A 52958-nucleotide genomic window follows, 5' to 3' on the forward strand; every position below is an offset into this window, starting at 1 on the left:
CTTATAGTCCAAGTATGAGTCATTCAGTAGCTTTGGGTGATAGACATAGTTTTGCAGATATAGGGGAAACCATATTGCAAAACTTTGGATTGAAACAATGGGGGATTGGGACTTCATTTTTAGATTCTCTGAAGGGATAGATCTAGATTTTATATTTATGTAGAGTTGAATAGCTTTACATTATTGATTTTATAAATAATTACATATGCGAAATACCGCAGTATATATTTACTTTAATTGAGTTAAATACATACTGCGGTATTTTTTATAGAGAAGAATTTTAGTGAAAAACAGGAAATTCTTACTTATATGTGGAAATATATAAGTATAAGAGAATACACCCATGATCGTAAGTACGAGAGGAGGAATCATTATGAGAGAACAAGTACAAGGTAGTGTATGGGACAAAGTATTCAAGATTTCAGAACGGGGCTCATCCGTATCGAGAGAGTTATTTGCGGGGGCCACTACATTTCTTTGCGTTTCTTATGTATTAGCTGTAAATCCTGCTATTCTTGGCGCTGCCGGTATGGATGTAGGCGCCGTATTCACGGCAACGGCTGTTAGTGCTATTATTATGACATTATTGCTAGCTTTATATAGCAATATGCCATTCGCCGGCTTATCTGGTATGGGTATCAATGCATTTTTTGCTTACACTATTGTGGTCCAAATGGGACATAGCTTTGCCTTTGCGTTAACGGCTCAATTAATCGCAGGTTTAGCATTTTTACTAATCGCAGTTACACCGTTAAAAGAATATCTGTTTAATGCCATACCGCATACGATTAAATTGGCTGTAACAGCGGGCATCGGCTTGTTTATCGCTCTCATTGGTCTTAGTAGTGCAGGACTTATCGTCAGCAATCCTGCTACTATTGTGAGCATTGGGGACTTACAGGCGCCATCTAGCTTGATATCCATTTTGGGAATCATATTAATCGCCGTTTTTACGGGGCGCAATGTAAAAGGCGGAATATTTTTAGCCGTTATCATTGCTGCGGTTGTTGGGTTCTTCTGTGGGATTACAAAGTTGCCGTCGACGATATTTTCTATGCCACCATCGTTGGCACCGATTTGGTTTCATTATGATATGAGCGAACTTTTATCTGTAGATATGGTATTTGTGGCCTTTACGTTCTTGTTCGTTAATTTATTTAATGTAGTTGGCGTATTGATTGGTCTTACGAATCAAGCTGAGGTGCCTCAAGATAAACAGTTGGGTGTACAAAGCTCTTGTATGAAAGTATCTGCATTAGGCACTATCATTGGTAGTGCACTAGGTACATCTCCTCACATTGTAGCTGTTGAATCGGCAGCGGGTATCGCAGAGGGCGGCCGTACAGGCTTGACCGCTTTAACCATTGCAGGACTCTTTATAGCATCCTTATTTTTAGCGCCGTTACTCATGGTTATTCCTGTAGCGGCTACTGCTCCGGTACTTATCGTAGTAGGTCTATTTATGATGGCCTCTGTTAAAGATATAAACTTCGGTGATATTTCTGAAGGATTACCAGCATTCTTAACTATAATTATGATGCCTTTTGCTTATTCCATAGGTGTAGGTATTGAATGGGGTCTCATCAGTTATGTATTAATTAAGGTTCTGACTGGGAAATATCGAGATGTTTCTGGTGTCATGTATTTCTTGGCGCTCATTTTCATTTTGAAAGAAATCTTTATGTAAGGAGGATCCTTATATGATACAATTTAATGCAAAAATTTCTCGACAGGCACAGGGGCTGGACAAGGCTTCTGTCGTATTGAAGGGGGCATCTGTTTTAAATGTATTCATCGATGAATGGGTGAAAGCAGATATTGCCGTTCATAATGATACGATTATAGGTGTTGGTACTTATAGTGGTGAAACAGAATATGATTATAGCGGTAAATATATAGTACCTGGCTTTATCGACAGTCATCTACATTTAGAGTCTACATTAGTAAATCCTAAGGAATTAGTCTTTGAAGCATCTCAAGTAGGGACTTTAGGCTTTATAGTAGATCCTCATGAAGCAGGCAATGTTGCAGGTATTGCAGGTGTTGAGTACATGATCAATGAAACTGCATCGGCTCAAGGTGATGTATATGTTATGGCTCCATCCTGTGTGCCCGCTGTACCAGGTGAAGATAATGGCGCTATTTTAGATGGCGATATGTTACATAAGCTACAAGCTAATCCACGTATTTTAGGATTAGGTGAAGTCATGGACTGTTATAGTGTTATCAATAGTGATCCTTACATGATGAAAAAGTTAGATTATTTTAAAGATACAATTATGGATGGACATATTATTGGACTTTCACCAGAGCAAGTAGCAAGTTATCGTTTGGCAGGAATTACTACAAATCATGAATGTATTTCCTACGAAGAAGCAAAAGAGCAAGTTAAAAATGGGATCTATGTATGGATTCGTGAGGGCAGTGCGGCTCATAATCTAGACTCCATTGTGAAAGGGCTTGTAGAAGAGCAAGGGAATACGGAACGTTATGGTTTCTGTACAGATGATAAACATATTGAGGATATTCGTTCAGAAGGCCATATCAGCTATAATATTCGTCGTTCGATTGAGCTGGGACTGACACCAATCCAGGCTTATAAAATGGCCTCCACTCATCCTGCATCATGTTACGGTTTAAAACATTTAGGCGCTATTGCGCCCGGCTATAGTGCTAATCTTGTAATCCTTAATGATGAACAACGTGTAGATATTCACGAGGTGTTTTATAAAGGAAAACCGATTGAACGCGTTCTTGTAAGAGAAGAGAAGATTGTACCAGTTGAATTACTGCATACGATTAATATAGGTACTTTCACAAAGGAAAAATTAGACATTTTTGTTGAAGGTCCGCAAGCGATTATTAATATCGTGCCTGGACAAATCGTTACACAAAAAACGGTTGAGAAGGTTCCTGTTGAAAATGGATTGTTTAAACCAAATGCTGAGTACAATAAAATAACTTGTATCGAGCGGTATAAAGCATCTGGTAGAAATGGTGTCGGTATTTTGAAAGGCTTCAATTTAAAAAATGGTGCTATTGCGTCATCCTTTGCACATGATTCACATAACCTGATTGTTGTTGGCGACAACGATGCAGATATGATGGTTGCTATTGAGCGTATTCGCGAAATTGGCGGCGGATATGTCATTGCTAGTGAAGGCAAAGTAGTAGAAGAACTAGCTCTTGAAGTAATGGGCTTAATCACAAATCGACCTCACGAAGAAGTAGATGCAAAAGTGGCTAAGATGAAAGATATTGCTTACGGTATGGGCGTGCCGAAAGGCCTAGATCCTTTTATTAATTTGAGTTTCCTTGCATTAACTGTAATTCCAGAAATTAGAATCACTACTACAGGTGTGATGGAGTTCTAGTGTTAAGTTTAATGAAAAGCTAATATAAAAAGGGGCTGTAACAGAATGTGGTTTTACCACATTCTAGTTGCAGTCCCTTTTGCTTTTATCCTTGAAACAGGATGAGTTTATTTAATTATAGCAAGCCTTGATTTTCCATCATATCTTTAATATCAAGTATGGTAGATTTACATACTACATCATAATCTAATGAACCAAGGAAGTCTGCAAATTTAGTGTCATCTTCATTTTTACAGTTTCCATATGGAATTTTACCAAATTTTTGATATGGCTCTAGAATGCGATTTCGTTTGTATTTCCACATATTATAATAAGGACCTTTGAATTTAGTCATAAAACCATTGCTATCGACTAATACAAAGCCTTCAGATTCATGGAATGAATTTAGCTCCTCATTTATGATGGCTTGAAGCTCATCCATGGTAGAAACTTGTTGAACTGTTTTAACAATGGAAATCAAGTCAGTGTCATATTTTTGTAGGATTGTATAAAGTTCAGATAATTTTTCTCTAGAGAATGGGACATCTATATGTTTACCATTTACGTCTAGAGTATTTTGAATCATATCGAGCACATAGAGATGATCTTGGTCGTATTTAATGATATGAGTATCCTCTTGGCTGATGACTTCAAATATCATAGAGCAGCTATTACGTGCTAATAAATCTTTGATTTCTGCTTGTAAGCCTTCCGGTAATCTATGGAATAGGTTTTTAAATAAATCCACATGTATACCCTCTGTTGTAGATTTAGAGGCAAATACTAATTCTTCGTTGATAACGCCAAGAATGGTAAGGTAACCATTTTCTTTAGTTCTAATTTCAACTGGGAAGGAGAGAGTATTAGCTAGATTATCTAACTCTGTTTCTGGGCGCTCACCAAGATTAAAGAATTTATTATAACTACGTAATTTCACATCTCCTGTAATTCGATCCACAAATAATCCACGAGCTTGTACTGTACTTTCATTCCATAATCGTTTATGAAATACACGAGAGGTAAAGTTCAAGGAATATAGGTTAGGGAAACACTGTTTTACTTTTACTAATTTTGAATTGCCAATAATATTAATATCTTCATTTTGTGTGAAAATGACGTGTTGTGTCATATTTTGGAATTCATGGCGCATATAATCTTTATCATATACATCGTTTTTAATTCCATTTTTTGTGAAAGTATTAGCTGTAATATCAATGTATTTTAGTTCTCCACCAAACTCAACTTCTCCTTCCAAACAGAAGGAGTACTTTCCATCTGGAACGCCACGATGACCGTGAATTTGAATGAAGTCCTGACACATGTTTTGTTCGTAATTAGTATCATAGATATTAGCGATATTTGTTTCGTAAGCGCCAAACCCATTAATAAAGGTTGAGGTAGCTATGAAGGTCATATTCGGCACATAGGAGATACCACCATGGGAAACTAAATATTTTTTGCCATGAAAGCTAAAAGGATAACATTGACGAAGTGATTTATAAAAAAGTCGCAGTTCTCGTTGGAGTGATTCCACTTCTTTTTTCGTCATATCCTTTATGATCGGTGCTACCACATCTTTCATAAAGCGTTTGGAACGATCTAAACTTGTATTAAATGCAAAGTTTGCAATGTGTCGCTCGTGATTGCCTTCTAACATAATTGTATTAGGTAATGTGCTGAGATGCATCATTTCATACATCATTTCTTTGTTTTCAATACCGCGTTCTAAATAGTCACCGCAGAAGATGTATAATGTCTTTTCATCCCATGGTGTAATAGCTTGTTGTAATGCGGTGTAGCAACCGTGAATATCACCGATAACACGCACTCGATCATATCTATTTGTTAGATTAACCGTGAAGTAATTGTTGATTTCATCAATGGAGTTAATTTTTTTACAAAACTTTGGTAATGTACTTGTTTTAATCATTTTGTACATACGATGAATGACTTGCTCTGGCACGCGTTTGTAATCGGCGCGAGCCGCATTACGGGCCAAGCAATCCTCCAAGGATGTATCTGGTTCATAGTAATATACAGTATATTTATATTTATTAAGCAATTCTTTGTAAGCATTAACAGCTTTAGATGTAGTGTGGGTAGCATCTAAGACGACAAAGTCGCCATTGCTCATTCGTTTTTCTAAACAATCTAGTAGGAGCTTCCATGCTGGACCATTATCCTCTTGTGAAATATACCAGCCGTTCTCACTAAGGGAAGGGCTACGTAAAAGCATACGGAAATGATCGGCTTCAAGGGTGTAAGCCTCAAGATTGTTATCACGAATCCACTGAGACTTACCACTAGCAGGAGCACCACGCATTAATAATAGTGTTCTCATAGTAATAGTCCTCTAATCTGCCTATAGGGCGTAAAATAATATAACTGTATAACAAACGAAAAATTATTCTATAATTAAATATGAAAAGGGCATAAAAAAACAGTCTCAACGGATCCCCGAGAGACTGTCTTGCTTGCTTTTAAAATTATAAAGCGTTTACTTTAGCTGCAAGGTTAGATTTTTTGCGAGCTGCAGTGTTTTTATGAAGTACACCTTTGGAGGCTGCTTTATCAATTACGCTAGTAGCATGAACAAGTGCTTGTTTTGCTTCTTCTACTGCGCCTGCTTGAACAGCTTCAACGGTTTTACGAGCTGCTGTACGAATTTGAGATTTTACAGCGGCGTTTTTCGCACGACGTTCAGCATCCGTTTTTACGCTTCTAATACTGGATTTAATGTTTGGCAATTGAGTCACCTCCTTAAAAATCGTTTCTTATACCTGAATGATTATATCATACCAAATATTGATACGCAAGGACTTTTCAGCTCAATATTTTCCTTAATGACATGATTTGTAAAACAGTTTCTACTGTTTATTAATGAAAGCATATATGTGATTTTTAAAATCAAATTACTTACTCATTTTATAGTGTAACAATATATTAATTTTAATTTATGAAAGTTAAAAGGATCCTTATGTTATAATGAAGAATAGAATTAAGTGAGGTGTATTATGAAAAAATTAATGATTATAGATGGCAGCAGTTTGTTATTCCGCGCATTTTTTGCATTACCACCGTTGAAATCCGCTTTGGGAACACCAACGAATGCAGTATATGGCTTCTTAACAATGCTCATTAAATTGTATGAAGAAATTAATCCTGACTATATTGCCGTAGCTTTTGATAAAGGTCGTCAAACATTCCGTACTGAAATGTATAGTGAATATAAAGGAAATCGTCCAGATGCACCTGAGGATTTGCGTCCACAATTTAGTTTAATTCAAGATGTATTAAAAGCATTGGGCATTTGTGTCATCGAAGAAGAAGGTTTTGAAGGGGATGATATCCTTGGATCCTTGAGTAAAAAGTTTGGAGCCCCTGAAATGGCTGTCCAAATTATTACAGGTGACCGCGATAATTTACAGCTTGTAACAGAACATAGCCATGTGTTCTTAACTAAAAAAGGTATTTCTGACATGTTAGAAGTTACTCTAGATAATATGGAGGAGCTTTATGGTTATGGTCCTGATAAGGTTATCGAAATGAAGGCGCTTATGGGTGACTCTTCCGATAATATTCCAGGTGTACCAGGCGTAGGTGAGAAAACAGCGCTTAAATTAATTACCGAATATGGCAATCTTGAATCTGTATACGAACATATTGAAGATATTTCTGGTAAGAAATTAAAAGAGCGCCTCGTAGAGAATAAAGAGTTAGCCTTCTTATCTCGTGAATTGGCAACAATAAAAACAGATATGGAGTTATCTTATAAAGTGGAAGATTTTGTACAAAACTTCCATACCTCTGAAGTACAGCCTTTATTTGAAACTTTAGGCTTTACAAAATTAACACCTCGCATTGTTCAAGTAATGGGGGGCGAGGAAGCAGCTTTTGGAGATCCAGGCTCTTTATTTGCACCGCAAGAGGAGATTTCTTTAGATGATTTAGCGGATGCTAAAGAATTAACAGCCGACTTCTATAAAGATAAGACGGTAGCAGTACATGTTATATTAGATGGAAAAACACCATTTAGAACGGTAACGAATACGTATCTATCTAATGGTGATACTATTGTAAAAACAGACGATAGTAAAGCTGTTTTAGCTGTATTACAAGGTGCTAAAGTCATTGTTACAACTCAAACTAAGGAGATTATCGAAGCCTTTGGTGCAGATGTGCCAGCTGAGATTTCTTTATTTAATGCTGATAAAACTGTTCGTGTTCACGATATGTCGCTCATTGCGTATTTATTAGATCCTACGCGTACTAATTATGGATATCTATATCTAACTGAGCGTTTCTCTGTACCTAGCATTGCTAGCGGTAGTGTAGACGTAGAATGCGTGTCCATGGTGAAAGCCTTACTTGCCATGAACGAAGCAGCTTGTGAATCTGCATATCGTGAAGAGTTATGGTCTTTATATGAAACGATTGAGTTGCCTTTGATTCATACTTTAGTAGTGATGGAGAAGAATGGTATCTATATCGATACAGAGAAGTTGGCGGAAACAACGGCTCGCTTTAAAGAGGAACTAGCTCAAGTACAAGATGAGATTTATGAACTAGCTGGAGAAACTTTCAATATCAATTCACCTAAACAATTGGGTGTAATCTTGTTTGAAAAGATGAACTTGCCAATCATCAAGAAAACCAAAACTGGTTATTCTACAGATGCAGAAGTACTGGATATGCTTCGTCACGAAAGTCCGATTGTTGAAAAAATCTTGGCATACCGTTCTGTTGCTAAATTAGTATCTACCTATTGCGAAGGTTTGGCAGTTCTCATCAATGATAAAACTCGTCGTATTCATACGACTTTCAATCAAATGGTTACGGCTACAGGTCGACTTAGCTCATCTGATCCGAACTTGCAAAATATTCCTGTTCGTACCGAAAAAGGCCGTGAAATTCGTGCCTTATTTTATCCGGGTGCTGGATATGATACATTGGTGAGTGCTGATTATTCCCAAATTGAGTTGCGCATTTTAGCTCACTTATCTGGCGATGAAGCATTGATTAAAGCCTTTGTAGAAGGTAAGGATATTCATCGCTTTACAGCGGCAGAGGTACTTGGTAAAGCTCAAGATGATGTAACTAGTGAAGAACGTTCCCATGCGAAGGCTATTAACTTCGGTATTATTTACGGTATTTCTGACTTTGGGTTATCTCGTGACCTTGGTATTACACGTGGTGAAGCTAAAAACTATATTGATCTTTACTTTAGCCGTTATCCTAAGGTTAAAGAATATATGGATCGAATGGTTCAAGAGGCTCATGAAACAGGGAAGGTTCGCACTATGTTTGGTCGTCAACGCGAGTTACCTGATATTAATAGTCGTAACTTTAACCGTCGTTCCTTTGCTGAACGAACCGCAATGAATACGCCAATTCAAGGTACTGCTGCAGATATTATTAAGTTAGCCATGAACCAAGTGGAGCAAAAATTAGAAGAACAAAACTTTAAGTCTCGACTTTTATTACAAGTACATGACGAACTAGTACTTGAAGTGGTTAACTCTGAATTAGAAGCTATAGAAGAATTATTACGCAGTACAATGCAATCTGTTGTAGAGCTACAAGTACCTCTTATTGTAGACGTACATCATGCAGAAAACTGGGCATTAGTAAAGTAATATATATTTATAATAAATAGAAGGTATATATGTTTAAAATTGGCTTAACTGGTGGCATTGCATCTGGCAAAAGTACAGTTCTTACATATTTTAAGGATAAAGGTATACCGTATATCGATGCTGATATTGTGGCTCGTGAAGTTGTAGAGCCTGGTACAAAAGGGCTAGAAGCAATTGTGGCTATTTTTGGAACCGATGTATTGCACGATGATGGGACATTAAACCGAGAAGCATTAGGGGCTATTATATTTCATAATGAAAAAAAACGCCAACAATTGAATGGTTGTTTAAAAGAGCATATTCAAAATCGAATTATGGAGCTCACAGCTCATTATGAGGCACTACATACACCAGTTTTACTATATGATATTCCCTTACTCATCGAAGGAGAATGGTATACCATAATGGACGAGGTGTGGCTTGTATATGTGAATGAGTCGACTCAAATTGAGCGCTTAATGAACCGCAATGGATTTACCAAAGAGGATGCATTGGCTCGTATTAAGAGTCAAATGCGTCTTGATGACAAACGTCCTTATGCAGATGTAATCATTGATAATAATGGTACACCTTTGGATTTAAAGGAACAATTAGATACCATCTGGAATGAGCGTATCGAATCAGCTCTATAAGAAAATCGATAATTGCCATTTTATGTGTCAAATTTAGTATATAAATAATAGTAATAAATGGTATAATAAGCCCATAAAACTTAGCATAATATTAGTTTAGCATTTGTTATATGTTAGATTTTGATGACTATTTTTAGTTTATTTATATGTAGAAAGGGGGATATATGAAACGTGCAACGGCAACGGCACTATCCTGTGTCGTACTTGGGTGGTTTTATTTTACACATCTAGATGATCCTTTGGCGCGTCAAATCGCGTATCCCTTTAACTATAAAGAGGAAGTTATAGCTGCAGCTGAGAAAGAACAGGTGCCGCCATCTTTGGTGGCTAGTGTTATCTTAGCTGAAAGCAAGTATAAAAACACAGCGGAGTCTGAAACCGGTGCGCTTGGATTGATGCAACTCATGCCAGATACAGCGCGTTGGGTGGCACAACAAGTAGGACATGGCAACTATACAGATCGTCAACTAAAAGAGCCTACTATAAATATTGAGCTAGGTACTTGGTATTTAGGTCATTTGCTGAAGGAGTTTAATGGGGATCAGGTGCTAGCACTAGCTGCCTACAATGCTGGTCGTGGTCATGTGGAATCGTGGATTCACGAAAATAATTGGAATGGAATGGTTGATACGATTCCATTTCCTGAGACTCGTAGCTATGTAAAAGCAGTCTTACAGTATCAAGAAAGATATGAGGCATTATATGGAAACGATAATTGAAGCTTGTAAAGCCTTAGACTATTCTTGGTTGCCTCAATCTATTGAAGGCTTCACATTAGTGACATCTACTGAAAGTGACTATACAACGTTATCTAATCGTATTAGTGCTGGTGAAGACGTTTTAAAGGTACCTATTTTCCACTATCAAAACGAATTGGGGTGGCGTTGGTCTGCCTTATATGATAAAGAGGTAGAGGACTATACAGTACATATAGAAATGCCACTATTTTCCTTTGTGGACATTTCTTTTGTGCGAGCCGATTTAGAGTCTTTTTGGACAGGGCTACAAGAACGATGTGTAAAAGGGTTAACCAATATGTTAATAGAACCTTCTAATAACTTTACCTTTACTTATCGTCGCCGAGGGATTCTTGAATGGGACTTCTCACAAGTTATGCCTGAAGAGTTAGAAGGCTTTGTACGTGATATTGATCCAGCTCATGCGATTCGCATGATTAATGGTTCTTTTATCATCGGCGAATACCGCAAGATGGATGAGTGTACAGGCTTACTATTGTATTATAATGAATTGCGTGATGAATACTTTGCGGAACTTCGTTATAAAAGCTATCCAGAAATTGACCATCATTTAGATGCAAAACATCTAGATGATTTAGCAGTGCTATTGCGTGAGCATTTAGGTGCTATTCTAAAAGGCTTGAATGACCGCGTTGATTAAAGTTTGGATAGATTTAACTATGCTATTTTTTGTCATTTTTTGTTTTTATAGAATGACTTATGTGGGATTGGTTTCTTTAATGCCCATTAGAAAGCGTAGAATTTGTATATACACAGTAAATGTGATATACTATATATGACTTTTATATAAATCTTTTAAAAGAGTGGGCTTATGTCCACTCTTTCATTTATGATTAGCTCAATTTTAGAGTATTTTAGAATCAAGAGATATATACAAGATGTAGTAAGTAAGGAGGCGATGGCTATGAAAAGAGAAGCAGTGGAGGAGTTTGTATCCTCTGTAGTTGAAGGTATTATAGCCGGCACCGATATGGAACTCGTCGACGTAGACTATGTGCGTGAACGCGATTGGTATTTACGTGTCTACCTCGATAAACCAGGTGGTGTAGATTTGGATGACTGTCAGTTGGTGAGCGAAAAATTAAGTGCTGTCCTCGACGAAAAGGATCCAATTACGGAAAACTATTTATTGGAGGTATCTTCTCCCGGTCTTGATCGAGTTCTTAAAAAAGATAAGGACTTAGTTCGCTATAATGGCCGTGACGTAGATATTCAGCTGTTTAAGGCTATTAATGGCAGTAAACAATTTACTGGTGCATTACAAGGTTTTACAGACTCAACTATCGACTTTATTATCAATGGTGAAAGCATGACATTTGAACGTTCTACCATTGCACAAATTCGATTACATCTTGATTTTTAATATATGGAGGCATACGAGTGAGTCAAGAATTAATTCAAGCGGTAATGGTGCTTACAAAGCAAAAAGGTTTTGCTCCTGAGGTTATTTTTGAATCCTTAGAGGCTGCATTGTTGCAAGCATATCGTAAAGAACCAACATCTAACCCAGATGCGTACGTTGTGATTGACCGCGAAACAGGCGTTTATAAAGTAATGGCTAAAAAACAAGTTGTGGAAACTGTTGAATTACCTGAAACAGAAATCAGCTTGTTAGACGCTCGCAAAAAAGATAAACGTTTTGAGATTGGTGATGTAGTAGAAGTAGATGTAACTCCTGCCAACTTTGGCCGTAGTGCTGCCCATACTGCTAAACAAATGCTCATTCAACGTTTAAAAGAGGCTGAGCGCAGTGTAGTATACGAAGAGTATTACAGCCGTGAAGGCGACATCATCACTGGCGTTATTACTCGCGTTGAAGGTAAAAATGTATTTATCAATCTTGGTAAAACGGAAGCGATTTTGCCTCCAACTGAGCAAATTGTTACAGAAACATACCGTGAAGGAGATCGTATTAAATGCTATATCGTAGAGGTTAAGAAAACTACGAAAGGCCCTCAAATTATGATTTCTCGTACACATCCAGGTTTATTGAAACGTCTATTTGAGCTAGAGGTTCCAGAAATCTTTGAAGGCGTAGTAGAGCTTAAGTCTGTAGCTCGTGAGCCGGGGATGCGTTCTAAAATCGCTGTATATAGTCGTGATGAAAATATTGATCCTGTAGGTGCTTGCGTAGGTCCTAAAGGACAACGTGTACAACATATTGTTGATGAATTACACGATGAAAAAATAGATATTGTTAAATGGGATGAAGATCCAGCAATTTATATTGCTAACTCCCTGAGTCCTGCGAAGGTTGTATCTGTAGACGTAAGCGAAGAAGAAAAAGCTTCTTATGTAGTAGTGCCTGATTACCAATTATCTTTAGCTATTGGTAAAGCTGGTCAAAACGCTCGTTTGGCGGCTAAGTTGACTAACTGGAAAATCGATATTAAAAGTGAAACTCAAGCTGCTGAAGAGCCTTTCACAGGTTTCGGCAATGCTGAGGATGGTGAATAGTCATGAAACCAAAATCCCAACCTATGCGTACTTGCGTAGGATGTGGTGAACCTAAGGCAAAACGAGAATTGATTCGCTTAGCCTTGAGTCCAGACGGCAATATCACTATTGATCGCAGCGGTAAAGCACCAGGACGTGGAGCTTATTTATGTGAGTCCATGTCATGTTTTGAGCAGGCCTATAAGGCAAAACGATTAGAACGGTCCTTAAAGCATAGCGTATCTAAAGAGATATATGAAGCGTTACAACGTGATTTACAAGAGAATGAGTAATCACTGATATACATGAATGAAGATAAAATTTTAAATCTCTTAGGCTTAGCGCAACGAGCAGGAAAAGTTATTTCTGGTGATTTTATCGTAGAAAAAGCTATAAAGAGAAAGGAACCGAAATTGGTACTTCTCGCTGGTGACTGTGCAGCCAATAATGAAAAGAAATATACTCAATTAGCAGAAACCCATCACATTCCACTTCACAGTATTGCCGATAAAGAGGCTTTAGGAACGGCCATTGGTAAGGAAGTTAGGGTAGTAGTCGCCGTACTAGATGATGGATTTGCAAAGGCATTACTTAAAGAGATTGATCGATAATAAGGGGGTATGTAGATGTCCAAAAAGCGCGTTCATGAAATCGCCAAAGAGTTCGGCGTAGAAAGTAAGCAGGTCATTTCTATCTTGCAACAACATAATATTAATGTTACTAAAGCAGTTAATTCTGTAGATGATTCAGGTTATGAAATTGTAAAAAAACAATTAGGTAAAAAATCTGAAGCTCCTAAAGTAGCACAAAAAACAGAAAAAAAGGTAGAATCGAAATCTGCTCCAACTGCAGCTCATAAACAAGAAGCTGCATCACATAAACAACAGCATTCAAATCGTTCTAACGAACAGAAAAAAGATAAACACAAACAAGCTAGTCAAAAACAAGACGATCAATCTAAACAAAAGGACCATAAAAAAGGCAATGTCCGTCATGTACAAATCTCTGAGCCTACACGCAAATCCGATGGTAAGCAACATGGTGGAGACCGTGCTAATAATCGCCCTAATAATACCCGCAATAATGATAACCGTAATAACGGTCGTTCTAATGATGTGCGTAACAATGACAATCGAAACAACGATAATCGTAATAGCGATAACCGCAATAACGATAACCGCAATTCTAATAATGATCGCCGTAACAAGAAAAATAAAAAAGGTGGTAATAACCGCCCCCAATCCTTGTTATCTACATCTATGCAAAAAAAGAAAAATCGCGTAAAACATCGTAACGAGCAGTACCTACAACAAAAAGCAGAAGCTGAACGTAAAGCTGAAGCAGCAATTGCTACAGAAATTGAATTGAGCGGGCCTCTAACTGTTAAAGACTTAGCTGAAAAAATGGGTCGCGAAGTATCTGAAATCATCAAAAAATTGATGCTTTTAGGTGTTATGGCCAGCATTAATCAAGAGGTTGATGTAGATACAGCTACTATCGTGGCTGAAGAGTTTGGTGTAACTGTAACTGAAGTAGAACCTGAAGAAGACCCTACAGATGTTATTGAAATTGAAGATGCACCAGAAACATTAAAACCACGACCTCCTGTAGTAACTATCATGGGTCACGTTGACCATGGTAAAACATCCTTGTTGGACGTAATTCGTCAAACTAATGTAACAGCTGGCGAAGCTGGTGGTATCACTCAACATATTGGTGCGTACCAAGTTCGCTACAAGGATAATAAAATCACATTCCTTGATACACCAGGTCATGAAGCATTTACTGCTATGCGTCTACGCGGTGCGAAATCCACGGATATTGCAGTTCTTGTAGTCGCTGCCGACGACGGTGTAATGCCGCAGACTATCGAGGCTATTAATCATGCGAAGTCCGCAGATGTACCTATTATTGTAGCCATCAACAAAATGGATAAACCAGGTGCTAACCCAGACCATGTTAAACAACAATTGTCTGAACATGGCCTTTTACCAGAAGAATGGGGTGGCGATGTAATCATGGTTCCAGTATCTGCTAAACAAAAACAAGGTATTGATGACTTACTTGAAAATATCTTGCTCGTAGCAGAAGTTATGGAATTGAAAGCGAACCCTAACCGTAAGGCATATGGCGTAGTTATCGAGGCTCAACTTGATAAAGGTCGTGGTGCCGTATGTACTGTCTTGGTACAGAAAGGTTCTCTTCGTGTAGGTGATACAGTACTTGCGGGTACTGCATACGGTAAAGTACGTGCTATGACAAATGAACGCGGTGAAAAAGTAAAAGTTGCTCGTCCGTCTATGCCGGTAGAAATTTTGGGCTTCTCCGAAGTTCCACAAGCTGGTGAAATTATAAATGGTATGGATGATAACGAAGCACGTGCAATTGCTGAAAAACGTATTGCTAAACAACGGGTTCAAGAATTACAAGCCACACATAAAGTCACATTAGATGATATTTTTAATCAAATTCAACAAGGCGAGTTGAAGGATCTTAATATCATTATCAAAGCCGATGTTCAAGGTTCTGTAGAAGCATTGCGTCAATCTTTAGAAGGCATTAAAAACTCTGAGGTACGTATTGTTATCGTTCATGCTGCAGTAGGTGCTATTAATGAATCGGATATCATGTTGGCATCTGCATCTAATGCGATTGTAATGGGCTTTAATGTACGCCCTGATGCTAATGTTCGACGTGCAGCAGAACAAGAAAAGGTTGATTTGCGTACATATCGTGTAATTTATGATGCTATCAATGATGTTGAATCTGCTATGCGCGGTATGTTGGCACCTCAATTTAAAGAGGTTGTGGTAGGTCGTGCAGAAGTGCGTCAAGTTATTTCTACCCCAAAGGCTATTGTAGCTGGCTCTTATGTAACGGAAGGTCGTATTACTAACGACTCTGAAGTTCGTTTAATTCGTGACGGCATCGTTGTATTTGAAGGTAAGGTTGATTCTTTACGTCGATTTAAAGATGAAGTTAAGGAAGTTAAAACATCCTTTGAATGTGGTATCTCCTTAGAAGGATATCGCGACATCAAGGAAGGCGACGTTATTGAAGCATACTTGATGGAAGAAATTGCACCTCAATTATAGGAGGCTTATATGAGTGATGTTCGTGTCAGAAAATTACAAGAATTTATCAAGCAAGAGGTAAGTCAAATGTTGATGCGTGGATTGAAAGATCCTCGCATCGGTTTTACCACAATTACTGATGTTCATGTAACAGGTGATTTGCGTGAAGCTACGATTTATGTTTCCTTGTTTGGTTCCGATAAGGAAAAACAAGATACCCTTATCGCATTAAAGCATGCGGCTGGACATATTCGTACCGAGCTTGGAAAGGTACTTAAATTGCGACATATTCCTTCCATCACATTTGATAAGGATACGTCCTTGGACTATAGCATGCATATTGAATCCCTTTTGAACGAAATTAAAAAGGACGAAGAAATAAATTAAAACAAAGGATACAGAACATGAGTAAGATTACTATTAATCAATTACATATGGCTCTGTGTGAAGCTAATTCTATTATGCTAACCGTCCATGTTAGACCTGATGGCGATGCTATCGGATCCATGGTAGCCTTTTACGAAGCCCTTGTGGGGCAAGGTAAAACTGTATATATGGTAGTAGATGATGTAGTTCCTGAGAAGTACTCATTCTTACGGCATACGGACCACATCCATAATGTCGCCTATTTTGAAACTAATCCAGTTGATATTGATATGCTAATGGTTTTGGATGCTAGCACGTATGAGCGAATTGGCAAAGTAGGTGCACTTTGGAGTGCACCTATTTTTAATATAGATCACCATATTTCTAATACAGAATTTGCTGATCATCTATATTTAAAGCCTGATTTTGCTGCTACTGGTGAAATTGTTACCGACTTATGTACAAAATGGAATTGGCCTATCACTGAGTCTATGGGTACCGCATTATATATGGCGATAGCTACGGACTGCGGTTTCTTTAAGTTTAGTAATACTACGGCGAATACCCTTGAGATGGCTGCTAAATGTGTAGCTGCAGGGGCTAGACCAAATGTTATTTCTGAAACGATTGAAGCCGTATCTGCCAGTCGCTTAGAGTTAACAAAACAAGTTATGCAAACTATCGAGTTTCATAAGAATAATACAGTTGCTACTATCGAGCTAAATCGTGAGGCCATGAATATTCTTGGCGATGATACAGATGGTTTTGTAGACATTATTAGAAATGTTGATACTGTAGATGTGGCAATTTTATTAAAAGTAGAAGCTGATAATAGAACACGTATAAGTTTACGTTCTAAAGGTATTGATGTGAACGCTGTAGCAAGCCATTTTGGTGGAGGTGGTCATATTCGTGCTGCTGGGTGTACTATTAATTTGCCGTTACAAGAAGCAAAACAGGCTCTCATTGAGGTGATTAAGTAATGGATGGGGTTTTACCTTTTTTAAAACCACCTGGTATTACGAGTCATGACGCCGTTGCTATTTGTCGTCGTATTTTAAAAGAAAAGCGCATTGGACATAGTGGTACATTAGATCCTATGGCTTATGGTGTGTTACCTGTATTTCTTGGAAAGGCAACACGCCTTATAGAATACACGGAGGGTTTTGATAAAACCTATGTAGCTGAATGTAAATTTGGAACTTTTACAGATACTGAAGATAGTTCTGGACAAACTGTATTGCCAGATAATGATATGGTATTGCGTGATGGTGTTGTATTGAATCAAGTTATTCAATCTACAGAAATCTCAGCAACTATGGTTAAACCAACCTTTGAAGAACTGGTTAGTATCTTGAAAAAATTTGCAGGTATTCAGGACCAAAGACCGTCTAAGTATTCAGCTATTAAAGTAAATGGCATTCGAGCTTATGAATATGCTCGTAAAGGTATTCCTGTAGAACTGCCATTACGTCAAATTCATATTAAAAATATTGAGCTCATTGCTTATGGATTTCCTTTTTTTACGATTCGCGTGACTTGCTCAGGCGGGACTTATATTCGCTCATTATTACGCGATATTTGTATTGCTTTAGGTATACCTGGCACGATGACTTCTTTGGCACGTACTCAAGTAGGACCTTTTGAGATCAGTTCTGCTAAGATAGCTGAAGAATTAATGTTACATGGTGAAAGCCTTTTATTACCAACGGATACGGCGGTTTCTCATCTTTCAAAAGTGACTGTAAATAGTGTACAATTAAGGATGATGGTGCAAGGGAAGGAATTACCTATTGAAAGGGAATTTTCTTTTACCGAACCAGATAATTTTTATAGAGCCTATGGACCGAATGGTTTTATTGGTATTATGAAACGAACAAACCACACATTAAAAGTGGAAAAAAATATTTTTATTGAAGGATAAGTATGAAGCAAATACATTCGTTTGATGAACTACGTCAAATCAAAGATACAAAAGTATATGCCCTTGGTACCTTTGATGGCATTCATCGAGGTCATCAACGAGTTATACGTAAGACTGTTGAAGAGGCTACATCAGTCAATGGCGTAAGTATCATCATCACCTTCGAGCATCATCCGTTGACTATATTACATCCAGATAGGGTGCCTAAACGGGTGATTCAAGAAGAGATTATGGATACTGTGTTAGAAGAACTCAACGTAGACTATATTTTGCGATTGCCTATGACTGAAGCACTACTTAACATGAGTGCAGATGAATTTTTACATGATCTTTGCACTGATATGAATGTGGAAGCCATTGTAATTGGTGAAAACTTTACTTTTGGTGCAAAAGGTCTAGGTAATCCAGAATATATGAAACAGGTGGTAGCAAATAAGAATATACGAGTTCTTGTGCAGCCCTTATTACCATGTGATGGTCTTAGTACGCCTATTTCTAGTACAGAAATAAGAAAGGCTATTCATGATGGACGTTTAGAAGATGCTAATCATTGGTTAGGTAGACCATTCCAATTTAAAGGCACTGTGATTAAAGGCGATCAACGAGGACGCACATTAGGATTCCCTACATTAAATCTTTTACTTCCTAATGAAATGGCTACACCTCCAGATGGAGTCTATGCTAATCGCGTGTGTATTGATGGTATTTGGTATGATGGGGTAGGTAATATTGGAGATAATCCAACCTTTAAAAATCAGTATCATAGATGTGAAGTGCACGTTTTTAACTTTGACCAGGACATATATGGAAAAGAAGTAATTGTACAATTTATTTCTTATATTAGAGGGGAAGTTAAATTTAATAACTTACAAGATCTTATCGATCAGATGAAGATAGATGAAGAACAGGCGCTAGCTATTTTAGCTAATGCATAAAAGGGGGTTCTCATGGATATTAAAGAAGCTCGAAAACAAATAGATAGTATTGACTCTGTATTAGTTACGGAGTTTGAAAAACGACTCACATTAATTAAAGAAATTGGTAAATATAAGGATGAACATCATTTGCCGCTTATTGATGAAGAACGGGATGATAGCATCGTTACTTTACATACTCAAAATTGTAAAGATCAAGTTTTAGCACCTTATGTTGAAAATTATATAAAAACTGTCGTTTCTATGAGTAATGAATTCTTGAAAGAACACATGCATAAGCATATTTTCCTTATTGGTATGCCTGGCGCAGGTAAGACTACTGTTGGTAAAGTTCTAGCTAAAGAGTTGGGGCGAGATTTTTTTGACTTAGACCAAACGATTCAAGACAAAGTAGGTAAATCCGTTCAAAATATCTATATTTACGATGGTAAAGATGCTTTCAGTGAATATGAATATAGTACAATCAAAGAATTAATTCATAATAAACCATCTGTCATTGCTACAGGTGGCGGTACTGTTACCTATGATAAAACTGTTAAATTGATGAGAAATAATGGTCTTGTTGTATTCGTAAACCGCGATGTAAATCATATTTTAGATGATTTGGATCTTGAGATTCGTCCGCTTGTAAAAGAAAGTATTGAATATATTTTTAATGTATATGAAGAACGATACCCTCTATACGAAGCAGTGGCACATATCAAAATTGGTAACGAAGGCAGCATTACCGATGCGGTGCAAGAAATTATTGAAGCCTTGCCTAATACGGAGAAATAATGGACGCCATACGAGGATTTGTATACCGAACTATATATGAGAATACACAACGTACATATTGCGTGTTTATCCTGAAAGATTATAATGAGGAATACATTACTTGTACTGGCAAATTTGAGTCTCCTAAAGAAGGGGAGGACATTGAAGTACGGGGCCGCTATGTAGAACATGAAAAGTACGGTCGCCAATTTGATGCGAGCAGTGTCGAAAAGTTAAAACCTGATAATATGGGTGCTGCCAAGAACTATTTGTTAAATTTAGGCATAAAAGGTTTTGGTGAAAAATCCGTAGAGAAGGTACTAGAGTATTTTGGGATTCGTATTTTAGAAATTTTACGGGAAGAACGTCCAGAAGAGATTAAAGATGTTCCAGGTCTTCGAAAGAGTGTTAAGGATGAATTATTTAATACCTTACTTGGTGAAGGTATTTTATCCGATTTAAATCATTTTTTTGAAAGTCATCACATTTCATCGAAATGGAGTCGTATTGTATATACCTATTATGGTGTGCAGTCAGTTGCAGTTATAGAGGATAATCCTTATATCTTGTTACGTGTAGCTCCAGATATGCTCTTTGGTACGGCCGATACTTTGGCCGAACATTTAGGCATCACTGGCAGTGATACACGCCGTTTAGAGGCTGGTTTAGAATGGATTTTACGCAGTTTAGATAATCAAGGTCATACATGCTTACCCGTAGATCAACTTATCGGTCGCTTAGATGAGCTATTACAAACTGATGTAGATGATATTGCTAATTTTATTGAAAGCCTTCTAGAACAAGGTGCACTGTATAGTACGTATTATGAAGATATCTTATATATCTACCCTCCAGAGATGTATGTTTCTGAAGTGGAAGGAGTTCAATACACACGAGAGCTTTTATTACAAGCAGATCCAATATCATTAGATATTCCTAGTTTTATTGAAAAGTTTGAACGAGACAACTACATTACCTTTGGTGATGCTCAAAAAGAAGCTATACAGCTCTCATTTTTTGAAAAGTTTTCTCTTATAACGGGTGGTCCTGGTACAGGTAAAACAACTATTATTAAGGCGCTAGTAAAAGGTTTTCAACTTGGTGGACTGGGGCGTATTATACTTTGTGCTCCTACGGGACGTGCTGCAAAACGTTTGACCGAGGCTACTGAGTTTGAAGCTACTACAATTCATCGTCTATTGGTACCTGTTCAAGGTAGTGACTCCTATGACTTTACAAAGAATGAAGATGATCCACTTGATATAGATGTCATTATCATCGATGAAGCATCTATGCTTAATGTGCATCTATTCTATTCTTTAATGGCGGCCATTCCTAAGGAAGCTCATGTCATTATTGTGGGTGACGTAGATCAATTACCACCTATAGGTGCTGGATTTGTATTAAAAGATTTATTAGATAGTGATTGTGTGCCCTATACACGACTTAACCAGATTTATCGTCAAAGCTCTGGCAATACTATCGTTGAAAGTGCTTATGCAATTAACCGTGGTGAAATGCCTAACCTAGAAGGTGTGAGCGAAGAGTTTTCTTTTATTCCTGTTAAATCTTATGACATGATGATGAAAGCCATCATTGATGTATATAAACGTGAACAAGAAACTTTAGAGGATGAATTAGATATTCAAATTATTTCTCCTATGCGCCGTGGTGAAGCAGGTAGTACATTGATATCACAATATGTACAACAAGCCGTAAACCCTCCAGATAGCTACAAGGGAGAAACTCGTGTCAATGGCATTACTTATCGCGTTGGGGACAAGGTTATTCAAATTCTCAATGATTATGAGTTAGAAGTTTTTAATGGTGAAATTGGTGTTATTTACGCTATTACACGGACTGATATTTATATCCGATTTATTCATAAAGAGGTTCGCCTACCAATCGATGAAGCTCATATGATTATGCCTGCTTATGCTATAACGGTCCATAAGAGCCAAGGTAGCGAATATGGCGTAGTTATTATTCCATTTGTTCCACGCTATGGTGGTATGTTACAACGTAATTTGTTGTATACTGCTGTTACGCGGGCAAAACGTAAAGTAATTATTGTCGGTACTACGAGCGCAGTTGAACGTGCTGTGCGCACTGTTAATGCCGATGAGAGATATACATTGTTTAAAGAACGACTACAAGGGAGATGTGATTCGTAATGAGTCTTTGGGATTTCCTATTTCCACCGGTATGTCCTCACTGTGGTACACCCGTAGCAAAACAGGGGGATTGGTGTAAAGCTTGTTTTACCGATCTATTACATATTCGCCATGTACCACATAAATTTTTACACTATGTAGATGATGTATGTGTACTGGCCGAATATCGTGGTGGTCTAAAGTCTATGATTTACGATGTAAAATTTAATGAGAAAAAGGAGCAGTCCAAAGGGGCCGCTCCTTTTTTAGTATCGTACAACTTTTACATGAAATATAATAAGCCTAACATTGAAAATAGTATTTGTAAAATAATGTATGATTATATTGTTCCCGTACCTTCTAGCAAAAAGAAAAAAGCTAAGAGGGGATATAATCAAGTAGATTTATTTTTTCTTGAATGGGCTCATTCTCTATGGGAAATAAATAGAAAAAACTTTAAATGGTTAGATTGTATATACAAGTTTGATACTTCTCGAGATATGTGGAGATTAACAAATAAAGAAAGACATCAAAATATTGATGATGCCTTTGTTATATGTGCTGATTACAAGGATATTGATTTGACAAATAAGAATATTTTAATCGTAGATGATATATATACTACAGGTGCTACAATTGAAGCCGTAGCAAAAGTCTTACAAAAGCATAACGCTTTACGCGTTGATGCCCTTACGCTAGCTAGTGGTAGTTTCTAATCTTTACTATTAAATGTAGGAATATAATATTTGATTTTATAGTAGCATTATAAAATGTATTCATATCAAATTATGGCGATAATGTTTCTAGAAGAAATAGTTAACTTAGTATATAAAAAAGCGTTCACCTGAGGGTGAACGCTTAATTAACATATTAGCCAAGTACATCAATAAATGCTTTAACAACATCTGGATCAAAGAGAGAACCGGACGCACTAAAAAGTTCTTCTTTTGCTTTAGCTTTTGTTTTAGCCCAAAATTCAGTAGAAGGATTAACTGTTGTATCATAGTAATCTGCTACAGCAATGATTCGAGCTCCCAATGGAATATTAGCACCACGTAGATGTTTAGGATAACCGGAGCCATCCCATTTTTCATGATGGTAACGAATATAAGGTAAAATTTGTTGGCAGCAAGGATAGTTTTCAATCATATTGGCTCCACTTGCAGCATGTTGTTTATACTTAGACATTTCTTGCTTATTAAGATATGGAGATTTCTGGATTAATGCATTAGGTACCATTAATAGACCTACGTCATGAAGTAGAGCTGCGTGACGAATCTGTTCGATTTCATTTAATGGTAAACCCATTTTAGCTGCGATGCTAACAGCATAGTTTGAAACCTGAATAGAATGTGTATAAAGATGATAGCTTTTCATTTGTATCATCTGCAAAAGTTGTGCGCTTATGGCTTCTAAACTATCTTTCTCCAGTTCATACAAACCTGATGGTTGCATCAATGATAACATAAACATAATAAACCCCTCTAACTAACAAATAGAACATATGGTACAACCCCTCGTACTTATGTTCATATCGTACAACTTTAGGCCGTTCTAATTTAACAGTATACAAATTATACACCATAAATAATTTTTTGTGTATGATACGTATGTTCTTACATATATGTTGTATTCATATTTGGCATACAAAAAATAATTGACATTTTAAGAACCCACTAGATATGGTACTTAAAAAAAGTGATTTTAGAAATATTAAAATAATATGAAGAATATTTTAGGTTTACTATTCCAATTTTCTATACATCAAAATTAAGGGTTGCAAAATTTATTCTCATTGGTCTAAGAATTTTTCGATCTTATGTTTGGTAAATATTTTTTAGAGATACTTAACTACATACATTAATTTTAATAGTATCATAGTAAAACTAGACATGAATTCTGTTATTCTTTATAATACGTCTATACGGGTCTGTGGTTGAAAGTCGAGGCCAGTCGCAGGCAAAACGATCCACATAAGCAGCCCAAAGGGTTGTGAGCATGGTGCGGCTTAGGTGTAAGTCCTGCCGGTATAACCGAGAGAGGTAGTAGTGGGGAGTCTCAGACTTATGAGCGAACCCTCCAGCAGGCGAGTGTGGGGGCAAAGACCAGGTCAGCCGTATAAGGGCACATGAGGATTTTCTCATGTGCTTTTTCTTTTTATACATTTGTATATTATAAAATCTATAAAAAACCACTAATCATGGGAAATTTTTTATACATAGGAGTAATATTTATGCATGCTATGTATAAAATTAAAATATGAATACAGGGATTTTGCGATAATATTGAAATTTATATACAAAATTATTGACATAATTATACTAAGTCTATATACTATTATAAAGTAGTAGTAAGTTAGAATAATGAGGTTGATAATATGTTAAATAGCAAATTAAAAAAATTAATTGTTGGCGGTTGTATGTTAGTGATGGCGGCTTCTTTAGTTGGTGGTTGTGGTTCCTCTAATCAACCTACATCTAATAAACTTGTCGTTGGTACTAATGCTACATTTGTTCCATTTGAGTTTAAAGATGAAAAATCTCAAGATTATACAGGTTTTGATATTGAATTGATTCGTGCGATCGGTAAACGTATTAATAAAGATGTAGAGCTAAAAAATGTAGCTTTTGATGCTTTGATTCCAGCTTTGAATACACATGATATTGATGTTGCTGCATCTGGTATGACCATTACAAAAGCGAGAAGTGAAAAAGTATTATTTTCTTCTCCTTATTATGAAAATGCTTTAGCAGTAGTATATAGAGATGGAACGGCTGTGAACTCTCTTGATGATTTAAAAGGTAAAAAAATTGCAGCCCAATTAGGTACTACTGGTGCAGATTTAGCTCATAAAATTGAAGGTACTACTGTAAAAGAATTTGACCATAGCAATGAAGCTTTGTTAGAATTACAGAATGGTGGTGTTGATGCAACTGTAATCGATTTACCTGTAGCTCAATATTACAGTACTAAGCATCCTGACCAACATATTAAATTTATGGCATATCCAAATACTAAAGAATATTTGGGCTTAGCAATTAATAAAGAAAATAAAGAATTGCAAGAACAAATTAATAAGGCAATTGCTGATATGAAGGCAGATGGTGAATTTAATACATTATATAAAAAATGGTTTAATGTAGATGCACCTACTGATATGCCAGTGGTTTTAGAATTTAAATAATAGGAGAGATCATGAGTTTTAATTGGGGGTTAATTGCGGATAACTTACCGCTTTTACTACAAGGTGCTCTAGTGACTGTAGAAATTACAGCCATGTCTGTGGGTTGTGGCTTTTTTATCGGTCTTTTAGTATCTTTAGCAAATTTATCTAAATTTAAATTAGTTAGATTGCTTGCGAAATGTTATGTAGATATCATTCGTGGTACACCACTACTGGTACAAATTTTCCTAATCTATTTTGCCTTACCTATAATTACAGGTCAACGGATTGATCCATATATTGCGGCTGTTACCGCGTGTAGTATTAACTCTGGTGCTTATGTATCTGAAATTTTCCGTGCTGGTATTCAATCTATTGATAAAGGTCAAATGGAGGCTGGTCGTTCTCTTGGGTTAACTTGGGGACAAACTATGCGTTACATCATTATGCCTCAAGCTTTTAAAGCAATTATTCCTCCGTTAGGGAATGAATTTATTGCCATGCTGAAAGATTCCTCTTTAGTTTCTGTTATCGGCTTCGAGGAGTTGACACGTCGTGGTCAATTAATCATTGCTAAAACCTATGCATCCTTTGAAATCTGGGGTACGGTTGCTGTGATTTACCTTATTATGACAGTGACTATCTCACAATTAGTTGGATATCTTGAAAGGAAATATAGCATTAAATGATTAAATTAGAAAATGTACATAAATCTTTTGGTAAAAATGAAGTACTAAAAGGTATTAATTTACATATTGAACAAGGTCAAGTTGTTGTAATCATCGGTCCTTCTGGTTCTGGTAAAAGTACGGTACTGCGCACTATGAACTACTTAGAAGAACCTACATCTGGTAAGGTTATCGTAGATGGTATGGATCTTTCTGATAAGAAAAAGTTAAATGACGTTCGTGCTGAAGTAGGAATGGTATTCCAAAATTTTAATTTGTTCCCACATATGACGGTTATGGAAAATCTTACCTTAGCACAAACTAAGGTTCGTAAAACATCTATGGAAGAGGCTAAGAAGATAGGTCAAGCTTTACTTGATCGAGTAGGTTTGGCGGATAAAGCCAATGCATATCCTGATTCTTTGTCAGGTGGTCAAAAACAGCGTGTTGCTATTGCTCGTGCTTTAGCTATGAGACCTAAAGTAATGCTTTTTGATGAACCTACTTCAGCTCTTGATCCTGAAATGGTTAGCGAAGTACTAGATGTAATGAAGTCTTTAGCTGAGGAAGGTATGACGATGGTCATCGTTACCCATGAAATGGGCTTTGCGAAAAAGGTAGCGGATAGAGTTTTATTTGTTGATGGTGGCTTGATTTTAGAAGATGATACACCTGAACGAGTATTCGATGCTCCTACAAATGAAAGAACAAAATCATTTTTAGACAAAATTTTAATAGATTAATTAATGATATTATAGGAAGCAAATTCTAGAATTAGAAATTGCTTCCTGTTTTTTTACATTAAATTTAACCTATTTATTTATATAAATTTTTATTATATATGTATAGCTTAATATCTATTAATATATTTGATAACCTTTAGGCTGTATTTATTAATTATAAAGAGCTTGTATAAAGATTTAAAGTGTAGATTAATCTAAAAAACACGATTATTGCTATAAATATTTGTGATATAATAATAATTTATACAGTCATTTTTTAAAATAATAATTTTTAATTCATATATTCTTATGATTATAACAGTATACAATTAATTTATAGGGCGCATATAATTATTTATAGCATATATAGATATAGGGATTGTTGAGGTTTGTATTAAATAATATTCTTGTTTTCGGCGTTTGTATATTCATTAGAAATGTAAATATTGTTGTTTGATATTTTATACATGCTGTGTTATGATACAAATATAGAGCAAGACAGTAAGACAATATATATTTTTAGGAGGATGTTACCATGTTAGGTAAAGTAAAATGGTTCAGTGCAGAAAAAGGTTATGGTTTTATTGAACGTGAAGACGGTAGCGATGTATTTGTACACTATTCTGCAATCCAAGACGAAGGCTTCAAATCTTTGACTGAAGGTCAAAATGTAGAATTTGAGATTGTTGATGGAAACCGTGGACCTCAAGCCGCTAACGTTGTTAAAGCGTAATTACATACCAAAAAAATTATAAAAACAACATATAATTGAACCCCGATAGTATATAATATCGGGGTTTTTTGATTTTCTATATAAATTTAATTCATAATTCTACAAAAAATATAAAATTTTTACATAAAAAAGAAGGAGTTTTATAGTTGGAAGTAGAAATACTAAATATAACACGAGGGATAAGGTTATATAATACCACACACTCGCATCTCGTGGATGATTTTTAGAAAGGGTGTTGACTTATGAAAGTAGCAATTAGAGGAAAAAACATTGAAGTGACAGATGCCTTAAGAGCATATATCGAAAAAAGATTGAGTAAATTGACTCGTTACTTCGATGATGAGTTAAATGCACAAGCGGTTTTATCCGTTGTAAAAGATAAATCTACAATTGAACTTACATGTTTTGTTGATAAAATCGTTCTTCGTGGTGTGGAAACTAACGATGATATGTACGCAGCTATTGATTTAGTAGTAGATAAAATTGTTCGTCAAATCCATAAATATAAAACTCGTTTAGCTAAACGTTTCAAAAAACAAGAAGCTTTCCATCCTGAAGCTTTGGCAGCTCCTGTGGAAGAAGAAACTATTGAAGTTGTAAAACGCAAACACTTTGTTGTGCGCCCTATGGATGTTGAGGAAGCGATTTTACAAATGAATCTTATTGGTCACGATTTCTTTATGTTCTTTAATGCTGAAACTGAAGCGATGAATGTTGTTTATCGTAGACATGATGGTTTCTATGGTTTGATCGAGCCAGAACTTCAATAATATATAATGTCGGCTGAACTTAATCCTAACTCCTTTCTACTTTAAATCAGCCGATTATTATATTAAGGTGGATGACTTAAAATAGTCATCCACCTTTTTTGCAAAAATAATACTATAAATAATCTTGAAATGCCTTGAATTCTTTGACTATTCAAGGCTTTTTCGTTATAATAAGTTAGATAAAATAATGTAAGATGTCCCGTAGAGGAGTGATTTGTTTGTTAAGCTTTTTACAAAGGCTATTAGGCAATAATAACGCAAAAGAAATTAAAAAAATGCGTGCTATTGCAGATCATATTAATGAAATTGAACCTAATTATATTAAATTAAGTGATGCTAACTTAGTGGCAAAAACTGATGAGTTTAAACGTCGTTTGCAAAAAGGGGAAACGTTAGACGACTTATTGCCAGAAGCGTTTGCTGTAGTTCGTGAAGCATCTAAACGTGTTTTAGGCATGCGTCATTTCGATGTACAGTTAATGGGGGGCATTTGCCTACATAATGGTAATATCGCTGAGATGCGTACTGGTGAAGGTAAAACATTAGTAGCTACATTGCCTGTATATTTGAATGCATTGACCGGTAAGGGTGTACACGTTGTAACAGTAAATGATTATTTGGCTACTCGTGATAGCGAGCAAATGGGACGTTTATATAATTTCTTAGGACTTTCTACGGGCCTTATTGTGGCTAATCTTGACTTTAATCAACGTAAAGAAGCCTATGCGTGTGATATTACATATGGTACAAATAATGAGTTTGGTTTTGACTATTTACGCGATAACATGGTAACCGATGTTGTTCAAATGGTACAACGACCATTGAATTATGCCATTGTGGATGAAGTAGATTCCATTCTTATTGATGAAGCAAGAACACCACTAATTATCTCAGGTCCTGGTCAACGTTCCACCGATAATTATTATAAATTGGCTAAAATTGTTCCTCACCTTGTAAAAGATGAAGACTATGTTATTGATGAAAAACAAAAAACTATTGCCCCTACAGATTCTGGCATCGCAAAGGTTGAAAAAATGCTTGGCGTTGAAAACCTATATGATGCAGAAAATATCGAGTTGAATCATTTGCTTGGTGCTTCTTTACGTGCTTATGCTATGATGCATCGTGATACTGACTATGTGGTTAAAGATGGTGAAGTTGTTATCGTTGATGAGTTTACGGGCCGTTTGATGTTTGGACGCCGTTATTCTGATGGTTTGCATCAGGCTATTGAGGCTAAAGAAGGTTTGAAAGTTGAACGCGAAAGCCAAACTTTAGCATCTGTCACATTCCAGAACTATTTCCGTATGTATGATAAATTAGCAGGTATGACAGGTACTGCTAAAACAGAAGAAAAAGAATTTATCGATATTTATGGATTAGAGGTTATACCAATTCCACCGAATAAACCTTTAATTCGGATGGATTTGCCAGATCAGATTTTTAAAACTAAAGCTGCTAAATATCGTGCCGTAGTACGTAATGCAGTAGAACGGCATCAAATAGGGCAACCTATTTTGATTGGTACTACATCTATTACACAGTCTGAAGAACTTTCAGACATGTTGTTGCGTGCAGGTGTACCTCATAAAGTATTGAATGCTAAACATCATGAACAAGAAGCAGAAATTGTTGCGGCTGCTGGCCAAATGGGAATGGTAACAATCGCTACTAATATGGCTGGTCGTGGTACTGATATTACTCTTGGGGAAGGTGTCCCTGAACTAGGTGGTTTAGCAATTTTGGGTACTGAACGCCATGAAAGCCGTCGTATTGATAATCAGTTACGTGGTCGTTCTGGTCGTCAAGGTGACCCTGGTTCTTCTCAATTCTTTTTATCATTAGAAGATGACTTAATGCGTATCTTTGGTGCTGACAATATTACAGGTATCATGGATAAACTTGGTATGGAAGAGGATGAACCTATCGAGCATTCTTTGATTACTAAATCTATTGAACGTGCTCAAAAGAAAGTAGAAGATCATAACTACAATATTCGTAAATATGTACTTGAATATGATGATGTTATGAATCAACAACGTGAAGTATTATACGAACAACGACGCCGTATTTTACGTAACGAATCCTTGCGTGAAACAATTAACGAAATGATTGACAAGCTTGTTACCGAATCTGTAGATGCTTATGCTGATGAAAAGCTCTATCCAGAAGAATGGGATTATGAAGGTCTCTATAAACATTTAAGTCAATATTTTTTAACAGAAGAGATTATGTCTTCTCAAGATATGGAAGAATATAGTCGTCAAGACTTATTAGAACGCTTATTAGAAATTGCTCATGAAGAGTATCAAGATCGCGTTGATATGCTTGGAGAGGCTATGTTTAGTCAACTTGAAAAGGCGATTATGTTGCGCGTTGTTGATAATAAATGGATGGAACATTTGGATAATATGGATATGTTACGAGAAGGTATTGGCCTTCGTGCATATGGTCAAAAGAATCCGTTGGTAGAATATAAGTTTGAAGCTTTTGATATGTTCCAAAACATGATTGCAGCTATTCAAGATGAGACAATCATGGCATTATACAAAATTCGTGCACAATTGATTCAAGAAATCGAAGAACCAGTTGATCACTTAGAAGGTGCACAATCCCATCATGAAGATGTGTTGGAGCCACAAAACATAGATTAAGATTTGTGAATGGCACGTTGCTCAAAGGGATTTCCACTGGGCAACGGCCATTTTTCTATTTTGTTAAGGTGATAGTTTATTGATGTAATAGACTAATTAACTAAAGGTGGTGAACATAAATTGTTAGAAGATCTAAAACCGATTATTTCTAATTTAGAAGAACGTATTTATGGGATGAGGGATTCACTTTAACATCGCTCAAAAGGAAGACCGAATATTTACACTTGATGTACAGATGAGTGATCCTACATTTTGGGATAATCCAGATAAAGCTCGTGAGATTTCTCAAGAGGCCACACAATTAAAAAATGCTGTAGAAAGTTATAAGCAACTTGTTAGTGATATTGAAGATGCTAATGTGATGCTTGAAATGGCTATAGATGAAGATGATCTCTCCATGGAGAATGAAATCAAGGAATATGTTAAGCAAATAGAAGAAACCTTGGAAAAGCAAGAAGTACTTTTATTGTTAAGTGGTGAATATGATGCAAATAATGCTATTTTAACATTTCATGCCGGTGCTGGTGGGACTGAGGCACAAGATTGGTGTTCTATGTTAATTCGCATGTACTTGCGCTGGGCTGAAAAATCTGGCTTTTCCATCGAGTTAATGGATGAACAACCTGGTGATGAAGCAGGAATAAAATCTTCTACATTCCTTGTTAAAGGTGAAAATGCTTTTGGTTACTTGAAGTCTGAGAAAGGTGTACATCGTCTCGTTCGTATTTCACCATTTGATGCTGCGGCTCGACGTCACACATCATTTGCTGCTGTCGATGTAATGCCTGAAATCGATGATACTGTGGAAATTAATATCGATATGAAAGATGTTCAAGTTGATACGTATCGTGCTAGCGGCGCTGGTGGTCAGCATATTAATAAAACCGATTCTGCTGTTCGCATGACACATAAGCCGACAGGTATTGTAGTACAATGCCAAACACAACGTTCTCAAATGCAGAATAGAGAACAAGCTTTACGTTTGTTACGGGCGAAACTATTTGAGTTAGAGCTCGAAAAGCAAGCTGAACTTAAAGAACGGATTGGTGGTACCTACCAAGCAATTGAGTGGGGTAGTCAAATTCGTTCCTATGTATTTCATCCATATAATCTTGTTAAGGATCATCGTACTAGTGTAGAAACTGGTAATGTTCAAGCTGTTATGGATGGCAACTTAGACCCATTTATCGAAGGTTTCTTAAAAAAAGAGGCTAACTTAACAATTTAGGAGATACTATGAAAAAGTTTTTACTATTCCTATTAGTGCTAATTATTGCTCTTGTAGTGGCATCCCAATTTTTATTGCCATCCTTTATTGGCTCTCGTATTGAAAGCCAATTAAATGAAACATTGAAACCAACGGCTCAAACAGTAAATGTTGAGGCTCAACCTGCTTTCAAAATTTTATATGGTGAGGTAGATCGTGTTTATGGCACTTTGGAGAATATTAAACTGGGTAAATTGAATTTTGCTAGTTTTCGATATGATGCTAAACAAATCTTTGTCAATCCAATTTCTTTATTAGCTAGTCAACAAATTGATATCGTTAGTGTCGGGAATGCTAGTATTGATGGGACTATTAATAAAGCTGACTTAGCGACTTTCTTAAGTAATGAAGCAGGTAGTGATATTCAAGACGTACAAGTTGACATTAGTAAAGATAATATTAGCCTAACCGGCAAAATGAATGTAGGCATGGTGTTTAAAGGGGATGTTAAATTAGATGGGAATTTAGAGTTAAAGGGCAATACATTATTGTTTTCACCTAAAAAGTTCACCATAAATGGTGCTACAATTCCTGGAATGACATCTAATGTGTTAGAAAGTACTCAAATTTATGACTTCAACAATTTTCCAATTCCTGTAAAAGCGGAAAGTTTAACTGTTGATAATGGTGAAATTCTCATTAAAGTAAAACCTGTACTCAACTAGAAAGGATTTGTCGTGAATCATCGGAACACACAAAAAAGTAAGTACTCATGGATTCTTATACTTTGTATTATTATAGGTCTTTTATCTTCCTTATACTTAGTATTTGAACGCCATCAGATTGAGAAATCTCAAAATCATATTGAAAATATCGTAGATTATGATGCAGTTTTACGAGCCAGTGCCTTTGAAAAGCGCAGTCAACAAGAAGCTTTTAATGCGTTACGTAATGCTGGTGTGACTGCTTTTGCTATTTATGATCGCACGTTAGAAAAAGCAAAAGATGCGGGCCAGGTTAAAGTATTAAGCTCTGAAGAGATGGACTCTGTTCGTGTTAATGGCGCTGCGATTAAACCTGGTGCGACTTATGTAGCATTAATTTCAGGTAAAGAAGGCTATTATAAAGAAATTCGAGAGGATTTATACCACCGTATTGGCAAGGACAAGGTGAAAGAGCTTAATACAAGTATTGGTCCTGTTCTTGAATTGTATGGTGCAACAGCAGATAGCTATGCAAAGATGAATCTTGGTATTTCAAAATTGCAAGCACAAGAGGTTGCAGATCGAGGTTTCAATGTTATCGTTCGTCCAACAAACTATAGAAACGTAACATCTGAAGATATTCAATATCTATTTAAACGACTTGAAGGCATTCCTCATGTAACAGGGATGATTTTTGCTGGTAAAGAAGCTCTTGGTGCACCTAATTTAACGGATGAAACATTAGCATTATTAAATAAAAACCATATTCCACTAGTTGGTATCGAAGCTGTCAATCAGTTGCAGTATGAGCCACAACAAGGTTTCTTGGAAATGGCAGCCAAAAATAATTATAGTGTAGGTCGTGTGTATACTATCGCTAAAGAGGAGTTAAAGAAAATTACCCCTGAAGAAGCGGCACAACGTTTTTACATTAGTGATATAGAGCGAAATATTCGTTTTAACTTGTTCCCGATGTATGAAACAGGTATAAATAATGAAACCGTATTACAAACTACAATAAATTATATTGGTATGGCTACAGAGAAATTAGCTGTAAAAGGCTATGAGTTCGGTCCTGCAGATATCTATCCTGCCTATACACCAAATCCATTGTTAGTAGTTATTTCGATGGTTGGTGCTATCGCACTTTTTGTATATGTTCTACAAATGATTTTACCAATGTCTAAACATACTCAACTTGTGGCTTTCTTTGGTATTTGTTTGGCATCTATTGTTGTATTTATTCTTACAAGTGGTACGTTAATTACTCAAATCTGGGCTTTATCTAGTGCAGTTATGGCTCCCGTAGGCGCTATGATTCGCTTAATGGAAGAGTGGCGCCGTTATGATGGGGCCCGTCCTCTAGGGGCTATTAAGGCTACGGTGCTTGCCTTGTTATATCTTGTAATTGCTGCATTATTTGCTGCTATTGGTGCTATGTTTATCGCATCATTATTGGGCAATACGAAATTCTTTATGGAATTCGCTATCTTTAGAGGTGTTAAATTAACCTTTGTACTTCCGATTATTTTAGTTATTATTGCGTACTTACAACGCTTCCCATTGTGGAAGGGTCGCATGATTAACTCAAAGGAAGAAGCGAAAAAATTTGTAGTAGAATTCTTAACTATGGATGTTAAGTTCTATGTATTCTTTGTGATGGCGGCACTTGGTGGTGTTGCATGGATATTTGTTGGACGCAGTGGTCACACCGCAGGTGTTCCAGTACCAACCTTTGAACTTATACTTCGACGTTTCCTTGAAAATACGATGTATGCAAGACCTCGTGAAAAAGAGTTTATTATTGGTCATCCTGCTTTAATGCTTGCTACCTTTGCCTTCTTGCGTAAATGGCCTACAATAATTCATTTTGTATTAACTCTAGCTGGGGTTATTGGGATTGCTTCTATGGTAGAAACATTCTGTCATCTTAGAACGCCAGTTTTCATGTCTATCATGCGTGGTTATGGTGGTTTGTTGATTGGTGCTCTCTTGGGATTGCTTCTTATTATCGCAGTACGTTTTATGATGTACGTAACACAATGGTTCCAAGCTAGGGAGGTTGACCATGAGTAATATTGTTATCTCTGGTTACTATGGCTTTGGTAATGCTGGTGATGAGGCTATGCTCTGTGCCATTATCGATGCTATTCGCAAAGAAGAGGCAGATGCACATATTACTGTCATTTCTGGTAATCCTAAAGAAACTAGCAAAAAGCATAATATCAATGCTGTAGGGACATTCTCTGCACTAGGTATTTTAAAAGCCATTGCTAATTCAGATCTTGTTATCAGTGGTGGTGGTAGTTTATTACAAGATGCTACTAGTATTCGTAATACTTATTACTATTTAAGTATTATGGCCTTAGCTAAGTTACTTGGGAAAAAAGTAATGCTTTATTCCCAAGGCATTGGCCCTTTAAATCGTTCATCTACACGTCGTGCTGTTGGCTTTGTATTACGTTTTGTGGATACTATCACAGTTCGTGACTCTATTTCTAAAGATGAATTAGAGTCTTTGGGTATTGAAGATGTAGAGGTTACTGCAGATGCTGTATTGGCCATGCAACCGACAGAGCTTTCAATTGGCGCACATATTCTTGAGGGCTATACATCTAAATTGCCTGCTACTAATGAACAACGTAAACGGATTGGTGTGGCTGTTCGCAGTTGGAAAGAGGATACGGAATATAGAGAAGCCTTAGCTAATGTATTGAGCCGATTACAAGAACAAGATAATGTGGAAATTATCTTTATTCCTATGTCACATCCAGAAGATACAAAAGAGGCTAAGATTATTGCTGGTTATATGCCAAATGGTGCTATTGTCCTAGAAGGCCCGTTTTCTACGGAGCAACAAGTATCCTTATCTGGTAATGTGGACCTCATGATTGGTATACGTCTTCATGCCTTAGTTTTTAGTTCCTTAATGGGAAAACCAGTTATTGGTATTTCTTATGATCCTAAAATTACAAGCTTTTTACATATGATTGGTCAAGAGCCGATTGGCACAATGACTCATTTGCGTGAAGAAGCTTTGTACCAATGGTGTCATAAATTATTGAATTCTCGTGAGGAGTATCAAGCATCTTATGACCGTATTGAAGCATTGCGTGTAGATTCTCAACGTAATGCAGAAATTGCTATTTCATTACTTAAAGAGTATTAATATATTGGATTTTATCCAGAAAGTGAGGTCTCTATGTCTACATTAACACAAGATGTTAAACAATTAGTTCAAGAGAAGGCAAAAGCTATTCGCGTTGGTATTGTACAGTCTGTAACGGCAGCGAAATCCGGTCACCCAGGTGGTTCATTATCCATCGCCGATGTGATGGCCTTGTTGTACTATGTTGAGATGAATGTAGATCCAGCAAATCCAAAAGCTCCTAATAGAGATCGTTTTGTCCTTTCTAAAGGTCATGCAGCGCCTGCACTATATGCTACATTGGCAGAAAAGGGTTATTTTCCTAAAGAAGAACTCTTGAACTTACGTAAAATTAATCATATGTTACAAGGTCATCCTGATATGAAACACACACCAGGTGTAGATATGTCTACAGGTTCTTTAGGACAAGGCATCTCTGCGGCTTGTGGCATGGCATTGGCAGGGAAAATTGATAATGCAGATTACCATGTATACTCTATTCTTGGTGATGGTGAGCTTGAAGAAGGTCAAGTGTGGGAAGCTGCAATGTTTGCTGGCTTTTATAAACTGAATAATTTGACAGCTTTTGTCGATTTTAATGGTCTTCAAATTGATGGTGATATTACTAAAGTTCTTTCTCCATTGCCAATTCCAGAAAAGTTCAGAGCTTTCAATTGGAATGTTATTGAAGTTAATGGTCATGATTTTGATGAACTTCATAATGCTATTGAAGCTGCGAAGGCTTTCACAGAAGGCCCAACATGTATTGTAATGCATACTGTAAAGGGTAAAGGTGTTGAAGAGATGGAAGGTCAAGCCGGCTGGCATGGTAAAGCACCAAGTGAAGAGCAAGGTGTAGCCTTTGTTAATGAAATTATGGGGGTGCAATAATGGGTAAAGCAACACGTGAAGCATATGGTAATGCGCTAGCTCGCATTGGTAAAGAGAATACTAATATTATCGTACTAGATGCGGATTTATCCAAATCTACTAAAACAGATACATTTAAAGCTGTGTGCCCAGAACGTTTCTTTAATGTAGGTATTGCAGAGCAAAACTTGATTTCTGTTGGTGCTGGACTTGCAGCGGCAGGTAAGATTCCATTTGTATCTTCTTTCTCCATGTTCGCAACAGGTCGTGCGTTTGAACAAATTCGCAATGCTGTATGCTATCCAAAATTAAACGTAAAAGTTTGTGCTACACATGCGGGCATTACTGTTGGTGAGGATGGTGCAACGCATCAAAGTTTAGAGGATATTTCTTGCATGCGTACATTGCCAAATATGACCGTAGTGGTACCTGCTGATGAGCGCGAAACAGAGGCTGTTATCGAATGGGCTGCATCTTATAACGGCCCAGTATACGTTCGTTTGGGTCGTGCTGGTGTAGATGATGTAACTAAAGAAGGCTATTCTTTTGTGCCAGGTAAATCTACTACCTTGGTAGATGGTTCTGATGTTACAATTATCGCCTGTGGCTCATTGGTTGGACCTGCTGTAGAGGCGGCTAAAACTTTATCTGAAGCTAATGTATCTGCTCGCGTTATTAATATGGCATCTATTAAACCTATTGATGCTGAAGCAATTGTAAAAGCGGCTACTGAAACTGGTGCTATTGTTACAGCCGAAGAACATAATATTATTGGCGGTCTTGGTTCTGCAGTATCCGAAGTAGTAGTAGCTAATAAGCCTGTACCTATGGAATTCGTTGGTGTTCAAGATACATTTGGGGAGAGTGGAACACCAAAAGAATTGATGAAAAAATATGGCTTAACTGCAAATGACATTGTAGAAGCAGTAAAACGTGTAATCGCTCGTAAATAATCAAAGGGGATCCCATGATTGAATTTAAGAATGTTAGTAAAGTCTATGATAATGGTTCTGTTGCATTAGACGATGTGTGTTTAACTATTAACGATGGTGAATTTGTTCTCGTTTGTGGTCACAGTGGTGCAGGGAAATCAACTTTATTTAAGTTATTAACGCATGAAGTAGTGCCAGATGCTGGTACTGTCATTGTTGATGACTTTGATGTTACGCGTATAAAGCGCAGTAAAATTCCTAAATTGCGGAGAAAGCTTGGCGTTGTATTCCAAGACTTCCGTTTATTGCCTAATAAAACGGTAGCAGAGAATATTGCTTTTGCTCTTGAAGTTATTGAAGAAAAACCAAAAATCATTAAAGAAAAGGTGAGTCATGTATTAGACCTAGTTGGTTTATCTGATAAGGCTAATGACTTACCAGAGGATCTTTCTGGTGGGGAACAACAACGTGTTGCGATTGCTCGTGCTATTGTTAATCGCCCAACAGTTTTAATTGCTGATGAGCCTACTGGTAACCTCGATCCAGATACTAGTAAGGATATTGTAGAGTTATTCAAACATATCAATAATTTTGGCACTACCGTTATTATGGTTACTCATAATATGGATCTTGTTTCGTACTTGAATAAACGCGTTATTCGTCTAAAAGATGGCCGTGTTCAAAGTGATAATATGAGAGGTGCAGAAATTAATGAAGCTTAGAACGATAAAGTACTATTTTAAAGAAGCACTGAAGTCTATGAAACGTAATGGACTTATGACATTAGCGTCCATTTCTACAGTGGCTTTGTCCTTATTTATGCTTGGCGTATTCCTTTGTGGTGTCATTAATTTGAATAACATGGCATCCAGTCTAGAAAATCAAGTACAGTTAAGTATTTACTTAAAGGATGGTTTAACAACTGATCAAATTATGGCAGTAGGAAAGCAAATTAAGGCTATACCTAACTTAAAGCATTTAGAATTTGTTAATAAAGAACAAGCTATGAAGGAGTTCAAAGAACGCCTTGGTGATCAGCAACAATTGGTAAATGCTTTAGGTGATGTTAATCCGTTACCTAACTCGTATGTGTTGACTTTTGATAATCCTAGTGATGTAAAAGCGACTGCAAAATTAGCTACTACATTCCAAGGTGTAGAAAGTACACATTATGGTCAAGATATTGTAGAAGAGCTTTTCCGCATTACGCAAGTAATTCGCATTGGTGGCATTGTATTGATTGCTTTCTTAGCAGCTGCAACATTATTCATCATTTCAAATACAATTCGGTTGACTGTATTCGCACGTCGTAAAGAAATTGCAATCATGAAATATGTAGGTGCTACTAATGGATTTATTCGTTGGCCATTTTTGATTGAAGGCATGTTGTTAGGCTTAATTGGTGCTATCATTGCCGTTCTTTGCGTTGGTGAATTTTATCATTTCATCACAATGGAAGTTTCTGAATCATTAGCATTCTTCCCTTTAGTACCAATGTTCCCATTCTTCTATGATGTAGCCCTTTATATCTTAGGTGGCGGCATAGTAGTAGGTGCTATTGGTAGTACTATTTCTTTGAAACAATACATGAAGGTGTAATGTTTATGAATAATAGTATATTTAAATCTCGTTTCGTAGCGGCAATTTTGACTGGTATAGTGGTATTGGGAACACCATTATATATCGTTGCAGAGGACGAAGATTTAACAAATCAACTCGATTCAATACAACAACAAGTTAATCAACAAAATGCCATAAAGTCAGATGCTGAAACTGTAATAGTCAGTGTATCCGAACAGTTACGTCAAATCGAAGAACAATTACGTCAGGCTCAGCAACAATTGGATTCTATTCAACAACAACGTATAGCTGTTGAGAATGATATTACGGTGAATGAAAAATTACTTGCTGAAGCACAAAAGCGCTTAGAAGGGCGAGAAGCCGTATTTTATAAGCGTGTACGTGATATTTATATTAACGGTCGTTTAAGTTACTTAGATGTAGTTATTGGATCTAAAGATTTTACAGACTTTGCTAATCGTTTAGAAATTTTAAAACGAATTATTGATTCTGATATTAAATTAATTGAGGAAATCAAAAAAGAACGTGCTGAAATAGAGGCTAGAAAGCAAGCACTAGAACAGTCTCGGGCAAAATTAGTTGAGCTTGAAAAAGCAGCTGCTGCAAAACAAGCTGAAATAGAGCAGAAGAAGAAAGAACGTGAAGTAGTTCTTCAAAAAGCGCAAAATGATCGTGCTATCGCAATGCAAGCGATAGAAGAACTTAATGCTTCTTCCGCTCAAATTACTTCTCTATTAAAAGCTCGCCAAGCAGAGCGTGCGGCGGCTCGTGCTGCTGCTGCGGCTCAACAGTCTTCATCTGGTTATTCTTGGGTACAAGGAACTGGTCAACTTGGGTGGCCTGTAAGTGGCGAGATTACTTCTCCATATGGCTATCGTACACATCCGATTTGGGGCACTACAATTTATCATTCTGGCATTGATATTGGTGTTGATGAAGGTACACCTGTTCATGCTGCAGATGGTGGTACTGTTGCTTGGTCGGGTTGGATGGGTGGCTATGGATATGCCGTAGTTATCGATCATGGTAATGGCATGTCTACTCTTTATGGACATAATTCTGAACTTGCTGTCTCTGAAGGGCAAGATGTAGGTAAGGGTCAAGTTATTGCCTATGCTGGTAGCACAGGCAATAGTACAGGGCCACATGTACATTTTGAAGTTCGTATAAGTGGGGATCCTGTGGATCCTATGGGATATTTATAATATGAAATTAGATACACGTACGGTGTTATGGAGTCTATTGAAATATATAGGCTCTGGCATCGTTATTATGTGGCTTACATTTTGGTACCTTTCCGGTTCATTCTGGGGTCTGCCAAGATTATTTATAGCCTATTATACTGCGAGTCAAGTTTTTATGACACCTATGGCTAAAACTACCCTTTATGATGGTATGCTAAAGGGGTTAATTGACTCTTTGGGAGAACCGCATAGTGTTTATTTAAATGCAGAAGAATATAAGTCCATGAAAATGCAAACATCTGCAACATATGCTGGTGTCGGTATGGTCCTTGGTACTGATGATAAAGGTCTATATGCTGTTAGCGTTATGGAAGACCAACCAGCTTTCAAAGCTGGAATTAAACCTGGAGACCACATTATTGCTATCAATGGACAAGCTACTACTGAAATTCCGGTAGAGGAAGCATCTTCTCGTATTCGTGGCGAAGCAGGTACTACTGTAGCTCTTGATATTGAGCGTAATGGTGAAAAGTTGCATTTTGATATCACTCGTGAATCCATTGTTTTGCCTACTGTTAAAAGTAAAATGCTAACTAGCACAGTTGGGTATATTCGTATTAGTCAGTTTGCAGAAAATACCGCAGAAGATTTTGCTACTCAATATAAAGAGCTTCAATCTCAAGGTATGAAGGCCCTTGTCTTGGACTTACGAGATAATCCAGGCGGCTTATTATCTACTACTGAAAAGATATCTAACTATATTATGCCTCCAGGTACACTCGTAACGGTACAAAATCGATCAGGTAAAAAGGATACTTATAAGTCAGATGGACCTGATGTAGCTATGCCGTTGGTTGTTTTAGTTAATAAGGGCTCTGCTAGTGCATCAGAAATCATAGCAGGCGCTGTTCAAGATCGTAAATTAGGCACTATCGTAGGTACTAATACATATGGTAAAGGTACCGTTCAAACTATTTTCCCTAGTTTAGATGATGAAGGAATTAAAGTAACTATTGCTAAGTACCACACACCAAGTGATCGTGTTATTGATGGAACAGGTATTAAACCTGATGTAGAAATCGATTTACCAAAAGGTGTACATCCATCTAGTACATTAGATGATATTCAAATTAAAAAGGCATTAGAGCTATTACAGCAATAATGCATAGGAGTTAAATTATGTTTATAGATAGAGCGCGCGTCTTTGTTAAAGCTGGTGACGGTGGGGATGGTATGTCCAGCTTCCGTCGAGAGAAATACGTGCCAAATGGCGGCCCTAGTGGTGGTGATGGTGGTAAAGGAGCGGATGTTGTTTTTAAAGCTGACAAGAATATTAATACGCTTGTAGACTTTAGATATAAACGTCAGTTTAAGGCACCGGCTGGCGGTAATGGTGAAAGCTCTAATAAACACGGTCGAGGTTCTGAGGCTCTCATCATTCCTGTTCCATTGGGAACTGTAATTAAAGATGAAGAAACAGGTAAAATCTTTTGCGACCTTGTCAACGATGGCGATACCTTTGTTATTGCCAAAGGTGGTCGTGGCGGCCGTGGCAATGCTCGCTTCCAAACGAGTGCTAACCGTGCACCAACCTTTGCAGAAAAGGGTGAACCTGGTGAAGAATTCTGGTTACAATTAGAGCTTAAAGTATTAGCTGATGTAGGTTTATTAGGTTATCCATCTGTAGGTAAATCTAGTATTTTGCGAAAAGTATCTAAGGCTCAACCAGAGGTGGCTGCCTATCATTTTACTACACTAACACCAGTACTCGGGGTAGTTACAATTTCTGGTGATCGTAGCTTTGTTTTAGCTGATATTCCAGGCCTTATTGAAGGGGCTAGTGAAGGTGTGGGCTTAGGTCACAATTTCCTACGTCATGTTGAACGTACGAATATTTTAATTCATGTTCTAGATGTATCTGGTATGGAAGGTCGAGACCCTAAGGTCGACTTTGATGCGATTAATGAAGAGTTACGTAAATACTCTAAGAAATTGGCTAATAAGAAACAAATCGTAGCTCTTAATAAGATTGATATGGTCTTTGATGATAGGACGATTCCAGAAACAAAAAAATATTTTGAAGATAAAGGCTATGAGGTATTCCTCATTAACGCCTTAAGTGGTGAAGGTTTGCCAGAGCTTATGGAACGAGCTTACTACTATGTAGAAAACTACGAGCCAGAGCCTGAAGCAACTGATGATACAGTTGTATACGAAGCAAAACAAGATGTAGAGTTTCTAATTACTCGCGGTGATGATGCTGCTTTCTACATTACAGGCAAACGTATTGAACGATTAGTAGCTATGACAAATCTTGATGATGATCAATCTCTTCGTAGATTCCAACGTATTTGGCGCTTTATGGAGCTTGATGCAAAATTGAAGGAAAAAGGCTGTAAAGACGGTGATGAAGTTGTAATCGGCGATCAACGCTTTACTTTCCAAGAGTAGGAGTAATAATGACAGGAAAACAAAAACGGTATTTACGTTCATTGGCGGCTACAATACCACCAGTTGTCCAAATTGGTAAAAATGGTTTAGAGGATAGCGTTATTGATAGTGCTCGTGCAGCGATTACAGCACGCGAACTTATTAAGGTTAAATTACATAATAATAGTCCTGAAGATAAGACAATTTTTCAAGACTTAGCAGATATGCTTGGCGCTGAATTAGTTCAAGTGATTGGCTTTAATGGTGTTTTATATAAAGCTAAAAAAGAACCTAAAATCATTTTGCCAAAATAATTTTATAATTTAGTAGATCATAAAAATTTGTATACATCGTAGTTGAGAATTTTAACCTTAGGAGGTGAGTCTATGCGCAGCACCATCGTTAATGCAAAACGAATTGTAGTCAAAGTTGGTAGCAGTACGCTTTGTTACACTAACGGACATTTAAATTTGGAGCGTATTGAAAGATTAGTGCGCCAATTATCAGATTTGGCTAACCAAGGTAAAGAAATTATTCTTGTTTCCTCTGGTGCTACTGGTGCGGGTCTTGCCCCCTTAGGCTTTAAGGAAAAGCCTAGAGACCTCGTATTAAAGCAAGCAGCTGCTGCAGTAGGTCAAGGTATTCTCATTCATATGTACGAGCGCATGTTTCGAGAATATGGTCGCACCGTAGGGCAAATTCTTTTAACGAAAGAGGATAGTACTGGACGCCATAGTTATCTTAACTTACGTAATACATTACATACTTTATTGCAACTTAACGTTATTCCTATTATCAATGAAAATGACGTGGTTGCTATCGAAGAATTTAAAATCGGTGATAACGATACATTATCTGCCACTGTAGCAGGTATTGTAGATGCAGATTTACTTATCATTTTGTCAGATATTGAAGGCTTATATACGGCTAACCCAGCCACCAATCCAGATGCTACTTTGATAGAAACTGTTTCTGAAATCACCGATGAAATTTATGCTATTGCAGGTGGTGCTGGTTCTAATATGGGAACGGGTGGTATGTATACAAAAATTAAAGCTGCTCATATGGCAACAAATTCTGGTGTACCAATGGTTATCACCTCAGGTGAAGTAGAGGATTCTGTTCGTCGTGTATGTAAGGGTGAACAAATTGGGACACTCTTTGAAGCCCATGATGCAAGTTTATCTGGTAAGCATCATTGGTTGGCTTTTGGTAAACGATTAAAAGGCTCTATTACGATTGATGACGGTTGCGCTCGGGCTGTTTTAGATAAGGGTGCTAGTATTTTGCCCGCTGGTATTATTGAAGTAGAGGGGACTTTTGGACCTGGTGATACAATTTCCATTTATCATAATCATAAGGAAATTGGTCGTGGACTTATTAATTATAGTATTGATGATATGAAGGCGATTAAAGGTCACAATACAAATGATATAGCCGAAATTCTGGGTATTAATACGACCTATGATGAGGCTGTACATCGTAATAATCTAGTTTTATTACACTGAGGAAATCCTATGAACCAGTATGAAGAAATTTGTAAAGATATGGGCCAGAGAGCTAAAATGGCATCTTTTGAATTAGCCCAACTCGACCAAGAAACTTTAGATTCTGCATTATTAGCAATTGCTGATGCTGTAGAAGCAAAAACAGATGAAATTATGGCGGCTAATGAATTAGACCTAGAAAAGTCTGTTGGCTATAATTTACCTAGAACTATGATAGATCGATTAACCTTGACACCTAGTCGCATTGCTCAAATGGCAGAAGGGGTACGTCAGGTGGCTGTTCTTGAAAGTCCTGTAGGTTCTATTATAGAAACAATCACTCGTCCTAACGGTTTGATTATTGAAAAGCGATCCGTACCTTTTGGTGTAATTGGTATCATCTTTGAAGCCCGTCCTAATGTAACCATTGATGCAGGTGTTCTTTGTTTAAAGACGGCAAATGCTACAATTTTACGGGGTGGTAAAGAGGCTTTCCACACGAACCAAATCATCGTGTCTATCATGCGGAATACCTTAGAGTCTCTAGGTATTAATGGTGACTCTATTCAACTTGTTGAGGTGCTTGATCGAGATATGGTTGGTGTACTTTTACAACAACGGGAATATATTGATGTAATTATTCCACGTGGTGGCGCTGGACTTATTCGTCGTGTTGTAGAAGATAGTAGCATTCCTGTTATTGAAACTGGTAGTGGTGTATGTCATACCTTTGTTGATGAATATGCTGATTTAGAGATGGCTTTAGAAATTGCAGTCAATGCTAAAGTTCAACGTCCATCTGTGTGTAACTCTATGGAAACACTGTTAGTTCATCATGCTGTGGCTTCTGATTTTTTACCACGTCTTGATACAGCACTACAAGAATACGGTGTTCGTATTCACGGAGATGAAGCTGTAGCTCAATATATGGAAAACACAATTCCTCTAGAAGAGGATTCTTTCAACACAGAATACAATGATATGGACTTAAATGTGCGTATCGTTGAAAATCTTGAAGAAGCTATTGAACATGTGAATCGGTATACTACTCATCACTCTGAGGCTATTATTACAGATGAACCTATGCGAGCTAATGTGTTTATGAATTTAGTAGATTGTTCTACTGTATACCATAATGCATCTACACGTTTTACAGATGGCTTTGAGTTCGGCTTTGGAGCAGAAATCGGCATTAGTACACAAAAACTTCACGCTCGAGGACCTATGGGGTTACAGGCTCTAACATCTTATAAATACTTTGTATTTGGAGAAGGTCAAGTACGGACGTGAAGAGACTATATTATTTTGTAAGAGCATACTATAGATACATTCAAACACCAAAGGGACGATATGAATGGATTTCCTATATAAAAGCATTGCTCATATTCATCATTATTTGTGTCATTGTCATTAAGGGAGTGACCGTATTATGGTAGATAAACGTCGCATAGGTATAATTGGTGGAACATTTAATCCCATTCATTTAGGTCATCTAATGATTGCAGAGGTGGCTTGTGAGAGCTTTAATTTAGAAAAGGTTATCTTTGTACCTGCTCGTATTCCACCACATAAGCAACATGATGTGATTGATAGTCATCATCGCTATGCTATGACGGCGGCCGCAGTTTTGGATAATCCCAATTTTGAAATTTCTGATGTAGAGATGCGCCGAGAGGGCCCTTCGTATACCGTTGATACGATTCAATATTTTAAAAAACTATATGGTCCTACTGTTGAATTTTACTTCATTGCAGGGACTGATACTATTCGTGCATTACCGACTTGGAAATTTATAGATGAACTGATAGACGAGGTTCATTTTATTGGAGCTACTAGACCAGATGGATCGAGTGCTATTGATTCTACTTTGGATGAATTAGGAGCTAAAGCACGGGAAAAAATACATGTTATGGAAGTGCCTGAAATGAAATTGTCTGCTACGTATTTACGAGAGCGCTTACGGTCTGGAAAGACAGTTCGTTATATGCTACCTAAATGTGTAGTGGATTATATAGAAGAAAACCATATATATGGGAAGGAATAAATGATGTTATCGTTTGATGAAATACAACATAGGGTAAGCCAATGGATGGGGAAAAAACGTTTTAAGCATACCCTGGGTGTTGTTGAATCCGCAACTCAGTTGGCTAAACTTTATAATGTTGATGTAGAAAAAGCACGATTAGCGGCATTACTACATGATTGTGCTAAAGAAATGCCTTTGAAAGAGATGCAAGATTTGGTGAAGGAGAATAATTACAAAGCTGATGAAGAATTATTAGCCAATGGTAATCTTTTACATGGATTAGCAGGTATGATTCGAGCTAAACTTGAGTTTTCTATAACCGATTCAGAAGTTTTAGAAGCTATTCGTGTTCATACAACTGGTAAGGTAGGGATGTCCACATTAGATAAAGTTATATTCTTAGCAGATTATATTGAACCTAATCGTCATTTCCCAGGTGTTGATGAACTTCGAAAGGTAGCTAAAGAAAATCTCGATAGAGCTGTATTGCTTGGCTTTGACAATACTATTAATCACCTTATTGAGCAACATCTTTCTATTTATCCTTTGACCATTCTTGGTCGTAATGATGTATTAAAATCTTGTAAATAATGGAGTTTTTATATGGACGAGCGTGAACGAGCAAGAGCTCGCCGACGTAGAAAAAGACGTCAACAAAAGTCATCTGTAAAGTGGCCTAGAGTCATTTTGGCTATTGTTGTAGTTTTGGCTCTGGTCGGTGGGATAGGATATGGCATATATAGTGGCGTATCATATGCATATAGAGCAATTGTAGGAACTACTGAAGTTACTGAAGCTGTGACAGATAGTGGAAATAAACAGGACGCAAATACTGTATCAGTAGAGCAAAAAGGTTTAGATAAACCTCTATATATTTTGGTTATTGGCACTGATGACAATAATCCTAGCCAAGGTGATAGCTTATTCCTATTATCTGTAAATCTTGATCAAAAAACCATGGATGTTATTGGCATTCCAAGTAATAGTAAAATCGATAATCGTGACCAAACAGATGCGACCATGTTAAATGGTATTTACGAAAAAGGTGGTATTGAGCTTACTAAAGCTGTTATTGAGGATATGTTCCATATTTCAATACCATACTACGTGGTAGTTAATCAAGATGCTTTCAAGAAAACTAATGATGTGTTAGGGAATCAACAAATTTATGTAGAGCAACCGATGGAACATGTTGATGCAGAAGGCAATAAGGATATTGATTTACGACGTGGTTATCAAACATTAGATAGTAATAATGCCTTAGCATATTTACGATATTCTGATCCTAAACACGATACCTTTACTCGTGTGCAACGACAAGAGCGATTTTTAAAGTTGTGGGTGGAACAAGAGCATAATGCATTTTTTATAACAAATGCATGGCATATTTGGCGTATTTGGGAGCATTTTGATAGTAATATCTCCACTTTAGATGCTATTAAACTGGTATATAATGCGAGCAAAATTAATAAGGAAGAGATCCACTTCTATATTCTTCCTGGTGAAAAAGAGCTTATAGGTGAAACGACTTATTGGAAGGTAAATCCTACGGAAGCTCAACGTTTAGTGGGTATTACAATGGGCAATTTACCAGCTAATGAAATGACGCAATTTATATCTGCACCAACAAATAGTATGTCGAAAGTTGCACCTGAATCGGAACATAATGGTGGCACTATTACAAAGCCCACAGAACCAGGTGAGGAGAGCGGTAGTAAGCGATAAGATAAGAGGCAATATAATGAAAAAGAAAGAAGATATTAAACAAATCGTATTAGAACTTGCACAAGCTGCATTTGATAAAAAGGGCAGAGATATTGAAATTCTTGATTTAGAAGGTATTTCAATGTTAGGTGATTATTTTTTGATTGCCAGTGCAAATAATATTAAGCAGTCTCAAAGCATTGCTGATGAAATGGAAGATAAAGCAGCCGAATTAGGTATAACAGTACAGCATAGAGAAGGTTATCGTGAAGGTGAATGGATCTTATTGGATTTTGGCGATATAATTTGTCATGTCTTTGGTGGTGATGAATTGCGTGAATTCTACGGTTTAGAAGAATTGTGGAATGACGCTAGTCGAGTTCCATTTGAAGGAGTATAATATGGCTACAGAATTGTTGGAAAATACAATTGCCACATTGAAAGTATTGCGTACTAGTGACCAAGGTGCTTTTCTAGATGGTCAAACAGGCAATACAAATGATGATATTTTGCTTCATAAAGATCAACAAACTTCACCAGTTACTATAGGAGATGAGGTAGAAGTATTTTTATATCGCGATCCAAAGGGGCGTTTAACTGCTTCTATGCGTTTACCAGCTATGAAGGTTGGCCAAATTGGTTATGTTGAGGTCATCAATACGACAAATTTTGGTTGCTTCGTTGAGGTTGGCACAGAACGTGGTATCTTTATGCCTCATGCGGAGATGCGTGGTCGCCCTCAGGTAGGGGAAAAGGTATGGGTTCGTCTTTATACAGATAAATCTGGCCGTTTTGCGGTCTCCATGGATGTAGATGATGAAATGCGTCGTGCCTCTAAAGCTGCTACTGAAGCTACGGTTGGTCAACTTGTAAAAGGTGCTATCTATAACTTAACGAGTGAGGGGGCATTTTTTATCACTCCTGAGCGTTGGATTGCCTTTTTACATCGATCTGAAATGACGAGAAAGTTAAAAGTAGGGGAAATGATTGAAGGGCGTATTACTTTCAAACGCGATGATGGTCGTGTCAATGTGTCTATGCGCCCTACAAAGGAAAAAGCTCTTGTTTCAGACGGTGATATTATTATGGAATATCTTTTAAATCGCGGTGGAAAGATGCCATATAGTGATGAGTCTTCAGCGATGTTGATTAAAGATAAGTTCAATATTAGTAAGGCTGCTTTCAAACGTGCCTTAGGGCATTTAATGAAAGAGAAAAAAATTGTTCAGGAGGATGGTTGGACATTGCTTACCGACATAGGTCGCCAATGGACACCTCTTGTTAGTGATGAGTCCCAAGATGAGGAATAAAGACGATGAAAATTGTCATTGTAGGCGCTGGTAAGGTTGGTTATTCATTAGCACAACGTCTTATTCAAGACGATCATGATGTATATGTTATCGATCGCTCACCAGAACGCATTCATAATCTTGAAAATACATTAGATGTTAGCCTAGTTTTAGGGAATGGCAGTGATGTTCAATTATTGAATGAGATCGATATGTCTGATGTTGGTATGTTTATTGCTGTTACTGATTCAGATGAGGTTAATATGCTATCCTGTTCGGTAGCTAAAATAAAAGGTGTGCCTACGACTATTGCACGCGTTCGTGATAATAGTGTGGCGGAACATATGGATGAGGAGATACGAGCTCAATTAGGTGTTGATCTTTTCATCAATCCTGAAATGGTTACAGCTCAAGAGTTACTACAAATTTTAGAAACACCATCAGCTATAGATGTTGAGGAGTTCGGTCAGGGTGCTGTGCGCCTTATGGAATTCAAATTGAATAATGAATTTCCTCTATTAGAACAGCCACTAAAAGAAATTCGCTTTCCTGAAGGTGTTCTATTAGTTGGTATTTTGCGCTATGGTGAAATGATTATTCCGCATGGTGAAAGTCGCTTACAGGCTGATGATAGTGTATTTTTCCTAGGTTTGAAAGAGTCCGTTTCTGAAGTGGAGAAACTTTGGTTCCATAATTATAATACATTCTATAAACGGGCTGTAATCATTGGGGCAGGTCTTTTAGGTCGTAACTTAACTGTATTACTAGAAAAAGCTGGTTTTTCTGTGAAGGTTATTGAAAAAGACTTTGACCGTTGTGAGAAACTGGCAAATCAAGTGGATAAAGCCATGGTTATCAATGGGGATGGTACTGATTTTGATTTGCTCGAAGCTGAGGAAATTGCTGATAGCGATGTAATTATTGCTCTAACAGATGATGATAAACTTAACTTACTTGTAGCACTTGTAGGAAAGCATATGGGTATCCAAAAGACCGTTGTTCGTGTGGGTCGGCCGGAATATATTATGCTGATGGAGCAAGTAGGTATTGATGTTGTATTTTCTCCACGTTTATTAACAGCAAGTCAAATTTTGCGCTTTGTACGAAGTGGAGAAGGGGTTGTTTCTATTTCTACCTTTGAAGGTGGTAAAGCCGAATCTATCGAGATTGAAATTACCAATGAATCACCTGTGGCAGGTAAACAATTAAAAGATATTCGTTTACCTGGGAAGGCCTTAGTAGGTGTAATTTTACGGGAAAATGAAGCTATCGTACCTCGTGGTAATACTCAAATTTTAGATGGTGATCATATCGTTCTCTTTACATTACCTGAATCGGTAAGCAAATTGCTTAAATATCTTACTTAGTAAGGAGGGGCTATGCGAATTCAAATCGTTATGTCCTTAGTGGGTCGGCTACTCTATATATTTGGGGCTTTTACTTTAATCCCCTTTATATATAGTGTCGTATTTGAAACTGCATATTGGTCATTCCTTATAACTACAAGCCTTTCTTTAGTTTTGGGGACATTTTTGTCTTATTACGGTTGTGAAAGTCAAAGCTTTAGTATTCGTGACGGGTTCTTAGTTGTATCCGCTACTTGGATATTTACGGTTATTTTGGGGGCTTTGCCTTTTTTGGGGAGTGGCATATTGACGAATGTTTTTGATGCTCTATTTGAAGCCACTTCGGGTATTACTGCAACTGGTGCCACTATTATTTATAGTGTTGATGAGTTACCAAATACATTTGTATTATGGCGTGGTCTTATGCACTGGGTTGGAGGGATGGGGATCATCGTCCTTATCTTATCATTCTTAAAGAATTTAGGAGCAGATGCAGCACATTTCTTTAATGCAGAGGCATCTGTACCAAAGCCTGGTGTTGTAATGCCGCGTATTCAATCAATGGCCACCAAGCTTTGGCAGTTGTATATTGCTTTTACTGCTCTTTGCTTTCTTATGCTGTGGGCTGGAGGCATTGAACCTTTTGATGCGTTAAACTATGCCTTTTCTATTATTGCTACGGGAGGATTTGCACCTACATCAGCAGGGGCTTTTATTTATGAACAAAGTAATTATATTTGTTTCGTATTTATATTCTTTATGTTTCTTGCTGGTGGCAATTTCTCTGTGTATTACAATGCACTTCAAAAAGGAATTCGCGTTTTAATTAATGATTTTGAAACACGTATGTACTGGCTTGTAGTGTTTATTGGTATTGCCATTGTATCAATATCTTTAGTATTACAATCTAGCTATTCTAGTCCTTTAGAAATTGTTAGAAATGCTGCCTTTAATTTAGTTTCTCTTCAAACTGGTAGTGGTTTTGCTATTAGTGATTATGATTTGTGGCCTGCTGCAGCACAGATGATGCTATTTATTTGTACATTTTTTGGTGGTTGTAGTGGTTCTACAACGGGTGGTGTAAAAATTATACGACTTATTATTTTGATTAAGAGTTCTATAATTTATTTGCGAAAATCAATTCATCCTGATATGGTTCAAGTAGTACGTATTAATGGAAAACCGATGCCTACTAAATGGATTCAGATGACACAGCAATTTTTATTTTTATATTTAATGATTTATGTGGTATCTGTTTTTTTAATGACTTGCACGGGACTCAATACATATGATTCTATGCAAGTGGTTACGGCTTTTCTTAGCAATGTAGGACTAGGGTTTGGTGGTTTTGGTCCTACTGATTCCTTTAGTGTTATGCCGGATACTGCTAAATGTATTGCTATTGTAGACATGTTATTAGGGCGTTTGGAGTTATTTACGATTTTAGTTATGCTTCACCCTCAGTTTTGGGAAGGGTATTTTATAAAAAAAGAGGTTCCTAAACGATATCGTATTCTATAGGAGGGCAGGAACTATATGGAAGTTATAAAACGTCCTCTAGGGCTTTATAAAGCAAATTGTTATGTGCTTATCAAAGAGGGAAAATCTATAATCATTGATCCGGGTTTTCATTGTAACCACATTATTGATATGGTTGCAGATTCTGAACCCATAGCAGTTTTATTGACACATGGTCATTGTGATCATGTGTCAGCCTTGGATGAAGTATGTACACATTATAATATTCCCGCTTATTTACATCCTTTAGATCAAGAGTTGTTACAGTTAATTCGACGGAGACCAAGTGTATATAAGAAAAAAATGTATACACATTGTAATGATTTAGTAGAGGGGCAATTAAATTTAGATCCTTTTAATATATTAGTTCATCATACACCTGGGCATAGTGCGGGATCGATTTGTTTAGAAATTGAAGGGCATCTATTTACTGGTGATACCTTATTTAAGCAAAATGTGGGAAATACAGATAATTATAAAAGTAATCCAGCTGATTTGTTTAAGAGTTTGAAATATCTTTTAACCTTATCCAAGGATTTGATTGTTGAGCCAGGACATAGGGAATCTACCATATTAAAAAATGAGGAAGAATTTATTAAAAATATTGTAGTATAGTGTTGACAAAAGTCCTGATAACCGATATACTAAGCAAGTACTTTGGTTACGGCCCCGTGGTGTAGCGGTTAACATGTCGCCCTGTCACGGCGAAGATCGTCAGTTCAAATCTGATCGGGGTCGCCATTTATGCCTCGGTAGCTCAGTTGGTAGAGCAACGGACTGAAAATCCGTGTGTCGACAG

General features: G+C 37.0%; 49 protein-coding genes, 1 tRNA gene and 2 pseudogenes. 49 read left to right on the forward strand and 3 right to left on the reverse strand.

Annotated features, from left to right (window positions below):
- The 3 genes and pseudogenes from RYO55_RS05235 to ade form a co-directional block, all read left to right on the forward strand.
- Positions 1-140: pseudogene (locus RYO55_RS05235) on the forward strand (phosphopentomutase); the annotation flags it as partial.
- Positions 141-373: 233 nt separating this feature from the next.
- Positions 374-1687, forward strand: coding sequence for an NCS2 family permease (locus tag RYO55_RS05240; protein WP_278469402.1), 1314 nt, complete (start codon positions 374-376; stop codon positions 1685-1687).
- A gap of 13 nt (positions 1688-1700) precedes the next feature.
- Positions 1701-3374: an adenine deaminase gene (ade, locus tag RYO55_RS05245; RefSeq protein WP_314984482.1), complete on the forward strand. Its 1674-nt coding sequence runs from the start codon at positions 1701-1703 to the stop codon at positions 3372-3374.
- A gap of 115 nt (positions 3375-3489) precedes the next feature.
- On the opposite strand, the gene RYO55_RS05250 is transcribed toward ade, so the two are convergent.
- Both RYO55_RS05250 and rpsT read right to left on the reverse strand, forming a co-directional pair.
- Positions 3490-5694, reverse strand: a complete 2205-nt coding sequence (locus RYO55_RS05250; RefSeq protein ID WP_314984483.1) for an RNA ligase — start codon at positions 5692-5694, stop codon at positions 3490-3492.
- Between the two features lie 145 nt (positions 5695-5839).
- Positions 5840-6100, reverse strand: coding sequence for a 30S ribosomal protein S20 (gene rpsT, locus RYO55_RS05255; RefSeq protein ID WP_004692998.1), 261 nt, complete (start codon positions 6098-6100; stop codon positions 5840-5842).
- Positions 6101-6367: 267 nt separating this feature from the next.
- On the opposite strand from rpsT, the gene polA reads away from it, so the two are divergent.
- The 17 genes and pseudogenes from polA (at position 6368) to RYO55_RS05340 (ending at position 22739) form a co-directional block, all read left to right on the forward strand.
- Positions 6368-8989 carry a DNA polymerase I gene (gene polA / locus RYO55_RS05260; protein WP_314984484.1) on the forward strand — a complete coding sequence of 874 codons (2622 nt, stop codon included), beginning with the start codon at positions 6368-6370 and terminating at the stop codon, positions 8987-8989.
- A gap of 29 nt (positions 8990-9018) precedes the next feature.
- A complete protein-coding gene (coaE, locus tag RYO55_RS05265) occupies positions 9019-9621 on the forward strand; it encodes a dephospho-CoA kinase (RefSeq protein WP_295815071.1) in 603 nt (200 codons plus the stop codon).
- A 164-nt stretch (positions 9622-9785) separates the two neighbouring features.
- Complete coding sequence (locus RYO55_RS05270; RefSeq protein WP_118091519.1) at positions 9786-10340, forward strand: lytic transglycosylase domain-containing protein; 555 nt, start codon at positions 9786-9788, stop codon at positions 10338-10340.
- Positions 10324-11019, forward strand: coding sequence for a hypothetical protein (locus RYO55_RS05275; RefSeq protein ID WP_227036861.1), 696 nt, complete (start codon positions 10324-10326; stop codon positions 11017-11019). The genes RYO55_RS05270 and RYO55_RS05275 overlap by 17 nt, the downstream gene beginning before the upstream one ends.
- Before the next feature lie 264 nt (positions 11020-11283).
- Entirely contained in the window at positions 11284-11742 is a 459-nt protein-coding gene (gene rimP, locus RYO55_RS05280; protein WP_118091521.1) for a ribosome maturation factor RimP, read from the forward strand.
- Between the two features lie 17 nt (positions 11743-11759).
- Positions 11760-12836 carry a transcription termination factor NusA gene (nusA, locus tag RYO55_RS05285; protein WP_118091522.1) on the forward strand — a complete coding sequence of 359 codons (1077 nt, stop codon included), beginning with the start codon at positions 11760-11762 and terminating at the stop codon, positions 12834-12836.
- 2 nt (positions 12837-12838) lie between these two features.
- Positions 12839-13108 carry an RNase P modulator RnpM gene (gene rnpM / locus RYO55_RS05290; RefSeq protein WP_021148062.1) on the forward strand — a complete coding sequence of 90 codons (270 nt, stop codon included), beginning with the start codon at positions 12839-12841 and terminating at the stop codon, positions 13106-13108.
- A 12-nt stretch (positions 13109-13120) separates the two neighbouring features.
- Complete coding sequence (locus tag RYO55_RS05295; RefSeq protein WP_314984486.1) at positions 13121-13426, forward strand: ribosomal L7Ae/L30e/S12e/Gadd45 family protein; 306 nt, start codon at positions 13121-13123, stop codon at positions 13424-13426.
- Positions 13427-13441: 15 nt separating this feature from the next.
- Positions 13442-15910 carry a translation initiation factor IF-2 gene (infB, locus tag RYO55_RS05300; RefSeq protein ID WP_314984487.1) on the forward strand — a complete coding sequence of 823 codons (2469 nt, stop codon included), beginning with the start codon at positions 13442-13444 and terminating at the stop codon, positions 15908-15910.
- 9 nt (positions 15911-15919) lie between these two features.
- Positions 15920-16276, forward strand: a complete 357-nt coding sequence (gene rbfA, locus RYO55_RS05305) for a 30S ribosome-binding factor RbfA (RefSeq protein WP_314984489.1) — start codon at positions 15920-15922, stop codon at positions 16274-16276.
- A gap of 17 nt (positions 16277-16293) precedes the next feature.
- Complete coding sequence (locus RYO55_RS05310) at positions 16294-17238, forward strand: bifunctional oligoribonuclease/PAP phosphatase NrnA (protein ID WP_314984491.1); 945 nt, start codon at positions 16294-16296, stop codon at positions 17236-17238.
- Positions 17238-18179: a tRNA pseudouridine(55) synthase TruB gene (gene truB / locus RYO55_RS05315; protein ID WP_295815047.1), complete on the forward strand. Its 942-nt coding sequence runs from the start codon at positions 17238-17240 to the stop codon at positions 18177-18179. The genes RYO55_RS05310 and truB overlap by 1 nt, the downstream gene beginning before the upstream one ends.
- Positions 18180-18181: 2 nt before the next feature.
- Complete coding sequence (locus RYO55_RS05320; RefSeq protein WP_278466674.1) at positions 18182-19114, forward strand: bifunctional riboflavin kinase/FAD synthetase; 933 nt, start codon at positions 18182-18184, stop codon at positions 19112-19114.
- Positions 19115-19126: 12 nt separating this feature from the next.
- Entirely contained in the window at positions 19127-19891 is a 765-nt protein-coding gene (locus tag RYO55_RS05325) for a shikimate kinase (protein ID WP_314984494.1), read from the forward strand.
- A complete protein-coding gene (locus RYO55_RS05330) occupies positions 19891-22044 on the forward strand; it encodes an ATP-dependent RecD-like DNA helicase (RefSeq protein WP_314984495.1) in 2154 nt (717 codons plus the stop codon). Before RYO55_RS05325 ends, RYO55_RS05330 begins: the two co-directional genes overlap by 1 nt.
- A pseudogene (locus RYO55_RS05335) lies at positions 22044-22139 on the forward strand (double zinc ribbon domain-containing protein); the annotation flags it as partial. The gene RYO55_RS05330 and the pseudogene RYO55_RS05335, both read left to right, overlap by 1 nt.
- Positions 22140-22229: 90 nt before the next feature.
- Positions 22230-22739 (forward strand): phosphoribosyltransferase family protein, encoded by a 510-nt coding sequence (locus RYO55_RS05340; RefSeq protein WP_308521304.1) that lies wholly within the window; start codon positions 22230-22232, stop codon positions 22737-22739.
- 154 nt (positions 22740-22893) lie between these two features.
- Here RYO55_RS05340 and RYO55_RS05345 read toward each other — a convergent pair whose 3' ends face one another.
- Positions 22894-23496, reverse strand: a complete 603-nt coding sequence (locus RYO55_RS05345) for an HD-GYP domain-containing protein (protein WP_004693025.1) — start codon at positions 23494-23496, stop codon at positions 22894-22896.
- Between the two features lie 904 nt (positions 23497-24400).
- On the opposite strand from RYO55_RS05345, the gene RYO55_RS05350 reads away from it, so the two are divergent.
- The 29 genes from RYO55_RS05350 to RYO55_RS05490 all read left to right on the forward strand — a co-directional run bounded on the left by RYO55_RS05350 (position 24401) and on the right by RYO55_RS05490 (position 52900).
- The gene (locus tag RYO55_RS05350) at positions 24401-25207 is read left to right on the forward strand and encodes a basic amino acid ABC transporter substrate-binding protein (RefSeq protein WP_118091531.1); all 807 of its coding nucleotides are present in this window, start codon (positions 24401-24403) and stop codon (positions 25205-25207) included.
- Positions 25208-25218: 11 nt separating this feature from the next.
- Entirely contained in the window at positions 25219-25875 is a 657-nt protein-coding gene (locus RYO55_RS05355) for an amino acid ABC transporter permease (RefSeq protein WP_314984496.1), read from the forward strand.
- The gene (locus tag RYO55_RS05360) at positions 25872-26597 is read left to right on the forward strand and encodes an amino acid ABC transporter ATP-binding protein (protein WP_118091533.1); all 726 of its coding nucleotides are present in this window, start codon (positions 25872-25874) and stop codon (positions 26595-26597) included. Before RYO55_RS05355 ends, RYO55_RS05360 begins: the two co-directional genes overlap by 4 nt.
- 514 nt (positions 26598-27111) lie before the next feature.
- Entirely contained in the window at positions 27112-27309 is a 198-nt protein-coding gene (locus tag RYO55_RS05365) for a cold shock domain-containing protein (RefSeq protein ID WP_004693056.1), read from the forward strand.
- Positions 27310-27551: 242 nt separating this feature from the next.
- A complete protein-coding gene (hpf, locus tag RYO55_RS05370) occupies positions 27552-28079 on the forward strand; it encodes a ribosome hibernation-promoting factor, HPF/YfiA family (RefSeq protein WP_101928219.1) in 528 nt (175 codons plus the stop codon).
- 218 nt (positions 28080-28297) lie between these two features.
- Positions 28298-30733 carry a preprotein translocase subunit SecA gene (gene secA / locus RYO55_RS05375; protein WP_314984498.1) on the forward strand — a complete coding sequence of 812 codons (2436 nt, stop codon included), beginning with the start codon at positions 28298-28300 and terminating at the stop codon, positions 30731-30733.
- 120 nt (positions 30734-30853) lie between these two features.
- Positions 30854-31961, forward strand: a protein-coding gene (gene prfB / locus RYO55_RS05380) for a peptide chain release factor 2 (protein ID WP_314984500.1) whose coding sequence is annotated in 2 segments (ribosomal slippage) — positions 30854-30910 and positions 30912-31961 — 1107 coding nt in all. Because the reading frame shifts where the segments join, the coding sequence is not laid out codon by codon here.
- Between the two features lie 8 nt (positions 31962-31969).
- Complete coding sequence (locus RYO55_RS05385) at positions 31970-32665, forward strand: LmeA family phospholipid-binding protein (RefSeq protein WP_118091472.1); 696 nt, start codon at positions 31970-31972, stop codon at positions 32663-32665.
- 12 nt (positions 32666-32677) lie between these two features.
- The gene (locus RYO55_RS05390; protein ID WP_314984502.1) at positions 32678-34720 is read left to right on the forward strand and encodes a DUF5693 family protein; all 2043 of its coding nucleotides are present in this window, start codon (positions 32678-32680) and stop codon (positions 34718-34720) included.
- Positions 34713-35813, forward strand: coding sequence for a polysaccharide pyruvyl transferase CsaB (gene csaB / locus RYO55_RS05395; protein ID WP_118091470.1), 1101 nt, complete (start codon positions 34713-34715; stop codon positions 35811-35813). Before RYO55_RS05390 ends, csaB begins: the two co-directional genes overlap by 8 nt.
- Positions 35814-35846: 33 nt before the next feature.
- Positions 35847-36683 (forward strand): transketolase, encoded by an 837-nt coding sequence (locus RYO55_RS05400; RefSeq protein ID WP_118091469.1) that lies wholly within the window; start codon positions 35847-35849, stop codon positions 36681-36683.
- Positions 36683-37615, forward strand: a complete 933-nt coding sequence (locus tag RYO55_RS05405; protein WP_295815020.1) for a transketolase family protein — start codon at positions 36683-36685, stop codon at positions 37613-37615. The genes RYO55_RS05400 and RYO55_RS05405 overlap by 1 nt, the downstream gene beginning before the upstream one ends.
- Positions 37616-37629: 14 nt before the next feature.
- Positions 37630-38316: a cell division ATP-binding protein FtsE gene (gene ftsE, locus RYO55_RS05410; protein WP_118091467.1), complete on the forward strand. Its 687-nt coding sequence runs from the start codon at positions 37630-37632 to the stop codon at positions 38314-38316.
- The gene (gene ftsX / locus RYO55_RS05415; RefSeq protein WP_118091466.1) at positions 38306-39193 is read left to right on the forward strand and encodes a permease-like cell division protein FtsX; all 888 of its coding nucleotides are present in this window, start codon (positions 38306-38308) and stop codon (positions 39191-39193) included. The genes ftsE and ftsX overlap by 11 nt, the downstream gene beginning before the upstream one ends.
- A gap of 5 nt (positions 39194-39198) precedes the next feature.
- Entirely contained in the window at positions 39199-40380 is a 1182-nt protein-coding gene (locus RYO55_RS05420; RefSeq protein ID WP_374041462.1) for a murein hydrolase activator EnvC, read from the forward strand.
- Position 40381: 1 nt separating this feature from the next.
- A complete protein-coding gene (locus RYO55_RS05425; RefSeq protein ID WP_302498843.1) occupies positions 40382-41521 on the forward strand; it encodes a S41 family peptidase in 1140 nt (379 codons plus the stop codon).
- A 17-nt stretch (positions 41522-41538) separates the two neighbouring features.
- Positions 41539-42810, forward strand: a complete 1272-nt coding sequence (gene obgE, locus RYO55_RS05430) for a GTPase ObgE (RefSeq protein WP_314984505.1) — start codon at positions 41539-41541, stop codon at positions 42808-42810.
- Positions 42811-42818: 8 nt separating this feature from the next.
- Positions 42819-43103 (forward strand): ribosome assembly RNA-binding protein YhbY, encoded by a 285-nt coding sequence (gene yhbY, locus RYO55_RS05435; protein ID WP_004693176.1) that lies wholly within the window; start codon positions 42819-42821, stop codon positions 43101-43103.
- Between the two features lie 72 nt (positions 43104-43175).
- Complete coding sequence (gene proB / locus RYO55_RS05440) at positions 43176-44297, forward strand: glutamate 5-kinase (RefSeq protein ID WP_118091462.1); 1122 nt, start codon at positions 43176-43178, stop codon at positions 44295-44297.
- 9 nt (positions 44298-44306) lie between these two features.
- The gene (locus tag RYO55_RS05445; protein ID WP_314984506.1) at positions 44307-45566 is read left to right on the forward strand and encodes a glutamate-5-semialdehyde dehydrogenase; all 1260 of its coding nucleotides are present in this window, start codon (positions 44307-44309) and stop codon (positions 45564-45566) included.
- A gap of 139 nt (positions 45567-45705) precedes the next feature.
- On the forward strand, positions 45706-46320 hold the full coding sequence (nadD, locus tag RYO55_RS05450) for a nicotinate-nucleotide adenylyltransferase (RefSeq protein ID WP_118091460.1): 615 nt from the start codon (positions 45706-45708) through the stop codon (positions 46318-46320).
- A 3-nt stretch (positions 46321-46323) separates the two neighbouring features.
- Entirely contained in the window at positions 46324-46893 is a 570-nt protein-coding gene (yqeK, locus tag RYO55_RS05455; RefSeq protein WP_314984510.1) for a bis(5'-nucleosyl)-tetraphosphatase (symmetrical) YqeK, read from the forward strand.
- A 12-nt stretch (positions 46894-46905) separates the two neighbouring features.
- Positions 46906-48027 carry an LCP family protein gene (locus RYO55_RS05460; protein ID WP_308521287.1) on the forward strand — a complete coding sequence of 374 codons (1122 nt, stop codon included), beginning with the start codon at positions 46906-46908 and terminating at the stop codon, positions 48025-48027.
- A 16-nt stretch (positions 48028-48043) separates the two neighbouring features.
- Entirely contained in the window at positions 48044-48406 is a 363-nt protein-coding gene (gene rsfS / locus RYO55_RS05465) for a ribosome silencing factor (protein ID WP_314984508.1), read from the forward strand.
- Position 48407: 1 nt separating this feature from the next.
- The gene (locus tag RYO55_RS05470) at positions 48408-49316 is read left to right on the forward strand and encodes a S1 RNA-binding domain-containing protein (RefSeq protein ID WP_004693192.1); all 909 of its coding nucleotides are present in this window, start codon (positions 48408-48410) and stop codon (positions 49314-49316) included.
- Between the two features lie 5 nt (positions 49317-49321).
- Positions 49322-50662: a Trk system potassium transporter TrkA gene (gene trkA / locus RYO55_RS05475; RefSeq protein ID WP_118091457.1), complete on the forward strand. Its 1341-nt coding sequence runs from the start codon at positions 49322-49324 to the stop codon at positions 50660-50662.
- A gap of 12 nt (positions 50663-50674) precedes the next feature.
- A complete protein-coding gene (locus tag RYO55_RS05480) occupies positions 50675-52162 on the forward strand; it encodes a TrkH family potassium uptake protein (protein ID WP_314984509.1) in 1488 nt (495 codons plus the stop codon).
- A 15-nt stretch (positions 52163-52177) separates the two neighbouring features.
- Positions 52178-52774 carry an MBL fold metallo-hydrolase gene (locus RYO55_RS05485; protein WP_118091455.1) on the forward strand — a complete coding sequence of 199 codons (597 nt, stop codon included), beginning with the start codon at positions 52178-52180 and terminating at the stop codon, positions 52772-52774.
- Positions 52775-52824: 50 nt separating this feature from the next.
- A tRNA-Asp gene (locus RYO55_RS05490) sits at positions 52825-52900 on the forward strand.
- Positions 52901-52958 lie beyond the last annotated feature (58 nt).

It is taken from the genome of uncultured Veillonella sp. (genome assembly GCF_963551295.1).
GTDB lineage: Bacteria > Bacillota > Negativicutes > Veillonellales > Veillonellaceae > Veillonella.

Excerpts from the sequence above, each read along its gene's own strand:
- RYO55_RS05240 (WP_278469402.1), top strand. The coding sequence starts at position 374 with ATGAGAGAACAAGTACAAGGTAGTGTATGGGACAAAGTATTCAAGATT.
- ade (WP_314984482.1), top strand. The coding sequence starts at position 1,701 with ATGATACAATTTAATGCAAAAATTTCTCGACAGGCACAGGGGCTGGAC.
- RYO55_RS05250 (WP_314984483.1), bottom strand. The coding sequence starts at position 5,694 with ATGAGAACACTATTATTAATGCGTGGTGCTCCTGCTAGTGGTAAGTCT.
- polA (WP_314984484.1), top strand. The coding sequence starts at position 6,368 with ATGAAAAAATTAATGATTATAGATGGCAGCAGTTTGTTATTCCGCGCA.
- coaE (WP_295815071.1), top strand. The coding sequence starts at position 9,019 with ATGTTTAAAATTGGCTTAACTGGTGGCATTGCATCTGGCAAAAGTACA.
- RYO55_RS05270 (WP_118091519.1), top strand. The coding sequence starts at position 9,786 with ATGAAACGTGCAACGGCAACGGCACTATCCTGTGTCGTACTTGGGTGG.
- RYO55_RS05275 (WP_227036861.1), top strand. The coding sequence starts at position 10,324 with ATGGAAACGATAATTGAAGCTTGTAAAGCCTTAGACTATTCTTGGTTG.
- rimP (WP_118091521.1), top strand. The coding sequence starts at position 11,284 with ATGAAAAGAGAAGCAGTGGAGGAGTTTGTATCCTCTGTAGTTGAAGGT.
- rnpM (WP_021148062.1), top strand. The coding sequence starts at position 12,839 with ATGAAACCAAAATCCCAACCTATGCGTACTTGCGTAGGATGTGGTGAA.
- RYO55_RS05295 (WP_314984486.1), top strand. The coding sequence starts at position 13,121 with ATGAATGAAGATAAAATTTTAAATCTCTTAGGCTTAGCGCAACGAGCA.
- infB (WP_314984487.1), top strand. The coding sequence starts at position 13,442 with ATGTCCAAAAAGCGCGTTCATGAAATCGCCAAAGAGTTCGGCGTAGAA.
- rbfA (WP_314984489.1), top strand. The coding sequence starts at position 15,920 with ATGAGTGATGTTCGTGTCAGAAAATTACAAGAATTTATCAAGCAAGAG.
- RYO55_RS05310 (WP_314984491.1), top strand. The coding sequence starts at position 16,294 with ATGAGTAAGATTACTATTAATCAATTACATATGGCTCTGTGTGAAGCT.
- truB (WP_295815047.1), top strand. The coding sequence starts at position 17,238 with ATGGATGGGGTTTTACCTTTTTTAAAACCACCTGGTATTACGAGTCAT.
- RYO55_RS05320 (WP_278466674.1), top strand. The coding sequence starts at position 18,182 with ATGAAGCAAATACATTCGTTTGATGAACTACGTCAAATCAAAGATACA.
- RYO55_RS05325 (WP_314984494.1), top strand. The coding sequence starts at position 19,127 with ATGGATATTAAAGAAGCTCGAAAACAAATAGATAGTATTGACTCTGTA.
- RYO55_RS05330 (WP_314984495.1), top strand. The coding sequence starts at position 19,891 with ATGGACGCCATACGAGGATTTGTATACCGAACTATATATGAGAATACA.
- RYO55_RS05340 (WP_308521304.1), top strand. The coding sequence starts at position 22,230 with ATGATTTACGATGTAAAATTTAATGAGAAAAAGGAGCAGTCCAAAGGG.
- RYO55_RS05345 (WP_004693025.1), bottom strand. The coding sequence starts at position 23,496 with ATGTTTATGTTATCATTGATGCAACCATCAGGTTTGTATGAACTGGAG.
- RYO55_RS05350 (WP_118091531.1), top strand. The coding sequence starts at position 24,401 with ATGTTAAATAGCAAATTAAAAAAATTAATTGTTGGCGGTTGTATGTTA.
- RYO55_RS05355 (WP_314984496.1), top strand. The coding sequence starts at position 25,219 with ATGAGTTTTAATTGGGGGTTAATTGCGGATAACTTACCGCTTTTACTA.
- RYO55_RS05360 (WP_118091533.1), top strand. The coding sequence starts at position 25,872 with ATGATTAAATTAGAAAATGTACATAAATCTTTTGGTAAAAATGAAGTA.
- RYO55_RS05365 (WP_004693056.1), top strand. The coding sequence starts at position 27,112 with ATGTTAGGTAAAGTAAAATGGTTCAGTGCAGAAAAAGGTTATGGTTTT.
- hpf (WP_101928219.1), top strand. The coding sequence starts at position 27,552 with ATGAAAGTAGCAATTAGAGGAAAAAACATTGAAGTGACAGATGCCTTA.
- RYO55_RS05385 (WP_118091472.1), top strand. The coding sequence starts at position 31,970 with ATGAAAAAGTTTTTACTATTCCTATTAGTGCTAATTATTGCTCTTGTA.
- csaB (WP_118091470.1), top strand. The coding sequence starts at position 34,713 with ATGAGTAATATTGTTATCTCTGGTTACTATGGCTTTGGTAATGCTGGT.
- RYO55_RS05400 (WP_118091469.1), top strand. The coding sequence starts at position 35,847 with ATGTCTACATTAACACAAGATGTTAAACAATTAGTTCAAGAGAAGGCA.
- RYO55_RS05405 (WP_295815020.1), top strand. The coding sequence starts at position 36,683 with ATGGGTAAAGCAACACGTGAAGCATATGGTAATGCGCTAGCTCGCATT.
- ftsE (WP_118091467.1), top strand. The coding sequence starts at position 37,630 with ATGATTGAATTTAAGAATGTTAGTAAAGTCTATGATAATGGTTCTGTT.
- ftsX (WP_118091466.1), top strand. The coding sequence starts at position 38,306 with ATGAAGCTTAGAACGATAAAGTACTATTTTAAAGAAGCACTGAAGTCT.
- RYO55_RS05420 (WP_374041462.1), top strand. The coding sequence starts at position 39,199 with ATGAATAATAGTATATTTAAATCTCGTTTCGTAGCGGCAATTTTGACT.
- RYO55_RS05425 (WP_302498843.1), top strand. The coding sequence starts at position 40,382 with ATGAAATTAGATACACGTACGGTGTTATGGAGTCTATTGAAATATATA.
- obgE (WP_314984505.1), top strand. The coding sequence starts at position 41,539 with ATGTTTATAGATAGAGCGCGCGTCTTTGTTAAAGCTGGTGACGGTGGG.
- yhbY (WP_004693176.1), top strand. The coding sequence starts at position 42,819 with ATGACAGGAAAACAAAAACGGTATTTACGTTCATTGGCGGCTACAATA.
- proB (WP_118091462.1), top strand. The coding sequence starts at position 43,176 with ATGCGCAGCACCATCGTTAATGCAAAACGAATTGTAGTCAAAGTTGGT.
- RYO55_RS05445 (WP_314984506.1), top strand. The coding sequence starts at position 44,307 with ATGAACCAGTATGAAGAAATTTGTAAAGATATGGGCCAGAGAGCTAAA.
- nadD (WP_118091460.1), top strand. The coding sequence starts at position 45,706 with ATGGTAGATAAACGTCGCATAGGTATAATTGGTGGAACATTTAATCCC.
- yqeK (WP_314984510.1), top strand. The coding sequence starts at position 46,324 with ATGTTATCGTTTGATGAAATACAACATAGGGTAAGCCAATGGATGGGG.
- RYO55_RS05460 (WP_308521287.1), top strand. The coding sequence starts at position 46,906 with ATGGACGAGCGTGAACGAGCAAGAGCTCGCCGACGTAGAAAAAGACGT.
- rsfS (WP_314984508.1), top strand. The coding sequence starts at position 48,044 with ATGAAAAAGAAAGAAGATATTAAACAAATCGTATTAGAACTTGCACAA.
- RYO55_RS05470 (WP_004693192.1), top strand. The coding sequence starts at position 48,408 with ATGGCTACAGAATTGTTGGAAAATACAATTGCCACATTGAAAGTATTG.
- trkA (WP_118091457.1), top strand. The coding sequence starts at position 49,322 with ATGAAAATTGTCATTGTAGGCGCTGGTAAGGTTGGTTATTCATTAGCA.
- RYO55_RS05480 (WP_314984509.1), top strand. The coding sequence starts at position 50,675 with ATGCGAATTCAAATCGTTATGTCCTTAGTGGGTCGGCTACTCTATATA.
- RYO55_RS05485 (WP_118091455.1), top strand. The coding sequence starts at position 52,178 with ATGGAAGTTATAAAACGTCCTCTAGGGCTTTATAAAGCAAATTGTTAT.